The organism is Hominibacterium faecale (genome assembly GCF_020734085.1).
In the GTDB taxonomy this organism is placed as follows: Bacteria; Bacillota; Clostridia; order Peptostreptococcales; family Anaerovoracaceae; genus Hominibacterium; species Hominibacterium faecale.
In genome coordinates this window covers 57672-115342 of the sequence record NZ_JAJAGH010000012.1, presented here as the reverse complement: position 1 = coordinate 115342, position 57671 = coordinate 57672, and the positions used below count along the sequence as shown (strand labels likewise).

The following is a 57671-nucleotide window of genomic DNA, read 5'->3' as shown; positions in this document are numbered from 1 at the left end:
CATCAAAGCTTTGATTGATCCTGTCTATGAGCAGGGGCGGCAGAGCCTGCTCCTGAGCCTCCAAATCGCCAAGCACACTGTAACAATTCTCTCGCTGGGAAAATTCACGACGCACCAAATAGTCCTGGTCAGGAATTCTGGTCAAAACGAAATTGATGTCCAGAACCGTGGTGGAATCCGTATTGAACAGCAAAATTGCCCGGGCATCGCGGCATTTAATTAAAATATGGGTATCGGCATTGAAAAACTGGGGACCTGCCAGCTGGGAAAAGTAGTCGTACACCTGGAAAGCGGGCGTTTTCAGACCGCCTGCTGTAAAGAGGGCGTCCTGATCGCCCATCAGCCGCACACGGGAGTGTCCGGCGCAGAGGATTTGCTCGAAGGCCGAGGCTGTGTTTGATGCGGCGATGAGATCTTCCTCCCGGATGATTTGATCTGCGAAAAGGGGGATATTTAAGGGAGCTAAAAGCTCGCGGAGGCTTTTTTCCAAATCCTTGTTGCGTCTGGTCAGATTTTCATCAAGGATGAAAGCGGCCGGCCGGAGACGCTGGAGGGTTTCCCAATAATAGCCCAGATTGAGGGCAGATTCCAGAGAATCGACCACGATTCGGGGCGCGCAGATTTCCCAGAAATCCACGAATTTACCTTTTTCAAAGTCCGGCTCTACGGTGATCCTGGCGGGAGGTTCATAATTGCGTTTTATGACGTTTAAAAAGGGCGCAACCAGAGAAAGCGCCTCTTCCTGGGTAAAGGGAGCTTTGAAAGAGCGTTCGCAGGGGTGATAGGCTTTCCGGTACTGGGCGGGCGTTTTGCCATGCCAGGCGGAGAAGCATTTGTTAAAATAATTGGGCGATGAGAAACCGCATTCTTCGCTGATCTGCATCAGCGTCATATTGGTGAATACCAAGAGTTTTTCTGCATATTCCAGGCGGATGGCATTGACAAAGTTCTGAAAGTTAAAGCCCAGGGTCTTCTTAATTAAGTGAGAAACGTAATAGGAACTGAGATGCTCCATGTTGGATACATCGTCCAGGGTAATCTTTTCCTTATAATTGAGCATGATATACCGGGTGATGCGGGACAATCGCTGCAGATCGTCGGGACTCATATCTTCCTGACTGGTCTTGTACTGATAATCCTCCATAAAGAATCCCTGGAAATGGTTGACCAAAATTGAAACCAGCTCGCTGATTTCGTCCATCAGCAGGGGCATATCCTTATCCTTTTTTGTATAATCCATAGCCAGTTTGGCAATGTGGCCCTTGAGGCGGGTCAGCTTGCTTTCCAGAAGCTGCCGGTTGCCGGCAGGCCCTTCCATACACTCTTCGCAGACAAAGAACATATAGCGGATATTGGGATAAAGGTGTTCAAACCGTCCGGTATCCACATGAATGGATAACATCAGAATATCGTCGGTGGAACCGTGTATCTGATGCAAGTCCTCCACATCAGCGATGATCAGGTCGCCGGGGCTCAGTTCGTAATCCGTATGATAAATTTGATAATGGGTCATTCCCCGCAGAACCAGCAGAATTTCAATTTCTTTGTGGCAATGCTTGCTTTCCTCTGCCACATTCAAAAACGACAGCTCAAAGGGCAGCTCTCCCATATAAGAAACACTCTCTAACAGCATATGCAACCTCCATAATTCTCTACGATCATTATATCATTAACCGCGGACAAAGGGAAAGTGTATAAATCTTGCTTTTGAATATAGTAAATCTTGCTGTATTTTCTGTATTCACAAAATAATCAGAAAATATAAAAGGTAAAGAAAGCATTTAAAACGGGAAAAGATGGCAATATGTAAATTTCGCGGCAGGCTTCCTTTTCGCTATAATAGAGTCAAGATAAAAAACAGTTATTTGGAAAGGTAAGGTAAAGAAAAATGGCTTTAAAGAAAATTCTCGTATTAGGCGTTGGAGCACAGGGATCCGCAGCAGCAAGAAGACTGGATGAGGATCCGGGCGTAGCGGAAATCGTTTGTGCCGATTATGATAAAAAAGCAGTTGACAATCTGGTAAATGACTTAAAAAAAGCAAAAGGCACTCAGGTTGACGCCCATAGCAAAGACAGCATCGTAGCTGCGGCTCAAGGTGTGGATTTAATTCTCAACGCACTTCCTTTGGAATGTACAAAGAACGTACTCGATGCGGCTTTAGAAGTAAAGGCCAACTATCAGGATTATGCGGCCACCACAGCGCTTCATGAAGATTGGGTAGAAAGTATCCGTATTCAGTATAATGAATATGGCCCTAAATTTGAGGCAATCGGCAGAACTGCCATCGTAGGAACCGGTTCGGCTCCGGGACTGATCTGCGCTGCAACTAGAGATGCGATGCGTTATCTGGATACTTGCGATACCATCTATAACATCGTATGGGAAGGCGTTGAAGCCAAGAGATTCCAGCCTTTCTGGTGGTCTCCGGTAACAGCTCTTCATGATATGAGTGAAGAAGCATACGCCTTTATCGACGGCAAGCTGGTACGCACACCTGCTTTCGATCTGCCGATCAAGAGACAGTACGACTACATGGATGAAGAAATCACTTTTGTAGAACATTGCCATGATGAGCCGATCCATTACAGCTTTAATGCAGAAAAATTCTTCAAGGGTGCTAAGAACGCTTACTTTAAGTATGCCGGCGCAGGCGTAGATTTCTCAAAACCGCTTTACAGAGCAGGACTTCTTTCTCATAACACGGAAACCATCAAGGGCGTTGAAATCGCACCGTTTGATGTAGTGCTGGCTCACGTTCCGCCAGCTCCAAAGTTCAAGGAAGAAATCAAAGAGATCATTGACGAAGGGCTTGTTTCCGATTCCGGCTGCATGGTCATCGAAGCATACGGCAAGAAAGACGGCAAAGACGTTTTGGTTGAAACCCACGTAAATGCTCCGGCATTGGTTGAATCCTACGAAAAATCCGGAATTACTGCAGAAATGTATCTCACCGGACAGGGCGGATATCTCTTCACCAAACTGTTTGTAAACGACAAATTTGATCAGACTGGCCTGATTTCATCCGATATGCTGACCTTCGAACAGGTTGACGCTTACTTCGAATATGCGGCAGAGCTGGATATTACCTTAGATACAAAGGTAAAAGAACTGTAACGATACATCATGTAAAATCGCTTCTTAAAACATAATAGCATAAAACCCAAGCAGAAAGAGTGCGCAGCGATGCGGGCTCTTTTTGCTAATTGATGTGCAGGGAGCAAAAAATTTGTTTTATAAGGTCTTGGGCATGGCATATACTTGATGCAGGATGAAAGAAAGTTTGCTATAATGGACACATTGATCTTATTGACAAAAGAGGGAGGAAGGATGGATGATGGAGCTGCTCAACGGTACAAACTTGTTCCATTTGATTCGAAGGTCGCTCAACTTTGTTGACGAGCGGCTGGTGGGCCACGGTGAACAAGTGGCGTATATAGTCTTAAAGCTTTTAGAAGAAGACGGAGGCTATGACATCAAACAGCGCTGCAGCATTGTATTTACGGCACTGCTTCACGATATCGGCGCTTACAAAACAGAAGAAATCGACAATATGATCCGTTTTGAGACCAAAGATGTATGGGAACACTCCATATACGGATATTTGTTTGTCAAATACCTGTCGCCCTTATCCCAATATGCTCCGGCGATCCTATACCATCATATGGATTTTGTCGATCTTCCCCAATATGCCTGTGATAATGAAAACCGAAAACTGGCCCAGGTAATTAACTTGGCCGACCGAGCGGCTCTCTGCTTGGAGCTGGGAAGCGGCAATCAGATCTTAGAGGTGCTGAATGAGTATCGCGCTGCGAAATTTTCCCCTGAGGTGCTGAACCTGCTGGAAAAGACTTTAAAAAATGGGAAACTATTTGTAGGAACAAATCCCGAAAAACAAACGGAGGCGCTTGAAAATCTTTTTCATCAATGGACGGATGAACGGAAAAACGAACAGTTTTTGCAGATGCTGGTATTTGCCATTGATTTTCGCAGCCGCTTTACGGTTGCCCATACTTTTGCCACGGCAGCCATTAGTATGAAGCTGGCGCGTAATTTTGGAATAAAGGGAACGGTTTTACAGAAAGTCAAATACGGTGCCTTTCTTCATGATCTGGGAAAAGTGGGGATTCCCCTTGATATTTTGGAATCCACCGAAAAGCTAAGTGACAGCGACATGGCCCTGATGCGCAGCCATATCCTCCTGTCCGAAGACATTATCTCCGGACAGATTGATGAGGAAATTGCTTTGATTGCCCTGCGGCACCATGAAAAGATGGATGGATCCGGTTACCCGAAAGGGCTCTGCGGCAAAGATTTGACGATTCCTCAGCGGATTGTAGCCATTGCCGATATCGTCAGCGCCCTCAATGGCGAACGAAGCTATAAAAAACCATTTCCCCCGGAAAAGGTAAAGGCGATTCTGCGGGAACTTTCGGACAGTGGGAAAATATGCCCCAAAGTAACCAGCGCTATGCTGGAGCATTTTGATGAAATCATCGGAGAAGTTAATCGAGGAAGCAAAGAACTCTACGATCTTTATCATAAAATGGAGGATGAATATGAACGGATTTACCTTCAATATTTGGGCAAAGTATAAAAAAATTGTTAAATTCAGGTTAAAAGAGGGTTCGCCCTCTTTTCAATTACCGTAAAACAGGCTATACTAAAGTATTGATATATTTTTCTATTGATGCAGGAGGAAACATTTTAAATGGAGAGTCACATAATTGTGGACATAGCAGTAATCGTAATACTTGTGGTTTTGTCCGCCTATTTTTCCGCAACGGAAACCGCCTTTACTTCGCTCAATCGCATTAAGATGAAAAACCTTGCGGCTGATGGAAATAAACGTGCAGGCCTGGTGCTGAGGCTGGAAGAAAATTACGACAAGCTGCTGACTACGATTTTGATCGGCAACAATATAGTAAACATAACCATGACCGCCATTTCCACATTACTCTTCGTGGAACTGTTCGGCGCTTACGGGCCAACCTTATCCACAGTGGTGATTACCGTGGTGGTTCTGATCTTCGGAGAAATTACGCCCAAAGGAATTGCAAAAGAATCTGCAGAATCCTTTTCCCTGTTTTCGGGGCCGGTGATTCGTGTTCTGATGGTTCTTCTGACCCCTGTCAACTTTCTTTTTACCAAGTGGAAACAGCTAATGGCAAAAATCTTCAAATTCGGTGATGACCGTACGATCACTGAAGATGAGCTGCTCACCATTGTTGAGGAAGCTGAGAATGTAGGCGGTATTGATAACGAACAGAGCGAACTGATTCAGAATGCAATTGAATTCAACGAACTGACGGCCTGGGATGTGCTGACGCCCCGGGTCGATATGGAAGCCATCGATGTGGAAGATTCCAAGGAAGAGGTGGCAAAGCTGTTCAAAAAGACTGGGTTTTCCCGTCTTCCGGTATACGAAGATGACATAGACAAAATTATGGGAGTACTCAATCAAAAGGACTTCCATAACTATATAGTAGGTACCAATAAAAATATTTCGGATTATGTAATGCCGGTGGTTTTCGTGGCCGGCGCAATAAAAGTCTCGGCACTGCTGAAAAAGATGCAGCAGATGAAGACTCATCTGGCCATCGTGATCGACGAATACGGCGGCACGGAAGGTCTGGTGACTATGGAAGATATCATTGAGGAATTGGTAGGAGAGATTTACGATGAGCACGATGCTGTCATGTCGCAGGAGATCATTCCTTTGCAGAACGGCAGTTATCGGGTGAAATGCAATGCAAGTATTGCGAAAGTGTTCGACTTCTTCGATATTGAAGAGGAGATGGACGTACAGACGGTCAACGGCTGGGTCGTGGTGCAGCTGGACAAGCTGCCGGTAAAAAACGATACCTTCCAGCAGCAGATTGACGACAATTTGTTAAAAGTCAGAGTAACGAAAGCAGATGACCGCCGGGCCTTGGAGATCAATCTGGTGGTAGAGGAGCTGGAGCCTGAAGAAGAAAGGAAAGGGGAACAACAAAAATGAGCTTTATGGAAAAAATCTTTGGCGACCTGAATGCGAAGGAAGTAAAAAAGGTCGCTAAAATTGCAGATAAGGTCGAGGTTTATGATGAGCAAATGCAGGGCCTTACCGATGAACAGCTGCGGGACAAGACCGCAGAATTCAAGGAAAGGCTGAAGAACGGAGAAACACTGGATGATATTTTGCCGGAGGCATTTGCGGTCTGCCGTGAAGGATCGGTGAGAAGCCTGGGCATGAAACATTTCCGGGTGCAGATCATTGGAGGTATTGTACTTCATCAAGGACGTATCGCGGAAATGAAGACTGGTGAAGGTAAGACGCTGGTGGCGACTCTGCCAGTATACTTAAATGCTCTGGAAGGAAAGGGTGTTCACGTTGTAACGGTCAATGACTATCTGGCAAAGCGAGATATGGAATGGATGGGAAAGCTGTACAATTTCTTGGGACTGACCGTTGGCTGTGTTATCCACGGAATCAGTGAAGAAGAGCGAAAAGCGGCTTATGAGGCGGATATCACATACGGTACCAACAATGAGTACGGATTTGATTATCTGAGGGATAACATGGTTCTCTACAAAGAGGATATGATGCAGCGGGATCTCAACTTTGCCATCGTCGACGAAGTAGACTCCATTCTCATCGATGAGGCGAGAACACCGCTGATTATCTCCGGCCAGGGCGGAAAATCCACTGATATGTATAAGACTGCCGACCGCTTTGTAAAAGGGTTAACCGTAGAGACGGATTTTACCATTGAAGAAAAAGATAAACAGGTATCCTTGACAGAAGAGGGTGTTGAAAAATGCGAACAATACTTTAATGTGGAAAACTTCTCTGATCCGGAAAATATGGAGATCAACCACCACGTGCTCCAGGCCCTGAAGGCCAGGAACCTGATGAAACGGGATGTGGATTATATCATTAAGGACGGTGAGATCGTCATCGTCGATGAGTTTACCGGCCGTCTGATGTTTGGAAGACGTTACAGCGATGGACTTCATCAGGCCATTGAGGCCAAGGAAGGAGTGCTGGTCCGGTCCGAATCCAAGACTCTGGCGACGATCACGCTGCAAAACTATTTCCGTATGTATCAGAAGCTGGCCGGTATGACCGGTACGGCCAAGACCGAGGAAGATGAGTTCCGGGATATTTACAACATGGACGTAGTTGTGGTTCCCACCAATATGCCCATCATCAGGGAGGACCTTCAGGATGCGGTCTACAGCACAGAAAGAGGAAAATATAAGTCGATTGTCGACAAAGTGGTGGAAGCCCATGAGACCGGGCAGCCAGTGCTGGTGGGAACCATTTCCATCGAAAAGTCGGAAATCATTGCAAACAGCCTGAAAAAACGCGGCATAAAGACCTTCAACGTCCTCAATGCCAAGCACCACGAGCAGGAAGCGGAGATTATCGCTGAGGCGGGCCGCCTGGGCGCGATCACCATCGCCACCAACATGGCCGGACGTGGTACCGATATCATTTTGGGGGGTAATCCGGAGTTTGAGGCCCGCCGTGAAATGCGGAAAATGGGCTACAGTCCAGAAGCCATCGCCTTTGCCACCGGCTTTGTCCAGACTGACGATCCGGAGCTTGTGAAAGCCCGGGAAGAGTTCCACCGGCTCCACGAACAGTTCAAGGAGGAGCGGAAGGAAGAACAGGAAAAAGTCATCCAGCTGGGAGGCCTTTGCATCATCGGTACGGAGCGTCATGAGTCCCGAAGAATCGATAATCAGCTGCGAGGCCGTTCCGGAAGACAGGGCGACCCTGGCCGCACTCAATTCTGCATTTCCCTTGAAGATGAGCTGATGCGCCTCTTTGGCGGCGAAAAGATGCAGAACGTGGTAAAACGCTTGGGCGTGGAAGAGGACGAACCCATCGAAGCCGGTATGATCACCCGCTCCATCGAGGGGGCTCAGAAGAAGGTGGAAGGCCGAAACTTCTCCATCCGTAAATATGTGCTCCAGTACGATAACGTTATGAACAAACAGCGTGAAATCATCTACGGAGAGCGGAAAAAAGTGCTCTTTGGCGAAGACCTGCGGGAAGATATCACCAGCATGACCCATGAGCTGATCGACGAAGTGGTGGAACCGATCACCATCGCCTCCAGATTTGCTGAAGAATGGGATCTGGACACCCTCAATGAAGGCTTGAAAAAGCTATCGCCAAACTTTGAATCGCTTTCTTTTACGGAAGATGAATTCCTGGATTTGAATCCGGACAATCTCAAGGAACTGGTTTATGAGAAGTTCGAGGAGCTGTACCAGGCCAAAGAGGCGGAAATCGGCATAGACAAGATGCGCGAGGTTGAACGGATGATTCTGATTCGTGTCGTCGATAATAAGTGGATGGACCACATCGATGCCATGGACCAGCTCAAGAGCGGTATCGGACTGCGGGCGCTGGGCCAGCAGGATCCGGCTGCCGCCTATGCGCAGGAAGGCTTTGACATGTTCGAGCTGATGATCCAGGGGATCAAGGAAGAAACGGTTAAATTCTGCTACAGCGTAACGGTGCAGACGAGAACAGAGCGTGTGGATGTCATCGGCACCGGCGAAGGCCACAAGGACGAATATGTGGATGAAGGCCCCATGATGGGCGGCGGCGAGCTGCCGGAAGAAGAGCAGATCCCACAGCGAGAGAAGAAGCAGGAACCATATCGGAGAGAGCATCCCAAAATAGGCCGCAACGATCCCTGTCCATGCGGCTCTGGCAAGAAGTACAAGAACTGCTGCGGAAAAAACGCATAACCTGCGGCTTTCATTAATGCGATGCCGATATAGATATGGCTCTGTAAATAGAAAGGCATGCTTAATTATCTCTGATCGGGTCTTTCGGCCCTGATTAGAGATAATTTTTATTGTGGAGGAGTGGTGGATTAAATCGATCCAGCCAAGTTTCAAAGAACGCATCTGGAAAAAAGTTTGTGGCCTGTTTGGAGGTGAACCATGAAAACAGAAATGATAAGCAGTAAAAACGACTACCTGATTCCCTGTTCCCATACGCTGACCGGAAATGAGCAGAAAGCAGTAATCATTGCTCACGGCTTCGGCAGCAGCAAGGAAAGCCCTACGGCCAAGATGCTAGCCGAAGAACTGCCAAGAAAGGGTATTGGGACTCTGGCCTTTGATTTCCCTGCCCATGGAGAAAGCCCAGTGGACGGAATGGAATTAACGCTGACTCACTGTATAGACGATCTGGCTGCGGCAGAACAGCGGGCTTTGGAGCTGACCGGACATGGGGAAATCTGTTACTTCGGATCCAGCTTCGGCGCGTATACTACGCTATTGTATTTGTCCCTTCGGCCTCATCTGGGGAAGAAAGCATTTCTGCGCAGTACCGCAGTGGAGATGCCAAAGCTGATCCGCCCAAGTACAGGAGAAGAGCGGCGCGCTTTAGACAGAGACGGGTTTTTAATGGTAGACCAGGATTACCTGCGCCCGCTCAAGCTGACCAAGACTTTTTTCGATGAGCTGGATGCCCATGACTTGTTCGATCTTTACCAGCCGGAGTCAGCCCGGCTGGGCATGGTCCATGGCAGCAAGGATGAAACTGCTTCGCCGGAAGCAGCCGTAAAATTTGCCCGGACATTCGGCGCAGAACTGACCTTGATACCAGAGGGCGATCATCGTCTTTCGCAGCCGGGAATGGCGGAAAAAGTTTTGAAGCTTGCAGAATCATTTTTTGAATTGTCTAACTTTTAACAATTGCATTGACAAAGGTCGGCAAACACTGCTACAATGCAGTCGGATATTAGGGAAGCGGGGGAAGTTTCAGTTCTGCCGCTTTTATTTTTTTGCGCAAGCGCGAAGGAGGAACCCATGAAGATAATCGATCAATCCGTATACAAGTTTTCTAAAAACAACAACCCTTTTACAGATGCAGATCCGGGAGAACTGCTGCTATTCAAGACCATGGATTGTTTTTCCAACAGGTTGAAAACAGAAGCGGATTTAATCACCGATCTGGCTTACAGCTACGATGTGGCCAACCCGGCCGCAGGTCCTGTTTACATTAACGGCGCTCAGCCGGGAGACGTGCTGGCGGTGGATATTTTAGATGTGCAAGTAGCCGGCCAGGGCGTTATTTCCACCAGCGAGGGCTGCGGGCCGCTCTGCGAAGATATGGAGATCCGTACCCGAGTGGTAAAAATCAAAGATCAAGTAGCTGAATTCAACGGCGTCAGGTTTCCCATCGATCCCATGATCGGTGTAATCGGCACTGCTCCTGACGGAGATGATGTGATTGACGGCTATCCGGGGAATCACGGCGGTAATATGGACAGTAAGATCATCAAAAAAGGCGCGCGAGTTTACTTCCCCGTCAGAGTGGAAGGGGCGCTGCTCCAGCTGGGCGACGTTCATGCGACCATGGGCGATGCCGAGCTGTGCGGAACGGGCATAGAAATTCCGGCAGAGGTGCTGGTCAAGGTTTCTTTGATCAAAGACTTCGAACTTCACTGGCCTGTGACTGAAACCGCCACCCATTGGTATGTCAACGCCTGCGCCCATGAATTCCCGGAGGCACTTAAATACGCCTCTGAGGAACTGCAGAGACTGCTGATGAACGTGACAGGATGGGACAAGACGGATACCTATATGTACATGTCCGTGCAGAGCGATGTGGCCATCAATCAGGCATGCGTCCCCTGTGAAGTCGCGATGATCCTTCGCTTTGGAACACCCAAGCTGCCTCAGTTCAAACCGCTGATCGGCTAAGGCCGGACCGCGTTTTTATAACAATTATTATTATTTTAAGGAGAAAAGAGACATGAGTGACCAACAGCAAAACAAAGGCAATGTTGAGCAGTTCGGCTACAAACAGGAGCTGAAGCGCGCCCTGTCCCTGCGCGACGTTGTTCTTTACGGCGTATTGTTTATGGTAATCATTGCGCCCCAGTCCATTTTCGGAGAAATCCAGGTGGCAAGCGGAGGTATGACGCCGCTTGTTTACATCGTAGGCTTTGTTGCCATCAGCTTTACAGCCCTCAGCTATATGAGGATGAGCAACAAATTCCCCATCGCAGGTTCCGTCTATGCCTATGTGCAAAGAGGGATCAACCCCCATGTGGGCTTTATCGGCGGATGGCTGATTCTGCTGGATTACCTGTTCGTGCCATCCCTGCTTTACACTATGGTTGCCAATTGGGGCGTGGAGCTGATTCCAAACAGTCCGTGGTGGCTATGGATTCTGGTATTCGTTATCTTTAACACCATCGTCAATGTCCGGGGAATGGAAATGACCAAGGGTGTTGATTGGGTAATGTTTGTCATGGAAATTGTAATTTTGATCGTGTTCATCTATCTGGGCTTTAAATATGTCCTGGGCGGAGGCGGCTTCGGCCACATTGCGCCGGATCCCTTCTATCAGCCTGGAAAAGTTGACGCTCACTTTATTGCTTCCGCATGCTCCATCGCATGTTTGTCCTTCTTGGGATTTGATGGTATGAGTACACTGGCGGAAGAAACCATTCATCCGGAAAAAAATATCGGAAAAGGGATTATTATCGCATTATGTACCATTGTCGTGGTTTTCGTACTGCAGACTTATGTTGCGGCACTGATCCTGCCCGATTGGGAAAATACCGATTTGGCTACCGGATTCTTTGATGCAGCAGCCCTGGCAGGCGGCGAAGTGTTCAGAAAAATCCTGCTGGTTGTAAACATCATCGCCATCGGCGTTGCCAACATTATGGCAGCTCAGACGGCAACCGCAAGAATGCTCTATGGTATGGGACGCGACGGCGTTATTCCAAGAATCTTCGCCAAGATCCATCCCAAATACCAGACTCCGTACGTTGGCGCGATTATCGTCGGTGCTGCTTCCTGCGTGATTCCGCTGATCCTGAACATGTCGCAGCTGGTAAGACTGGTAAACTTCGGTGCACTGGCGTCCTTCGTGCTGCTCAACTTCGCCGTATTCCTCTACTTCTTCGTAAAAGAGAAGATGCGCAATTCCTTCGGCGATTTTGTCAAGTATCTGATCTGCCCGTGGCTGGGAATTCTGATCTTGATTTATGTGTTCACAGGCTTTGACAAAATGACTTATATCGTAGGTATTGTTTGGCTGATCGTCGGCCTGGTCATTGGAGCCATCAAGTCCAAGGGATATAAAGAGGTTCCAGAGGCCTTTAAAAATCTGGAAGTTTAAAGGATTGTGCAAGGCGGTCAGGAGCTGGAGCTGTAGGGGTTGCGGCAAACTCTTTGCCGCCGTGCTGGCTTGGAGATCGTCTTGGAGAAAAAAGAGCTTTGTACTGAGTGCTTCCCTGGCCCTCTATACGTCGGATATGGAAAATCTGACGCATGAGGGGCCGGGGCTCTTTTTATTACGGCTATTATCTCAAATCGGGAAAATTTTATTGAAAGGTTTCAGTTTTTACGCAATCCAATGGGTTTGCGGGGCCTGATACTGAGAAGAAGCAGGTTTTGCTGCTTCTGTCTGGTTTTGAGAGGGTGCAATCGTTGAAATTTGCGTAAAACCTGAATTTATTTTAGCTTTTTTCCCAAAAGGCTCTACTGCCTGCAATGAAAAAGTATGCGATGCATGGCATCGATCATAAAAAATCCCCCTTGGAAATTTTTTGCCAGTAGGGTATACTAAACTATCGGGCCAAATCAGGCCCCATTCAAACAGAGAGAGGGATGAACACATGATAGAATTGGAACAGATCAAAGCTGATCTGCCCGGCCTGAAAGGCAGGCTCAAAGAGGCAGGTGAGTCCCTTTGACCTGGCAGGTCTGAGGGATCAATTAAAAGGCCTGGATGAAAAGACACAGGCATCAGGCTTCTGGGACGACCACGAAAAGGCCCAGAAAGTCATGAAAGAAAAGAAATCCATTGAAAACAAAATCGAAGAATATGAAGCGCTGGCCACAGAGATCGAAGACGTGGAAGTGCTGATTTTACTTGCCGAAGAAGCGCAGGACGCTTCCATGACGAAAGAGATTCAGGACGCCTATGATGCGGCGGCCGAAAAGCTGGAAGAACTGCGGCTGGCCACGCTTTTGACCGGAGAATACGATAAAAATAACGCCATCATTTCCTTGCATGGAGGATCGGGCGGCACTGATGCCAAGGACTGGGCGGAAATGCTCTTCCGCATGTATGTAAGGTGGGCGGAGCGAAAAGGATACAAGGTTAAAATTCTCGATTACCAGGAAGAAAAGGAAGGCGGCATCAACAGCGCCACCGCAGTGGTGGAAGGAGACAATGCCTACGGTTATCTGAAAAACGAAAAGGGCGTCCATCGTTTGGTGCGAATTTCACCTTACGATTCATCCGGCAGACGACATACCTCCTTTGCCTCATTGGACGTGATTCCGGAAATCGACGACGACACCACTGTGGAGATCGATCCGGACGATTTGCGGATCGACACCTTCCGCTCCAGCGGCGCCGGCGGGCAGCACGTCAATAAAACCGATTCCGCTATCCGCATCACCCATATTCCGACCAACATCGTGGTATCCTGCCAGAATGAACGGTCCCAGCACCAGAACCGGGAAGTGGCAATGAAACTGCTCCTGTCCAAGCTGGTGGAACTGAAGGAGCAGGAGCATAAAGAAAACCTCAAAGAGCTCCAGGGCGACTACAGTCAGATCACCTGGGGCAGCCAAATCCGTTCGTATGTATTCCACCCGTATACCATGGTCAAAGACCACCGGACAGGGGCGGAAGTTGGAAACGTGGGCGGCGTTATGGATGGTGACATCGACTATTTTATCAATGAAAAGCTCAAACAGAAAGAAAGGTAAAAGCAGGCTCTATGAACATTATCGAACAATTAGCAAAAGAATTTGAACTCAGGCTGCCGCAGGTGGAAAACACAGTAGCGCTCATTGATGAGGGCAACACGATCCCCTTTATCGCAAGGTATCGAAAGGAAGTGACCGGCGGCCTTTCCGACGTGACACTGCGAGATCTGGACGAACGTCTGACCTATCTGCGTAATCTGGAGGAACGTAAAGAAGAAGTCATTCGATTGATCGAAGAACAGGGAAAACTGACCGATGAGCTGAAAGCGAAAATTATAGAAGCCGAGGTTCTGCAGAGAGTTGAGGACCTGTATAAACCGTACAAACAGAAAAAAGCTACCCGGGCGTCCAAAGCCAAAGCCAGGGGACTGGAACCGCTGGCCATGACCTTTTGGGCCCAGGAACTGGAAGAAGGAGCTGTCGAAGATTTGGCCCAGCCCTTTATCAATGAGGAACAGGAAGTTCCCGATGCCGCCGCAGCCATTACCGGGGCCATGGACATTCTGGCCGAAATGATTTCTGACGATCCGGAACTGACGGCAAAAATCCGTGAAAAAACCCAAAACAGCGGCTTAATCGTCACCGAGGCGGCAGACCCGGAAGAAAAGACGGTTTACGAAATGTACTATGAATATCAGGAAGCAATCAAAAAGATTCCCAACCACAGAATTCTGGCTATAAACCGAGGCGAAAAGGAAAAAAAGCTAAAAGTCAAAGTGACGGTTTTAGTAGAGGAGATGGAACAGCTGCTCCAGGAAGCGGTTATCACCAACCAGCGGTCCATTTTTACAGGTCTGCTCCAGGAAACCATCGCCGATGCCTATAAACGTTTGATGGCTCCGTCCATTGAGCGGGAGATGCGAAACATGCTTACCGAGCGGGCAGAACTGGAAGCGGTCAAGGTCTTTGCCAAGAACACGGAAAAGCTGCTGATGGTTCCTCCTGTAAAAGGGGCCAGGATCATCAGCATTGACCCAGGGTATCGTACCGGCTGTAAAGTCGCTGTGCTCAATGAGACCGGCAAACTGCTGGCCTATACAACCGTATATCCAACCCAGCCGAGAAACGATGTGGCCGGTACAGAAGCGACGCTGAAAAAGCTGGTGGATAAATACCGGATCAATGTGATCGTTATCGGCAATGGGACAGGCTCCCGGGAAACGGAAGAAGTAGTGGCCGGTTTTATAAAAAAGAATGGTCTGGACATCAGCTACACCATCGTCAATGAAGCGGGGGCATCGGTTTATTCCGCTTCCAAACTGGCAACTGAAGAATATCCGGATTTGGACGTTACCACCAGAGGCGCCATGTCCCTGGGAAGGCGGCTGCAGGATCCGCTGGCGGAACTGGTGAAGATCCCCACCAAAAGCATCGGCGTGGGGCAGTATCAGCATGACATCAATCAGGGACTGCTGGAGACGGCTCTTGATAATGTGGTAGAAGACTGCGTAAACCGGGTCGGCGTGGACTTGAATACGGCTTCCCCGTCCCTTTTGGCCCATGTGGCCGGCATCAACATGGGGATCGCCAAAAACATCGTTGCTTACCGGGAAGAACAGGGGTCCTTCATGGATCGAAAAGAACTGAAAAAAGTTTCAAAGCTGGGAGAAAAAACCTACAAGCAATGTGCCGGCTTTATGCGCATTTCCGAAGGCAGCAACCCGCTGGACGCCACTTCCGTCCACCCGGAATCCTATAAAGCGGCGGAAGCCATGCTGAAAAAACTCAAGATCGATAAGAAAGAGATCATACGCGGCGGCGTGGCTGATATTGAGCAGAAAATCAGCGACCTGTACGCGGATCAGTTCAAACCCAAGAAGCCGGAAACCAGAGCAAAAGGTCTGGCCGCTCTGGCAGAACTGAGCAAGAAAAAGGATAATCCCAAAAAGAATCTGGGAAAAGCCATCGAAAAGCTGTCCCAGGAGCTGGAAATAGGATCGATGACCCTGAGAGACATCATCGAAGAGATCAAAAAGCCGGCCAGGGATCCCAGGGAGAATGCGCCTGCGGTCGTCTTCCGAAATGACGTTCGCAGTTTTGAAGATTTGGAAGAAGGTATGGAAATGATGGGTACCGTGCGCAATGTTGTTGACTTTGGCGCCTTTGTGGATATCGGCGTAAAAAACGACGGCCTAGTACACATTTCCCAGATGAGCAATAAGTTTATCAAGCATCCGATGGATGCAGTTTCAGTCGGTGATACGGTGAAGGTTAAGATTATCCAAATTGACCATGAAAAGCAGAAAATCGGACTGACCATGAAGCTGTAATGTATCCCGAGTGTATACAGTATTTATCCCGATACAAGGTTGTAATAAACGCTTAGATGTGTTAGTATTTTAACGATTAGTGCAGGTCTGCACTTTTACGTCATTTAGAAAAGGAGACGAGAAAAAATGCTAATTGAGACACTCAGTAACTTCTGGCAGGATACCGGCCTGGCTAACGTGGCATATCAAAATGTCATTATGATCGTGGTATCATTTATCTTCCTTTATTTGGCAATCAGGCATGGGTTTGAACCGCTGCTGCTGATTCCAATCGCTATGGGTATGTTATTATCCAACCTGCCAATAAGTGGTATGTTTATTGAGCATGCGGAGATTACATCATCGAACCAGCTATCCGATATTGGATTGCTGTCCATATTCTACGCGTTGAAACCAATCTTCCCTTCGCTGATCTTCCTGGGAGTAGGGGCGATGACCGACTTCGGGCCGCTGATCGCCAATCCAAAATCGTTGATTATGGGCGCTGCAGCGCAGTTTGGTATCTTCTTCGCGTTCTTTGCCGCTGTTATTCTGGGTTTCGATGCACAGGGTGCTGCATCCATTGGCATTATCGGCGGTGCGGATGGGCCGACTGCGATCTATCTGACCAGCAAGCTGGCTCCAGATCTCTTAGGACCTATCGCTGTAGCTGCCTATTCCTATATGGCTTTGGTACCGATCATACAGCCGCCAATTATGAAGGCGCTGACAACCAAAAGCGAACGGGTGATCAAGATGGATCAGCTGAGAGTCGTGAGCCAGAAAGAAAAGATTTTATTCCCGATTGTTGTTACTGTTCTCGTTGTTCTGCTCCTGCCGGCAGCAGCACCGCTGATCGGTATGCTCATGCTGGGCAACCTCTTTAAAGAATCAGGAAGAGCGGATCGACTTTCTGATACTGCACAGAATGCGATGATGAACATTGTTACCATACTGCTGGGTCTGGCAGTTGGAGCTTCCGCTACAGGAGCAACCTTTATCAAGGCTGAAACCTTGAAGATCGTCGTTTTGGGAATCTGCGCATTCGCAGTAGGAACTGCCGGTGGCGTTTTGATCGCCAAATTGATGAATGTACTTACAGGCGGAAAGATCAATCCTCTGATCGGTTCGGCAGGTGTATCAGCTGTACCGATGGCTGCCCGAGTATCGCAAAAGGTAGGCCAGCAAGAAAATCCTTCAAACTTCCTGCTGATGCACGCCATGGGACCCAACGTAGCCGGCGTAATCGGTTCGGCCGTGGCCGCTTCGGTAATGCTTTCTATGTTCGGTTGATCTCAGCTTACATATCGAAAATCTCTAAAATCATTTTTATACAAGAAAAAGCCTGTTGTCTTATGACAATAGGCTTTTTTCTGTTTGAGAGAGTATCCGGTCGTCTCCTTTTGTCTTGAAGGGGGCTTTCTTTATACGATCTTAATGCCAACGTACCCACCCTTAACCCCATTTTTATACCAAACCTCCTATAATGAAAATGAATTAAGAAATGAAATAAAGGAGGAAGAAACATGTCATTGATCATAAAGATAGTGGGCGTTTTAGGAATTGCCCTGCTCATCTATCTTAGCAAGGTTTTGCTTGGAGGTGACCAAAAATGAGCGGCGAACTGATACAAATGGGAATATACCTGGTTATATTAATCTTACTTGCAATCCCTTTGGGAGCTTACATGAGCAAGGTCATGAACGGAGAACACGTATTCCTTTCCAAGATACTGGTTCCTTGTGAAAATGCGCTCTACAAACTCATGAAAATCGACAAAAACGAAGACATGGGTTGGAAGAAATATGCCAAAGCAGCCGTCTTGTTCAGCGTATTTGGATTTATTATTCTTTTCCTGCTGAATCTTCTTCAGGGAAAACTGCCGCTGAACCCGGAGGGCATTGGAGGAACTTCCTGGCATCTGGGATTTAACACGACGGCCAGTTTTGTAACCAACACCAACTGGCAGGCTTACTCGGGAGAGATGCAGCTCAGCTATCTGACGCAGATGCTGGGATTGACCGTGCAGAACTTCGTTTCTGCGGCCACCGGTATCGCAGTCCTATTTGCACTGGTCCGCGGATTTGTAAGAGTGAAAGAAAAAGGCATCGGGAACTTTTGGGTCGATATGATCAGAAGCGTTTTGTACATATTGCTGCCGCTGTCGATTGTTGTGACCATCGGTATCGCATCCCAGGGCGTTATCCAGAACTTTTCTGCTTATGAAGAAACGCAGCTTTTGGAGCCGGTAACCATGGAAGATGGAACAGTGATCGACAAGCAAGTCATACCAATGGGCCCGGCAGCCAGCCAAATTGCAATTAAACAGCTGGGTACCAACGGCGGCGGATTCTTTGGAGTCAATTCAGCCCATCCCCTCGAAAATGCCACACCGTTTTCTAATTTATTGGAAATGCTGTCGCTGCTTTTGATCCCGGTTGGACTATGTTTTTCTTTCGGACGAAGTGTGAAAGATAAAAGGCAGGGGATCGCTCTGTTTCTGGCCATGGGCATCATGCTAGTGGCGGCTATGAGCGTAACAGGCGTTATGGAATTAAAAGGAACTCCCCAGCTGGAGGCAAACGGTGCGGTCAATATAACGGCCTCTGACGAATTAGTAGGCGGAAATATGGAAGGAAAGGAAGTACGGTTCGGACCGGGAACCTCCGCTACCTGGGCGACGTGGACGACTGCTGCGTCCAACGGTTCGGTCAATTCCATGCATGACAGCTATACGCCGATCGGCGGACTTGTGACGATGCTGCAGATGCAGCTTGGCGAAGTCATCTACGGCGGCGTCGGCTGCGGACTGTACGGTATGCTGGGTTTTGCCATCATTACTGTCTTTATCGCAGGGTTGATGGTCGGTCGAACGCCGGAGTACCTGGGCAAGAAGATTGAGCCATACGAGATGAAGATGGCGATGCTGGTCTGCCTGGCCACCCCGGTAGCTGTACTGGTAGGAACCGGTATTGCCTGCATCGTTCCATCGGTGGCTGACAGTCTAAACAATCCGGGTATGCACGGTTTCTCTGAGGTACTATATGCATACTCGTCGGGAGGCGGCAATAACGGTTCTGCTTTCGCAGGGTTCAATGCCAACACGCCCTTTGTAAACATAACGATCGGCCTGGTAATGCTGTTTGTACGGTTCCTGCCGATGATGGCAACACTGGCAATCGCAGGCTCTCTGGTGCAAAAGAAAAAAGTGGCCGAAAGCGTTGGAACACTACCGACATACAATGGGATGTTCATTGGTTTCCTGATCGTAGTGGTATTGCTGGTAGGAGCCCTCAGCTTCTTCCCCGCATTAGCGCTGGGACCCATCGCAGAGCATTTGCAGATGATTCTGTAATAGAAGGAGTGAGACTATGGATAATAAAAAGAAAGACGCATTTTCAAAGGGGTTGGCCTTACGAGCCATGAAAGATGCTTTTTCAAAATTAAACCCCAAAACACAAATTGAAAATCCGGTCATGTTTATCGTATATATAGCAGCTATTTTGACTTCAGGGCTGTTTATCGCGGCTCTGTGCGGGCTGTCCGACAATGCGCCGGGATTCATTCTGGCCGTGGCCATCATCTTGTGGTTTACGGTTCTCTTCGCCAACTTCGCAGAAGCCATCGCAGAAGGAAGGGGCAAAGCGCAGGCTGATGCGCTCAGAAGCGCGAAAAAAGACATTGCGGCTAAACGGCTCAGTGATATGAATGACAAATATCGATATGAGCAGATACCGTCTGCAAAGCTTCGTAAAGGGGATATTGTTTATGTTGAGGCGGGCGACCAGATTCCTGCGGACGGTGAAGTCATTGAAGGTGCCGCCTCAGTAGATGAGAGCGCGATAACCGGCGAATCGGCGCCGGTTATCCGTGAGAGCGGCGGAGACCGAAGTGCGGTCACCGGAGGAACCACTATAACATCTGACTCGTTGGTCATACGAGTCACAGCGGATCCGGGAGAGAGCTTCCTGGACAAAATGATTGCCATGGTAGAAGGGGCAGCGAGAAAAAAGACGCCCAATGAACTGGCTCTCCAGATCCTGCTGGTGGCACTGACGATTATTTTCCTGCTGGTAACCCTGTCTCTGTATACATTCTCAGATTTTGGTTTTGTCCAGGCGGGACTTGAAAATACAACATCTGTTACTGCCCTGATTGCGCTTTTGGTCTGTCTGGCACCGACAACGATCGGAGCCTTGCTCTCCGCCATCGGCATTGCCGGGATGAGCAGATTGAATCAGGCCAACGTACTGGCCATGAGCGGCCGGGCCATCGAAGCGGCCGGCGATGTGGATATTCTTATGCTTGATAAGACAGGGACCATTACCCTGGGCAACCGCCAGGCTAGCGAATTCATTCCGGTCAGCGGCATAACGATGGAAGAGCTGGCGGATGCGGCACAGCTTTCCTCGCTGGCCGATGAAACGCCGGAAGGCAGGAGCATTGTCGTACTAGCCAAGGAACAGTTCGGTATTCGGGAAAGAAACATGAATGAGCTCAATGCGGATTTTATCCCCTTTACGGCCAAGACAAGAATGAGCGGTGTAAATTACGGGGATAATGAAGTCCGCAAAGGCGCTGCCGACGCAGTAAAAGCTTATATCTTGGAACAGGGCGGAACTTACACGATGGAATGCGACCAAATCGTAACCAGGATCGCCAAAACCGGCGGTACGCCTCTGGTGGTGGCAAAGAACAAAAAAGTTCTGGGCGTTATTCACTTAAAGGATATTATTAAAAAAGGCGTTAAAGAAAAATTTGCTGATTTGAGAAAAATGGGTATCAAAACCATCATGATCACCGGAGACAACCCGGTAACTGCGGCTGCCATAGCCGCAGAGGCAGGAGTGGATGACTTCCTGGCGGAAGCTACTCCGGAAACCAAGCTGGATTTGATTAGAGATTACCAAAAGAAAGGCCATCTGGTGGCCATGACCGGTGACGGAACCAACGATGCGCCGGCTCTGGCTCAGGCGGATGTGGCCGTAGCAATGAACACCGGTACTCAGGCGGCCAAAGAAGCGGGCAACATGGTCGATCTGGATTCTTCACCGACCAAACTGATCGATGTTGTAAGAATCGGCAAACAGCTTTTGATGACCCGCGGTTCTCTGACCACATTCAGTATCGCCAATGATATTGCCAAATATTTTGCCATCATTCCGGTACTGTTTATAGGGCTGTATCCTCAGCTGTCGGCTTTGAACATCATGAATCTGGCAACCCCGGAAAGCGCTATCCTGTCAGCAATCATTTATAATGCGCTGATCATCATCGCCTTAATTCCGCTGGCCTTAAAGGGCGTTAAGTACAGAGAAGTTCCGGCCAGAAAGTTATTGTCGAGAAACCTGCTGATTTATGGCTTGGGCGGAATCGTGGCCCCATTTATTGCGATCAAGGTGATCGATATGATCCTGGCAGCCTTAGGGCTCATGTAAGGGAAGGGAGGAGAAGAAAATGACAAATCATAAATCGGTTGCGCTGCGGGCGCTGATTCTCATCGTGATCTTTACTGTGATCTGCGGGATTCTGTACCCAGTTGCTATGACAGGAATTTCGCAAGTGCTGTTTAAGGATAAAGCCAACGGCAGTATCATTGAAGTGAATGGAGTTAAATACGGGAGCGCACTGCTGGCGCAGCAGTTTACCGGAGATGAATATCTGTGGGGAAGACCAATGATGCTCAATACGGAAACGTTCTACGATAAAGACGGCAAGCCGCTCCTGTATGCTGGAGCCAGCAATAAGACGCCGGCCGGAGAAGAGTTGGAGCAGATGGTAAAAGAAAGAACCAAACAAATGCAGGATGCCCACCCGGATAAAAAAGGCGAGCCTGTCCCTGTGGACTTGGTCACCGTTTCGGGAAGCGGGCTGGACCCCCATATTTCTCTAGCCGCTGCCGAATATCAACTGGAGCGGGTAGCAAAGGCAAGAAATATGAGCATGGCGGACCTGCAGAAAATCATCGACAAATACACGACTGGCAAAACCTTCGGGGTTTTTGGTGAAAAAACAGTAAATGTTCTGCAAGTCAATCTGGCGCTGGAAGGAATTTTGTAAAGGATGTCTGGTTTGACATTTCCCAGAGCGGGGATTAGAATGATGATTAAGCAGTTTACAGCGAATAAGAGTCCGCTCCGGATTGGAGGGAGCGGCATGTATATAGAAACAAATGAGGTGAGGAGAAGGTGACTGGTGAAAACGGGGATAAACGCATCAACCCCGATGCTCTGCTCCATAAGATCAATCAGCAGGAGCGGTCAAAAGGGAAGGGAAAACTGAAAATTTTCTTCGGATACGCGGCAGGTGTGGGCAAAACCTACACCATGCTGGATGATGCTCATACTGCTCAAAAACAGGGGATCGATGTTGTCGTCGGATATATTGAGCCTCATACCAGGCCGGAAACCATGGCTTTGCTTGAAGGGTTGGAAGTGCTTCCAGCCCTTGAGGTGCCTTATAAAGGGATGAGCTTGCGGGATTTTGATTTGGACGGGGCGCTGAAACGAAAGCCGGATTTAATCCTGGTAGATGAGCTGGCCCATACTAATGCGCCGGGGATGCGTCATACCAAACGGTATTCCGATATCGAGGAGCTTTTGGATGCCGGAATCGATGTTTATACTACGGTCAACGTGCAGCATATTGAAAGCCTGAACGATGTGGTAGCTTCCATCACTCAGGTAATCGTGCAGGAGCGGGTTCCGGACTATATCTTTGATGGGGCAGAACAGCTGGAACTGGTAGACATTGAGCCGGAAGAGCTGCTTCAGAGGCTGAGCGACGGAAAAATCTACAAAGAAAAGCAAGCGGAAAAAGCTCTGAATCATTTTTTCACCCAGGATAATCTGGTGGCGCTGAGGGAGATTTCTTTGCGTTATACGGCTGACCAGGTCAATCAGGAGCTGGAAACTATTAAAAATGCCAGAGCAGATGGCAGCCGCTATCAGATTAACGAACATATACTAGTCTGCATCAGCCCGTCTCCAACCAATGAAAATGTTATAAGGACAGCAGCCAGAATGGCCGGAGCTTTTCACGGCAGGTTTACGGCACTGTATGTGGAGACACCCAGGGACGAGAAATTGTCAGAAACAGAGAGAAAGCGGCTTCGGAAAAATCTCAAGCTTGCGGAAACTCTGGGGGCCAAGGTTTCATCCACTTACAGCGATGATATTCCTTATCAGATTGTAGAGTTTGCCAGAGTCAGCGGCATTTCCAAGATCGTCATGGGCAGGGCAAGAAGTAAGCGGTCCTTTGCCGGCATATCCTTCGGAAAGCCTACCTTTACCGATCGGATGATCAGTTTGGCGCCGGACCTGGAGCTCTTTGTAATTCCGGACCGAGAGGCCAAGCGCGCCCCCATAGAGAAAAAACCAGGCAAAAACTTTTCCCTTTCCGTTAAAGATCTGATGAAAATGCTTTTGATTATGGTGCTGTCCACCCTGCTGGGAGGACTGCTGCATACTATAGGCTTGCGGGAAGCGAATGTGATCATTATCTTCATTCTTGGAGTATTGATTACAGCCAACCAGACTACGGGCAAGTTTTATGGGGCTGCAGCTTCGGTAATCGGAGTACTCAGCTTTAATTTCTTTTTTACGGATCCCAAGTTTACCTTATACTCCAGCGCAGAATATCCGGTGACGTTCGTTATTATGTTGATTGCAGCCTTTATTGTCAGCACACTGACCAGCAGGGCCAAGAGTCAGGCGGTGGCATCAGCCCTCAACGTTTACCGGACCGATATTCTGTTGGATGCCAGCAGCCGCCTGCAGCATGCTCAGACCATCGATGATATAGTCATTGAAGCAGAACGGCAAATCTTTAAGATCGTCAGGGCTCCGGTAATCATTTATACGGTGGAAGAGGAACAGATTACGAACGTCTATTCCTATGATTCGGAAAAAGAGCGGCCGGTGGATGAAATCTATATGGACCATGATGAACAAGGTGTGGTAAACTGGGTGCTGAAGAATAAACGGCGGGCAGGAAAAGGCACAGAAACTCTTCCGGGAGCCAAATGCTTTTATATGCCCATCCGGGACAGGAATAACCAGGTACTGGCGATCGTGGGCATTGTGCTGAAAAGTGACAATCCTTTGGAAGACATGGACCGGTCCCTTTTGGCGGCGCTGATTGGAGAAATCGCCTTTGCTCTGGAAATCTACTATACAGCGCTGAAAAAGAACCAGCACGCCATGCAGGCGGAGAAGGAGCGGTTCCGGGCCAATCTGCTGCGGGCCGTTTCCCACGATTTGCGAACGCCTCTCACCAGCATATCAGGCAGCGCCAGTTCCCTGCTCTCCACGGAATTTGATGAAGAGACGAAGAAAGCGCTGACCCAGGGAATCTATGACGATTCCATGTGGCTGATCAACTTGGTGGAAAACCTTCTTTCCATATCCAGGCTGGACGACAGCGGCATCGATGATCTGAAAAAAGAACCTCAGCTGGTGGAAGAGGTGATTACGGAGGCCCTGGCCCATGTAACCAGAAAATCGATAAGTCATCATATCGACGTGAAGGTGGAGGATCCGCTACTGATGGCGGAGGTGGATCTGACGCTCATCGTCCAGGTTCTGATCAACCTTGTCAACAATGCGGTGGAATACACGCCGGAGGGTTCCCATATTCGAATTTCCGCGTTCCAGCACAGCAGCGATGCGGTTGTAAGGGTTTCTGATGATGGGGGCGGAATCAGAGACGAAGATAAAGCCTCTGTCTTCAATATGTTTTTTACTGGCGGAAAGGGTAGCAGTGATTCACGAAGAGGGATGGGCCTTGGTTTGGCTCTGTGCAAATCTATCATCAACGCCCACGGCGGCGAGATTGTGGTCAAGGACAATCAGCCCAGGGGAACGATCTTTGAATTTACAGTACCATTAGCGGAGGTAAAAGCGGATGAAAACTTCAATTCTCATTGTGGAGGACGATAAAGCCATCCAAAATCTATTGGCAGCAACACTGGATGCCAATGCTTATCAATGTTACACAGCCGATGACGGGGAAAAAGCGATTTTTTACGCTACCGTCAAACGACCCGATATCATCATTTTAGATCTGGGCCTTCCCGACGTGGATGGAGTGGAAATTATTAAAAAGGTTCGTTCCTGGTCGGGATGTCCAATCATCGTGGTCAGCGCCAGAAGCGAGGATAAGGATAAGATTACGGCATTGGATGCGGGAGCTGACGATTATCTCACCAAGCCCTTCAGCATGGAAGAACTGCTGGCCCGCCTGCGGGTGGCCCAAAGGAAGATCGCAGCGCTAGGCCGGAACGCGTCCGCCGAGTCGCCTGTTTTTACCAACGGCGGGCTGACCATCGATTATGGAGCCGGCACCGTGTCCGTCGACGGGCAGCAGATCCACCTGACCCCCATGGAGTATAAGCTGATCTGTCTGCTGGCAAAAAATATGGGCAGAGTTTTGACCCACAGTTATATCCTCAAAGAATTATGGGGGCAGGCCTTTGAGAGCGATGTACCTTCCCTGCGGGTATTCATGGCAACCCTGCGCAAAAAGATCGAGAAGAATACGGCGGATCCCAAGTATATTCAGACCCACGTGGGTGTGGGGTATAAGATGCTGCAGGTGGAATAGCCGGTCGCAAATGGGAAAAAGATTGCGGCCATGGTAGCCAACCCCAAATCATTGGTAATCGTCGATTTGGATAACAACGATCAACCAATACGATATAATCATCAGTGGGATAGAGGTGGATGAACCTGGTAAATATATTATTTCCAGAGAACAATTATCACAATGCAAGAAAAATTGCCTTTTGATTGATGCTGCCGCCGATGCGGGAAATGCGATAGAAGGCACAAGATACACGAGCATTGACATCCAATATATAAAGAAGATGATTTGTATTTTTACGAGGTTAACAACGTGCCTGCTATTTTCTACAAAAACGCCAGCGCTGATATCAGTCGTTCTTTTTGCAAGCATGTTTATAGCAGGGATGTGAAATGTTTCTATGAATTGGCAAGGTCGATCGCCGACAGATAAGGTGCCGGGGGTGGCCTGATTGTCTCAACACTGTGATTATTCCCTAATTGCAGTGTTTTTTCTTTGCCTGTATAATAAAATCAGTGAGGTATAAGATGCAAAACATATTAATTGTGGAAGACGATCGAGAACTGAATCAGGGGATCGCTTATGCCCTGGAAAAAGAAGGCTACTCCGTATCGGCGGCCTGTTCCATGAAAGAGGCGGAGCAGCGTTATCAAAGAGAAAGGACGGCGCTGGTCCTGCTGGATGTCAATCTGCCCGACGGAGAAGGCTTTTCCTTCTGCCGGCAGGTAAAGGAAAAAGGCGACACGCCAGTGATTTTTCTGACGGCCCGGGACCTGGAAGAGGACATGCTGCAAGGATATGAACTGGGAGCCGACGATTACATTACAAAGCCTTTTTCCATTCACGTTCTTTTAAAAAAAATCCAGGTGATTTTCAAGCGGACGGCAAAAAACGCCAAACAGCTGTTTGACGATGGATATCTGCGCATCGATTTTGCGCGGGCGCGGGCAGAAGCGGGAGGAGAGGAATGCATCATCACCCCGACGGAGTTTCGCATGTTAAAACTATTCATCGATCACAGCGGCCAGCTGATGACCTATTCACTGATGCTGGACCAGCTCTGGGACAGCGGCGGCCAGTTCGTGGACAAACACGCTTTGGCGGTCAATGTGAACCGGCTGCGGCGCAAAATTGAAAAGGACGGGCATAAATATATTTCAAATGTGTATGGAATGGGGTACCAATGGCTGGACGAATTGGAGCAGTCGTAGGACTGGCGCTGCTTTCCGTATTTTTATGGATGCGGATGAGGCGGCTTAAAAAAGAGATTTACTCCTTTTCCGACCTCCTGGAAGCCTGTCTGGATGAGATGATCCTCGGACAAAAGCTGGAAGAACCGGGTGCGCCCGGCGATTTTTTATGGGACAAAATCTATGGAAAGCTGGAACAGGTTTACCGCATACAACAAAGACAGAATGCTCAAAGCGCAGCGGAAAAAGAGCAGATGAAAGAATTGATCTCCGATATTTCCCACCAGACTAAAACGCCAATTGCCAATATGAAATTATATCTGGATATTATGAAGCAGGAGGCCGGCGGGGAAGAACGCCAAAAAGAATTTCTGCAGAAGATGGAGGGGCAGACGGAAAAACTAGACTTTTTGCTCCAGAGCATGGTGAAGATGTCCCGCCTTGAGACCGGCGTCATCGAGATTCGCCAGCGGCCGGATTATTTAAAGCCCACATTGGGGCGGGCGGTGGCGGCTGTGGTACCCAAAGCGGAAAAGAAGAACATACGCCTTTCCGTGGAATGCGGCGACGCGCTGCAGGTGAGCCACGACAGGAAATGGACGGAAGAAGCTCTCTTTAATATCCTGGACAATGGGGTTAAATACACGCCTGAGGGAGGAACCATTGACGTTTTCGTATCGGCGCAGGAATTCTTTGTCAAAATATCCATCCGGGATTCGGGAAAAGGCATCGCCGCGGGCAGACAGGCAGCAGTTTTTCAGCGGTTTTACCGGGAGCCGGAAGTCCACGACCAGGAAGGCATTGGCGTGGGTCTCTATTTGGCGAGAAAGATCATCACCCTGCAGAGGGGCTATATTCAAGTTCAATCCCAGGAAGGGCAGGGCGCAGACTTTCAGGTTTATCTTCCATATGACAGGGAAAAATCACAGTTCCGTGAAACTTTCCAGCTGTGAACAGTTTGTGATTTTTCGGCGTTATGCTTGTAGTAGGAAAGAAAGGAGAACGCAGCATGAAATCACCCATTGTACAGACACAAGCATTGAAAAAATACTACAAGCTGGGAAGTAATACGGTAAAAGCGCTGGATGGAGTGGACTTTTCCGTGAGAGAAGGAGAATTCGTCGCCATAGTAGGTAAATCAGGAAGCGGAAAGAGCACCCTGCTCCATATGATCGGCGGACTGGATAACCCGACCGAAGGAGAAGTTTACGTGGACGGACGCCGCCTTTCCAAGCTGAGCAAAGAGCAGCTGACCATTTTTCGCAGAAGAAAAGTAGGCTTTGTCTTTCAAAGTTATAACCTGGTGCCCGATTTAAACGTTTATGAAAATGTGGTTCTGCCCATTGAGCTGGACGGAGCCCGCATCGACCGCAGATTCGTCGATGGAATCCTGGAGCTGCTCAAATTGAGCGAAAAAAAGGAAGCCCTGCCGGGCACCCTCTCAGGAGGACAGCAGCAACGGGTTGCCATCGCCAGAGCGCTGGCGTCAAAACCGGCCATTATACTGGCCGATGAGCCGACTGGCAATCTGGATACGGCCACCAGTCACGATGTGCTGGGACTGCTGCAGGCAGCGGCCAAAAAATTTCAGCAGACCCTGATCCTGATCACCCACGATCAGGACATCGCCCAGCTGGCGGACCGGATCGTCCGCATCGAAGACGGAAAGATCGTGAAGGGAAGTGGCGGCTATGCTGGCGAATAATAACCGGGGGATCATTACAAGAATGGCCAAAAGCTCCCTTGCCGGCAATAAGCGTAAAAATGGAATGCTCATCATCGCGATTTCGCTGGCTTCCTTTATGCTCTTCAGCATCCTGACAGTTGGGGGAACATACTTTCGTATGCAGCAGATTCAGGAGATCCGCATGCAAGGGGCTGACTTCGACGCCTACATTTATGGCGGGTTTACGGATGAACAAAAAAGTGTGTGTGAAGCAAATACAGATATTGAAAAAATCGGCGTTGAGGCGATGGCGGCCTGGGCGGAAAAGACTGCCGCCGACGATACGCTTCATACAGCCTTTCTATGGGCCGACGATACCATGTGGAAGGAGATGAAACGGCCTGCCATGGAGTGGGTAAAAGGCCGCTATCCAACCAAAGACAACGAAGTGATGGCTACCAAAGAGGCGCTGAAAGACTGCGGTTTGCAAAACCTTGGAATCGGAGATTCCTTTGAGATTACCTATGGAGACAAGCTGGGTAGCCATACCAAACGATTTACCATAACCGGCATGTGGGGCGGATACGGCGACAAGCGTATCTTCTACGTCTCAAAGTCATTTTTTCAAAAGTCCGGCTTTCAGCTTTCCGACTACGGACGAGGCTTCCTGTATTTAAAATTCCAAAGCTCTTTGGTAAGTCAGAAAACGCAGGATCAGCTTAAATCCAGCCTGGATTTGGGGCAGAAACAGCGGCTGATTTTTACTGCCGAAACCGCCTGGTCGATCCAGCTTCTTCTGGGAATGGCAGGGCTGATTCTCATTACCTGCCTGAGCGCATATCTGCTGGTCTATAACATTTTATCCTTGTCGGTTTCGGGAAATATCCGCTACTATGGACTGCTACGGACCGTGGGCATGACCGGCAGACAAATCAACGGTTTAATCAGAAAACAAATGCTCTTCACAGGGGCCATTGGAATGGCAGGCGGGTTTCTCCTGGGAGCGGCAGCCTCCTTTTTCCTCATACCGGCGGTGGTCAAAACCCTGGGAATCCGCCAGACTGATATTCAGATTGTCTTTCACCCGCTCATATTGCTCGCCGCTGTTCTTTTGGTGGGAGCAACGGTTTTCATCGGCAGCCGGAAGCCTGCCCGGATCGCTGCCGAAATTACACCAATGGAAGCTCTGGGGTACCGGGGCCTGTCCGGAAAAACGAAGGCGCGCAGGACCGGAAAGGGACAGATTGTTTGGCGAATGGCTAAAGACCAGCTGTTTAAAGATAAGAAGAAAACCTTTGTGGTGGTGCTCTCCCTTGCGGCAGCGCTGTCGGTATTCTTATGTCTGGCCACTCTCATCGCGAGCCACGGGCCGAGAACGATTGTATCCAACTACATGGACGCGGATCTTCTGATTAAAAACGATACCATTTGGAAAGAAGATCAAGGCCAATGGAAGCAGCTTATGGACGATGACTTTTTGTCCCAGCTGCCCGCCGGCGAGATCAGCCAGACGCATAAAATGCTTAATGCCGCCATCGCCGTCCCCTGGGAGCCGGACTTTTCCGATGGCTGGATGAAGCAGACCTATGACATGTGGATGGAAGAGTCTTATGAGAATGTGAGAGAGGATTATAAGCTGCATCCAGAAACATATTATTCCTATCTGACTGGGATTGATCAGGTAGAGTTCGAGTATTTAAATAGTACCTTGGATGAGCCGGTGGATGAAAAGGCCTTCCTGGAAGGAAAAACGTGTATCCTGTTCAGAAACGATCTGGACTTTAATCAAAAGGAGCTGCGCGAAAAACAAGTATCCTGCTTTCTGCTCGATCAGCGGGAAAAGTCCTGCTCCTTTGATATTGCGGGCCTGACCGACGACACCTATTATGCCATGCCTGGTCTTGGGCCTACCATCATTATCAGCGATGGATACTTTAAGCGCATTGTTGATAAGCCGCTGATTTCCAAGCTGACCATTCAATATCAGCAAGAATACGATGAAAACACCGAAGAACAGATTAAAAAGGCTATGAATACAAGCCCCAAACGTAAAGATTTTTCCTATGACTCCAAGCTTGAGGAGATGAAACAAGTTGAAAAGGCTCAAAACAATATGATGGGTATTGGTATGGGCATTACTGTGCTTTTGGCTCTAATCGGCATCATGAATTACATCAACACCGTTTGCGGAAGCATTCAAAACCGGCAGGTGGAGCTGGCGGTGATGGAAAGTGTAGGAATGACCGACCGGCAGACCAAGAAGATGCTGGTTCGGGAAGGCGTCCTTTATGCGGTACTTTCTTTGATGCTGACCGGGACTGCAGGGCTGGGGATTACCTATCTCATTTATCAATCTATGAATTATATAGGCATTGCTTTTTCAATTCCTGTTATTCCGGTTCTGATTATGATTGTAGTAATCGGGGCGATTTGTATTGCGGTTCCGCTGATCGCCTATCGGCATCTTTCGGGCAACCACTCCGTTGTCGAACGGATCCGGGGAAACGAGTAAGTATTAAACCTTGATCACAGGACAGAGTGTTAGTCGAGAGAGGCAAGCGTCTCTTCAAAAGCTTTTAAAAATACTTCTGCTGCCCGGGAAAAAATTTGATATTTTTTCCATACCAGATTGATGCCGATCTCCAGCTTTGGCTTCAAAGGGCGAAAACACAAATTGCTGCAGCCGGTGGTATTGATGATTTTATCCAGACACAGGGCATATCCCAGGCCTTCATCCACCATGAGAGAGGCATTGTATACCAGATTATAGGTCGCCGCAGCGTTCAGTGCTGAAGGCGGCCTTTTAAGCCATGCGGTCAGTTCATTTTGGCGGGAAAAAATCAGCGGCTTGTCCCATAAATCCTGGGGATGGATCGAATCCTTGACTGCCAGAGGGCTGTCTTTGCGCATCAAAACACCCCAAACATCTTTAACAGGAAACCGCAAATAATTATATTTTGCAATATCCACCGGATCCAGCAGAACCCCGAAATCAAGAAGGCCTTTATCCAGGCGTTCCACCACATCGGCTGCATCGCCGCTGGAAATTCGAAAACGGATACCGGGATAATCTGTTTGCAGATCCCGGGCTGTTCTGGCAATCAGCCGTACCGCATCTGTTTCCCCGGTACCGATGTATACATCTCCGGAAATCGTTTCTTGGGAACAATTGATTTCATTTTCCGTTTTCTTGACCAGATCAACGATTTCTTGCGCGCGCTTACGCAGCAGCATTCCTTCTTCCGTTAACGTAATGCGGCGGCTTCCGCGGGTAAAGAGCTGTTTGCCCAGGCTATCCTCCAAGTCTTTCAGCTGCCTGGAGAGGGTAGGCTGAGAAAGATGCAGGGACTCAGCCGCGCCGGAAATACTCTGTTCTCTCGCAACCGCAAGAAAATATTCAAGAACTCTGATTTCCATATTTGAAACCTCCATGTTTTGCTATTCTTACAAATTTATAGAACAGGATCGGAGAAAATATTTCCCCGATTTAAAAGCCAATCCGGGTCAAAAAGGCTTTTGATTTTTGCCATTTCAGCAAGCTTCTCCTTTGAATATAGCTGTTTTAAAAGGGATGTTTTTAGTTTGCCGATTCCATGTTCGGCAGATACGGTGCCGTCCATGGCAACAACCACTTCGGCCCAGCGGCTGAATAATTTTTTTGTGCGATTAAATTCATCCATATTTTTGGGGATGACGTTGACGTGGAAATGATTATTTCCGATATGGCCAAATATGGCCGAAGTGAGGCCTTCTTCCGCCAGGCCGCTGCGATAGAGGCTGAAAACCTCCTCCAATCGACTGTCAGGGACGGACATATCGGTACCCAGCTTTGTGATCGCCGGGCAAGTCCTTTTGATCTCGCTGATTTTCCGGTTTATACATTCTGGGGCAGCATGGCGAAATAAATGAAGCTTTTCCATATGATAAGCGTTAATGGCAGCCCAGGTTTGTTCAGGATTGCCGCCCACGGATTCAATACAATGACAGGTATCCTCGAAAGCCTGAATCAGCGAAGCACGCTGATCGCAGGCATATTCCACATAGACGGCGCAGCACGCATCCTGCCGGATTAGTTCCATTTCAGTAAGGGCTGTTTTTGTCAATTGAGCCTGCCGAAGTAAATGCAGGGTATCACTCCCAAAGAACTCCAAGGCTTCCGGGGAAAGACTGTCGGGCGTTTCTTGGCGAACAAGTTTGACAAGGGCAAGAGCACTGGCCTCATCAGGGAGAAATATGACACTGCCCCAGGTTTCCTTTTTAGCGGATACCAGCTTGAGCTTTATGGAAGTAATAATACCCAGAGTACCTTCAGCACCAATAAAAAGGTCGATCAAATCCATGTCCGGTCGAATATAGTATCCTGCGGTGTGCTTTTTTACCCGAGGCATCTGCAGATCAGTCAATTTGCCGCTGATCCGGCGGCCGCTGCAGGTACTTAGCGTAAACCGGTTTTCTTTTGCCGTGATACTGCCCCGTTCCAGATGCAGCTTGTCGCCGCCGGGCAGGATCAGATCCAGGGCCAGAACATAATCGCGGATCGAACCGTAGCGAAAGCTGCGGGCACCGGAAGAATTACAGGAGACCATGCCGCCCAGGGAAGCAGTCGTTTCTGTTGGATCAGGAGGAAAGAAAAGCTTGTGGGGAAGGATGAAACTCCGCAGTGTCTGCAAAAGCACACCGGGCTGGACGGTGATCGCAGCCGCTTTCTCATCGCGGCGGAAATCGAGGACCTGATTCATCTGTTCCATATTGACCGTCAAACCGCCATCCGGAACGCAGCCGCCGGTCACACCGGTCCTGGATCCTTGGACCGTCACCGGCATTCCCGGATGATCCCGTAATATGGAAATTACATCCGCCTCATTTTTGGGGAAGAAGATTCGCTCTGATGAACCGGTTCTTTTGGATTCATCCCGCAGATATTCATCCATGATTTCTTTTGAACTGGTTGATTTTAACACTTGGTACCTCCATGATCCCTTCTTTCCTAAAATGATATAGTATTTTCGGGTATGGGGCAATTCATTTTTTTGTATATTGGTTATCGTTTTCCTGATTTCCTCTGATTTGAAAAGTGAAACAGACAGATGACGGCGCGATCGATACGCGGGTATTACCCAAATGGGCGGAATCTAATACTTTACTTTCCCGGTCCGTCAGTGTAGAATATCCAAAGATCATTTTACAAAGACGGAGGTAAACGGTGAAAAAAGAGCGAATTCATGATATGACAACGGGTGATCCCAAGAAGCTCATTTTCAAATTTATGCTGCCTTTGATGGGCGGTAATTTTCTGCAGCAGTTATATACAGTGGCAGATGCCATGATTGTTGGAAAAGGGGTCGGCGTCACCGCCCTGGCCGCGATCGGCGCGACAGACTGGATTTACTGGTTCATGATGTGGGCGGCCTTTGGATTCGGACAGGGATTTTCCGTTTTAATCACCTTTTATTTCGGTGCTAAGGAGTATGATCAGCTGAAAAAAAGCGTCAATATGTCGATTATCCTGAGCATCGCCACAGGTGCGGTTCTTGCTTTGATCGGTATATGCGCAGCGGGACCGATTTTGTCCCTGCTCAATACGCCCGACAACATTTTCGGGTATGCGAAAACCTATGTTACTATCATGTATGCAGGTATATTTGTGGTGATGATGTACAACATAGCCGCTTGCATTCTGCGCGCGCTGGGCGACAGCAGCACGCCCTTTATTGCCCTGCTCATTTCATCTCTTTCCAACATTGGGCTGGATCTGCTCTTTATCTTAGCGTTCAAGTGGGGGATCGGAGGAGCTGCTGTGGCTACCATTGTCGCCCAGACCGTCTCCTGCATTTATTGTTTCAACAAAATCCGAAAAATCTCTATCCTCAAGTCAGAAAAGGAAGACTGGAAACTGGATAAACCTATTCTGAGACAGCTTTGGCGTAAGGGACTGCCATCTGCTTTCCAGTATGCGATCATAGCCATCGGCGGCATCGTGGTCCAGTACGCCCTCAACACACTGGGCTTTATCTACGTGGCAGGGTTTACGGCTACCAACAAGCTGTACGGAGTACTGGAAGCCATCTCGCTGGCCGTGGGAAATGCCATGATGGTGTATACCGGTCAAAATTATGGCGCCGGCAGCAAAGAACGTATAAAAAAGGGAACAAGAGTGGCACTGATCCTTGGTGCCGTCGCTTCTGTGTCCATCGGTGTCATAATGATTCTCTTCGGGAAAAATATTTTACTGCTGTTCATTTCCGCGGAAGCTGAAGTGGCGGGACAGGTCTTGGATATCGCATATAAATACTTGTTTATCATGAGCATCATGCTGTTCGCCTTATATGCGCTCAATACCTACCGCAATATTCTAATGGGTTTGGGAAAGGTTTGGATTGCTGTGACTGCGGGAGTGGTTGAGCTGATTTTAAGGGCTGTGATGGCCGTGTTAGTGGTGACCATCATCGGTGCGGCCGGAATCTATTTTGTGGAAATCGCAGCCTGGCTGGGAGCAGCGGTTCTGCTCTTTGCGGCCTACTGCGTGGTTATGAGAAAACTTGAAATTTAAATCCATCCGCATGGGATAAATTTGAAAATCAAAAGAAAGGAAGGAGACTGCTGCGCGGGCAGATTTGGGCAGCTTACGGCAGCCCAGCGTATGACACATTTAAAAAAGGCATTCTTCTCAAACTGCGGCAGCTTCATAGAAAGAATCGATGAACACTTCACCCGTACAAAGTATTACCAAAATTGAAAATACTCCCCTCAGCATCAGCGTTTATTCCGTTAAAGACAAGCCGCTGTGTATGCACGATGCGGGCACGCTGGAAATTATCTTCTGTCTGACTGGAACCATTAAATTCGCCTATGCCTACGAAGAGTTCATACTCAATACAGGCGAATATGTTTCGGTTGACCGGGACGCATATTATCTTCACAGCGACGGCTATAATATGTGCGTGTCCTTCTATGTTGATTTAATGTGGTTTGAGAAAAAATACCCCAATATTAAGCATATGCTCTTTGTCTGCGAGGGCTGCAAAGAGACAACTATGCCCTATCCCACCGTCTATCACGATCGTCTGCGGGGAATCCTGATTGCCTTATTAAAGTTTATACTTGACGGCAGCCTGGAACAGGACGCGGCGAAAATCACCCAAATCACCGAATCCATCACCGATCTATTTGTTCACCATTTTGATATCATCTTTTTCCATTCCGGTAAAACAGAATTTCATGAAGAAATTCTCAAAAGAAATCAGGAGATCTATGCGTATATTGATAAACATTTGGTTGAAACAATAACGTTGAAGGATCTTTCCTCCCATCTTGGACTGAGCAGCAGCTATGTCTCCGAATTCATGCGCAAGGTGTCCATCGGCTTTCGGCAAATGCTGGCGTATATCAGGGCCAACAAGTCGGAATGGTATCTGATCAACACCAATTATACAATCGTTGAAATTTCAGAAGCATGCGGGTTTTCTGATCCCCAGTATTACTACAAAGCTTTTAAAGAGTGGTACAAATGCACCCCTAAACAATTTCGTGAAAAATACATTAATCAATCCCAGGATAATATGGTCTATTACGAACCCTATGTGATCCGAACGATCGTGGACAATCTGCTGATCGAACACTATATGAACCTGTTTTTAGAATGATTCTATTGTTGAAATCATGATAAACCTATTAAAAACAACAATAAAAAGACATTGCCTTTAATTAATTTTCTGAATATTATAACAATAGGAAATATTATTAGAGGGAGGTTTATTATGAGTGAACAAAAGCAAGCGGGAGAAGTTACATTAAAGCGAACGTTAACGCTGCCGCTGATCATTATGTTTGGGCTGGCATATCTGGCCCCAACCGTGGTATTCAACTACTACGGACTGTTTACGCCCAGCACCCACGGCATGTATACGCTGGCATTATGTGTTACTGCTGTCGTGATGGCGCTTACGGCCTACAGCTATACCCAGATGGTAAAAGCGTATCCTTCGGCCGGCTCTGCATACACCTATGTAAACAAGTCGGTGCAGCCCCACTTAGGCTTCTTATCAGGATGGGTGATGCTGGTGGATTATCTGCTGCTGCCGATGATCTGCTACCTGCTCTTGGGCGTTTACATCAATGAGTATTTTCCAGTGCTTCCGGTGTGGGCCATCGTTGTCTTTGTGGCTGCCATCGGCATGATCGTCAATATTGTGGGCATAAAAACGGCTAGCATCATCGATACCATCGTCACTTGCGCCGCAATCGCTTTCACCATTCTCTTTGTGGCCTGCATTGTGAGATATGTGACAAACGGCGGCGGTTCGGGGACTTTATTCGATCCGTCGGCTTTTTACAATCCTGACAATTTTGAGCTAAAGGGCACCCTTGCGGCGTCGGCCGTCCTCTGCGCATCCTTTGTGGGATTTGACGCGGTAACGACTCTGGCAGAAGAAGCAAAGGAACCGCAAAAAGTGATGGGGAAAGCCATCATGGGCGTTGTCATCGGAGCGGGCGTTATCTTCGCCATTGTCGCCTATTTCTCCCAAATCGCGTGGCCCCAGGCCCATACAGGGATTGAAGATCCGGACACGGGTATCTTCGAGCTTTTCCCCCATCTCGGCATGAACTGGCTGGGAACCATGTTTTTTGTAATCGATAACTGCGGCAGCTTTGTATGCGCCATGGCGGGCATGGGCGCTGTTTCCCGAATTCTGTACGGCATGGGCCGCGACAACATCCTGCCAAAGAAATTCTTCGGCAAATTATCGCCAAAATTCCAGACCCCGGTAAACAATATTGTACTGACGACCCTCATCGCACTGACCGCAATTTTTTATCAGGACAATGTAATGGGCGCTGCATCGCTGGTGTCCTTCGGCGCTGTCTGCGGATTCTTTATGGTCAATTTATCGGTCATCAGCCATTATATCATCCGGGGCAAAGAAAGAGGCGGGGCAGCGATGTTTCGGCATCTTGTCATTCCTGCTCTGGGAATGGTAAGTCTCGTCGTCGTGTTCTACTTTATCGAGACGCCGGCTAAGATTCTGGGAGGCGCATGGCTTCTGGTGGGCATCCTTTATCTGGCGATCAAAACCAGGGGATTTAAAGAGCTGCCGCCGGAAATGAAGCTTGATGAATAAGGAGGAAAGGCAGATGACAACGATTTTTAAAAACGCGGATATTTATACATCCAATGAAGCATGTCCAAAAGCAAACTGCATTATTTTTGATGAAACAGGGATCCAATTTGTGGGCGATCAATCAGATGCCAAATTGGAAGCGTATCCGGATGCAGATGTCCATGATCTCGGCGGAAAATGCCTACTTCCTGGCATGATCGACAGTCACATTCATCCGGGATGGGTGACTAAGAGCTTGTGGCATGTCCGCCTGCCCTGGACCGAGGATGTGGATGAGCTGCTGCGCTTTGTGAAAGAATACGGCGAGAAGCATCCCAAGTCGGAATGTCCCTTTCTGTATTTTGAATATTACCCCACTTCCATGTTCGATGAACACGGGCCGACTAAGGAACTGCTGGATACGGCGGTCAGTGACAGGCCGGTGCTCTGCCAGGATTTTGGCGAGCATCTATGCTGGGTCAACAGCAAAATGCTGGAGCTGCTAAAGGTGGATAAAAATACGCCGGACCCAGGACCGTTAGAGACCTTTGTGCGAGACGAAGAGGGGAATCCCACCGGCTGGATCCGGGAAATGGCCTGGTATAAGTTTGCTGACAATATGTTCCGCACTCTCGGTTGGTATCCGCCGGAAGAGCTGACCGGGGAAACGATGAAAGGGTTCTTCGATTTCCTGGAGGAAAGCGGCATCACGGCCATGGCCGACGGGTTTATTGAAAACGACGACCAGATCGAAGGCATTTACCAGTTGGACCAAGCGGGCGAGCTTCGAGTGTATTATGATGGCATGGTCCGATTCTGGAATTATGCGGATCTCCCGGAAAAGATCGAAAAGCTGAAGGAATACCAAAAAAAATACACGACAAAGCATATTAAAATAAATACCATGAAACTCTTTTTAGACGGTACCAATGAGAGCGGCAATTCGGCTTCCCTCCATGAACATATCCATGACCCGGGAAATTACGGCGAAATTATGATGGAGACCGATGAGCTCACCAAATGTTTCCTGCTGTGCAACGAGGAGGGATTGGATCTGCATATCCATGTGGTCGGCGACCGGGGCTTCCGGGTTGCCTGCGACGCAGTGGAAGCTGCCAAGGCGCAGGCTGCCGCCGCGGGCGTTCCCTGGGTATGTATGCCGGTGCTGGCCCACTGCGAAGTTGTGGATCCGGCGGACATGAAACGGCCGGCGGAGCTGGGCATTACCATCAACTGGTCCTGCCACTGGTCGGGCGGATATTTCGGCGAAGAAGCCATGAACTATTATTCGGAAGAAAAGTGGAGAAGGATGTACCAGTTCAACCCGATGATCGAAAGCGGCGCTCTTGTTACCTTCTCCAGCGATGTGGTGACCGGATACGAACTTCACAGGGCCTATCCCTTCTTTGGCATGCAGGTGGCGGCCACAAAAGTGGATCCGGAGTTCCCTCTGAATCCACAAAAATATCCGGGGTCCATGAGGCCGCCGGCCTCAGCGAAACTGAGCCTTCCTGTTCTACTGAAGGGCTATACCATTGGCGGTGCAATACAGCTTCGCTGGCAGGACAAAATGGGCTCCCTCGAAGCGGGCAAGCTGGCAAATATGATTCTGGTAGACAGAAACATTTTCGATATGCCCCTGGAGCAGCTGAGAGATGCTGCGATCGATGCGGTTATTTTTGAAGGAACGGTCATCAGAGGCAGCTTATGAGGAAGTTGTTTGATATGGAGCTGGAGCAGACCTCCGATCTTTTAATCGAGAACACCTGCAGGGGGGACCTGCTGATCTCCCCTGCAGGCGAAGGCTCTTTCTCCGGCGATAGGATGAAGGGCAGAATTTTGCCTGTGGGAGCGTCTACGACCTATACGCCATCAGAGGGGGTGAATATCATCTATGCTCCGGTGCTTCTCAAAACCGATGACGGCGCAGAGCTGTTCATGCAGATCGACGCCTATCTCCATCTGGCGCAGGAGCTGGAGGAAAAGCTTTTGGCCGGGGAAGCCGTTTCTTCGGAGGAATATTATTATAAAGGAACTGCCAGATTCGATGTCGGCAGTTCCGAGTATAAATGGCTGGAAAACAGGCTTTTCGTCTGTGAAGGCGCGATTGACAGCTGGCAGGCTTTGCGGTTTTCCGTGTATGAGGTTTGAATTCAGGGTCAGAAGAATAAAGCCGGACTGAGTAAGTGCAAAATTTTTCCATTATAATGCAAAAGCATTGAAATCTACAGTTTTCTCAAAAGAGGCAAAAAAATTTTCGGAAAAATTAGCACTCACCTCTTTACAGTGCTAACAAAAAGTGTTATTATAAAATTGTTCCAAAAGGGGGAACATAAAATCATTATATTTTATCTAACCTGCGTTTTGCCACTGGTTAGAAATTAAGGAGGGATGACATATGATGATGGTGCCTAGAAGAAGTAGTTTCGGTTTGGATTTGTTTGACGAGATGTTCAAAGACCCATTTTTCAGCAGAATGGATAGCAACAAGAACGTCATGAAGACCGATATTAAGGAACAGGATGGAGATTATCTGATGGACATTGACCTGCCGGGTTATGCGAAGGAAGACATTAGCGCAGAGCTGAAGGACGGTTACATGACCATCACTGCCACGAAAAATGAGTCCAACGACACAAAAGACGAGAACGGCAACTATATTCACAGAGAGCGTTACACCGGCAGTTGCTCCAGGACCTTCTATGTAGGGAACGGAGTAACAGAGGAAGACATCAAAGCTTCCTTTAAAGACGGCACGCTGCACCTGTCAATACCAAAAGAAGAACCGAAAAAACTGGAAGAGCAGAAAAAGCTGATTTCCATTGAATAAAGCACATCACAAACGAGAGAAGAGGCTGCCTCAGAATGGCAGAGGAACATATAGAAGTATTGCGAAAATACTAACCTATGCCAAGTGAACGGGAAATAAGAAAACTCTATGTGAATGGACGAACCATTTGCATAGAGTTTTTCTTTTGCTTATTAAAAATTTTTCAGCGTCCGCAGGACGCGCAGCCGCTACCGAAGGTAGCGATCTTGGGGGCTTGGGGGTTATCCCTCAACAAGCATTTTGGCGGGTAGAAAACCCGCCAAAATCGCAAACATGTACATGTTTGCATTGCTTGCCAATCTGTGAAAACAGCTTATGAATATGTTTCTCCAAATCTCTGCTGAAAGACATGGTAGAAATTTGATACTCCATGATAGCCAACTGCTTTTGCGATGTTGCCAGTGGACATATCGCTTTTTTCAAAAGGTTCCAGAGCAAGTTCCATCCGCAATGCCCGAATGTATTCCCTAATGCTTATGCCTTCTGTAAGCTGAAATGCTTTTTGGAACTTGTTTTTGTTAAGCGCAACCATAATATAAAATGCCACAGGATCAACGTGAACTTCTTGCGGCATTTATTTTCGTCAAATCCTCTATATTTAAGGCGCTAATTTCAAAGTTGTTTTCGATCCAGCGCTATACGCTCGCTCAAAACTTGTTGACAAATTACACTGCTTATGTTAATATACCAATGGTATATGAAGGGAGAACAAAACGTGAAGCTGACTGATACGCAAAAGCGCATTCTTGAGGTTGGAAAGCGGGAGTTTTTGGAGAAGGGCTTTAAAGATGCTTCCCTGCGGGCCATTGTCAAAGAAGCCGGTTTTACCAAAGGGGCCTTTTATGGCTATTACAACAGTAAGGAAGCGTTGTTTGACGCTTTGGTAGCTCCGGAGGCCGATGAACTGATCGCTCAGTTTAAACAGGCGCAGCAAGCACATTATGAATTGGTTACAGAGGATAAAACGGGACAGAGCCAAGATTTATCTACCAGCTACCTGAATTACTTTATCAATTACATCTATGATCATTTCGATGCGTTCAAACTGGTGATTTGCTGCTCCGAGGGAACCCGGTATGCCAACTATATTCATGAGCTTGTGGAGCTTGAAGTCGATCAGACGGAGGATTACTATCAGCAGCTCCGGCAGCTCGGGAAATTGGAGGGGACGGTCAACCGTGACCTTCACCATATGATCACAAGCGCCTATTTTACCGCCGTTTTTGAAACAGTCGCCCATGATATGAGCCGGGAACAGGCGATTGGCTATGTCAATGAACTGGCAGTCTTTTTCAACTGTGGCTGGAGCGGCCTTTTAAGGTTCATTTGAACCGTAAATTTTTTGCACAACGGTTAGCTAAAACTAACTTTAAGAAAGGAGGAGCATCGTATAGATGAGGCAATCGCCTTGCCAATGTTCGGAATGCCGACCAGACCCTTGTGCTGAAATGGGGCGGACCGTACAGCGGGGAACGCATCAGAGACTTATGAAACAGAAAGGCCCGTACCGGCGGTTTATAGGGCTGCGCGAATGGGCATTAAGCCGGAAGCTGCAAGAATCATAAAAGAAAACAAAGGAGAATCAAAATGGAAAACGCAAAGAAATGGTCTGTAAAAGACGTTATTACACTGGTACTGATGACCGTGCTGCTCATTGTCATTCAGCTGGGGATCAACATGGTCTGCATGGTGAATGATTTTGTCAGCATGGTGCTGTCCGTAGGCATTACCATGCTTGTTTGCGGGCCCATCTATTTTTTGATGGTAAACCGCATCCGCAAACGGTTTGTTTCACTGGTATACATGACGCTGCTGGGCCTTGTCTTTCTGATGATGGGCAACTGGTTTTTGCTCCCGTGGTTTATCGTGGTGGGAGTCCTCGCGGAAATCATCCTGTGGAAAGGGATTACGCCAAACCGCCTGACCGCCGCATGGATAGTTTCCAGCCTGTTATACAACGGGGTAAACCTGCTTCCCGTCTGGTTTTTCTGGGGTACCTATTACAGTTTTGCGATTGCCAGCGGTATGGAGCAGAGTTATATCGACGCTTACGTTCAGTATTATACAGCGCCGGGCTGGGTGGCTTTTATCCTGATTTTTACCATGTTCTGCGGATTCCTGGGCAGCCTTGTCGGCCGGAAGCTGATTCAAAAGCATTTCAAAAAAGCGGGTGTTCTGTAAATGCGGGAAAAAGCCTTATCCGTTCCGGTAAAAGCGTGGGCGGCGGCCTGCGCCATCCTTGGAGTGTCGCTTACCGCAAACACCCTGCTCACCTGTCTTCTTGCACTGCTTGCTTTCTACCAGTTGGTTTTTGAAAAGCGGTGGCGGCTCTGCCTGACCTTCGGCATTTTTTATCTGGCGCTGGTGCTGCTGCTGTATCTCATTCGCTTTCACGGCCTGCGTATGGTGTTTTTTTCGGAGTTCTATGTGCTGATGTTTTACAACCTTATGCCGGTATTCCTGGCGGCGTGGGATCTCATTACCACGCCTCCGGGACAGCTCTCGGCCTCCCTGTCGAAAATCCATACCCCCACTCCGGTTATCTTAGGGCTGCTGGTGGTATTTCGGTTTTTCCCAACCATGAAGGCGGAACTGAATGGGATTCGGCAGTCCATGAAGAATCGAAGGCTGACCGGATCAGTGCAGGTGCTCCGCCACCCTGCCGTTACCTGCGAATATGTGTTGGTGCCCATGCTGCTGCGCTGCTTGCAGATTGCGGATCAGCTTTCCGTATCGGCGATAGCGCGTGGCGCCCAGGCACCGGGGGTGCGGGGAAGCTACTATGCCAGAAAGCTTCAGCTGGCTGATTTCCTCTGGATGGGAATATGGGCGATTGGAACCATCCTGTTTTTCATAATAGGAGGGATAAAGTGATCCGGTTTGAACATGTGAATTTTCAATATGCCGACTCCGAGGCAGGCGTGACCGATATTTGTCTGCATGTCCGGAAAGGCGAATGCGTGGTATTGACCGGCCCTTCAGGAAATGGGAAAACCACCTTGATCCATATAGTGAACGGCATTGCGCCTGCCTTTCATATGGGCCGGTTTTCCGGCCGCCTTCAGATTAATGGGAAAGACAGAAGCGATGAGCCATTGTGGAAACGGGGAAAAACGGTGGGCAGTGTGTTCCAGGATCCGGGAAGTCAGTTTTTCTCCTCTGAAATGCCGGGAGAAGTTGCTTTCAGCTGTGAAAATTACGGCTTCCCGCATGAAAAAATTGTTCTGCGAACAGACGTGGCTATCCGGCGGTTTCGTTTGGAACAATTGCGTGACCGCTCCCTTGATGTGCTTTCCAGCGGAGAAAAGCAGCGTACAGCCGTGGCCTCTGTCTACGCCATGAACCCTCCCGTTTATGTTTGTGACGAGCCTACCGCCAATCTGGACGGCCAAGGTGTTAAAGAACTGCGGGAAGTTCTCCAAGGGCTAAAGCGGGAAGGCTGCACGCTTCTGATTGCGGAACATCGGATTTCCTGGCTGATGGATGTAGCGGATCGCTTTGTGTATATCCGGGATGGAGCCATCCAGTGGGAGCGCACGCCTGAACAAATGCGACTGCTGACTTCTGAAGTCATGAAACAGTTGGAACTACGCGCTGTACAGCATTGTATGCCTTCAAGGCTCTCCATACCTGCCGTCACAGGCTCGCCTCTTCTTTCCCTGAAAAGCCTTTCCTGTAAGCGAGGGAAGCATACAATTTGGGAGAATTTAAACCTTGCAGCCTGGGCGGGGCAGATCATTGCCATCACCGGACACAACGGGGCGGGAAAAACAACACTGGCAAAAATCGTTGCCGGCTTGGAACGTCCGTCCAAGGGCAGTATTTCCCTTCACGGTCGGAAAGCCGGTTCGTCACGGCGGCGGAAAAGCTGCTGGTACAGTTCCAACGACACTGGCACACAATTCTTTACAAACAGCGTAACAGAAGAACTGTTCTTAGGGATTTCCAGGACAGAGGAACAATTGGAAAGGGCCAGAAATTTGCTGAAGAAATTAGATCTTTACGCTTACAAAGACGCGCATCCGGCTATTCTGTCCGGCGGACAGAAGCAGCGCCTTTCCATTGCCTGCGGCCTTTTATCCGACAGAGAAATTTTATTGTTGGATGAACCTACGTCGGGGCTGGACGGCGGGAACATGCGGAAAATTGCCTCTGCATTGGAAGATACTGCGGCCGAGGGAAAAACCGTATTAGTGATCACCCATGATGAGGAACTGATTCAAGCCTGCTGTAGTTTTCAGTGGGATTTGAGTAAATAAGAACTAAAAGAGAGGAGCCTTTATGTCTTTAACTTCTTCGATGGAAGATTATCTGGAGGCCGTTTTAATAATGCAGCAGCGTCATGGCTATGTCCGCTGCGTGGATGTTGCAAAGCAGTTGGGGGTAAAAAAGCCTTCCGTAAGCCGGGCAGTCAAGGAACTATCCAAATCCGGCCATCTTGTTAAAAATGCTGACGGCACACTCTCCCTCACAGAAACAGGATTGCAGCTTGCCGAACAGATTTTTGAAAAGCATCGTTTTTTTACAGAACGGCTCATAGCGGCAGGCGTAGCCCCCAAAATAGCAGAACAAGACGCTTGCAACATTGAACATGCGATCAGCGCGGAGTCTTTTCAAAAGTTAAAGAAAGCATTGGATGATGGTTAGGTGGTGGTGATATGGGAAATTAGCCGTACTTGATTTAGCTGAAACCGGCTGGCAGATTGGAGCAGTCGATAGAATTGACCGTCAAGGAATTTGAAATCTTCTCCTTGCTTATCTTAAATCCGAAGCGGGTATTCACCTATGAAATGCTTATGGATCTGGTGTGGGAAGAAGATTATACCTACTATTCCCGCAAAGCAGTCAACAACCATGTGAGTAATTTACGGAGGAAGCTAAAGATCGCTCCCGACCTGCCGGACTATGTGAAAAGCGTCTACGGCATCGGCTATAAGTTTGAAGAAAAATAGAAAGGTGAGGCAGTGTATAAACGCTGCCTCACCTTGTTTTATCTTCAATGTCTCTGAAATGATTCTATGGGTAATTTCCCTCTTGACAAGACCCGCCTCTTGGAATAAAATATAACAGTGATATATAACAGTGTTATGGAGGTGAGAAGGATAGAAGGAAATCTGACAACCTTAGAACGCATCCACCGGGCCGCAAAAGCGGAGTTTTTGCAAAAAGGCTACAAAGACGCTTCCCTGCGGAATATCGTAAAATCCGTAGGTATGACAACTGGAGCCTTTTACGGATATTATAAAAGTAAAGAAGAACTGTTCGAGGCTTTGGTAGGCGAGCATTATGCGTATCTGCTCGGCTGTTTTCAAAAAGCGCAGAAAGAATTTGCTAATCTCCCCCACGAGCAGCAGCCGGAGGTTATGGGAGATTTTTCCGGCGCTTGCATGTTTGATATGCTCCACTACGCCTACGAACATCTGGAAGAATGTAAACTGATTCTCTGCTGTTCGGAGGGGACGAAGTTTTTCGGTTTCATCGATGAAATGGTGGAGATTGAAGTGGCGGCAACCCACGCCTATCAGAAAGTTTTGCAGGAGCTTGGTCGTCCTTCCCCGCAGATCGACCCTGCGCTGGAGCATATTCTGATTACCGGCATGTTTCATACTTTCTTTGAACTGGTGATTCACGAAATGCCGCTTCATAACGCAGAAAACTATGTGAAGGAAATGCGGGCTTTCTATACAGCCGGATGGATGAAAATTATGGGGCAGTAACGCCCTGTAATTTTTGCCCATAGGTTAGCAATAACTAACTTATACGGATATAAGAAGAACGCGCTTGTGTTCTCTTTATCATAAATAAACGAAAAGGAGGAATTTTCTTTGAAAAAACGATCCAATCTATCACGGTTGCTTGCAGTTGCAGGCGGCCACAAATACCTGACTTACGCTTCCTGGGTGCTTTCGGCCATCAGCGCCCTCATAGCGTTAGTGCCTTTCTACTATATCTGGAAGGTCATGCAGGAAGTGTTGGCATTTGCGCCGGATTTCAGCCATGCGCAAAACCTGACCCGTAACGGCTGGATGGCGGTGCTGTTCGCAGTGATCGCGGTGTTGGTCTACATAGGCGCTCTGATGTGTTCCCACAAAGGGGCGTTCCGCATTGCCACCAACCTGCGCCTGCAAACGATGGAGCGTATTGTAAAGCTGCCGCTGGGGTTTGCAGAGCAATTCGGCAGCGGCAGGCTGCGCAAAATCGTCAATGAATCCAGCGCCGCCACCGAAACCTATCTGGCGCATCAGCTTCCCGACCGTGCCAATGCCATTGCGACACCATGCGGCCTTTTGGTTCTGCTGCTGGTGTTCGACTGGCGGCTGGGACTTTTGAGCCTTGTGCCAGTTTTGTTGGGCTTTCTGATTATGATGACGATGACCGGAAAGAAAATGCAGGAAAAAATGAAAGAATACCAAAACGCTCTCGATGATATGTCCAATGAAGCGGTGGAGTATGTACGGGGGATTCCCGTTGTGAAAACCTTCGGGCAGACCATATTCTCCTTCAAAAAATTCAAGGATTCCATTGATAGGTATAAGGTGTGGGTGATTGCCTATACCAAGCAGCTTCGAGCACCCATGATGTTTTATACGGCAGCCATCAACGGCGTCTTTGCCGCGCTGATTGCCGGTGCGTTGATTTTTACAGGGGGCGGCGTTACGAAGGATTTCCTGCTGGATTTGATGTTCTACATCATCATCACGCCCATCATCTCCGTCACCCTTACCCGTATCATGTTTCAGAGCGAAAATGCCATGATCGTGGACGATGCCCTGCATAGAATCGACAGCGTATTGAATTTGAACCCTCTTGCAGAAGTAGCACAGCCGGAACACCCAAACGGCGCTTCGGTACAGCTTAACCATGTTCATTTCAGTTATGATGGAAAAAACGAGGTCATCAAGGATATTTCCCTTTCAATTCCCGCAGGGCAGACGGTGGCCTTTGTGGGACCTTCCGGCGGTGGCAAGACCACGCTTGCCAATCTGATCTGCCGGTTCTTTGACCCGCAAGGCGGACAGGTGAAGATTGGCGGCGTGAATGTGAAGAACATCGCCAAAGAGGAACTTATGAATACCGTTTCTTTTGTATTCCAGAACAGCCGCCTAATCAAAGCCTCGATTTTGGAAAATGTGCGCATGGGAAAACCGGATGCTACCCGGGAAGAAATCATGGCTGCCCTCCACAACGCCCAGTGCGATGATATTCTGGAAAAGCTGCCGAGGGGCGCAGACACCGTGATAGGGACAAAAGGTGTGTACCTTTCCGGCGGCGAACAGCAGCGGATCGCCATTGCCCGCGTGATGCTGAAAAATGCGCCTATCGTAATCTTAGACGAGGCCACCGCCTTTGCCGACCCGGATAATGAATCCCGCGTACAGGCAGCCTTTTCCAAGCTGTCACAGGGGAAAACGGTGATTATGATCGCCCATCGGCTCTCTACCGTGGCTGGCGTAGACCAAATCTATGTCATTGAGGACGGGCAGATCACAGAGAGCGGCAAAAGCCGTGAGCTGTTGGAAAAAGGCGGCGTATTCAGCCGCATGTGGCAGGACTATCAAACTTCTGTTCAATGGAAGGTTGCAAAGGAGGTACAATAACATGATAAAACGGCTGCAAAAACGGTATGCCCTTTCCGAGCAGGGGGCGAAGGATCTGGTAAAAGGCTGCCTTGCCTGCGTTCTTCAAAATCTTTCCTTTATGTTCCCAGTGGGCCTCTTGTATTTTTTGGTAGGCGATTTGATGGCTGGCGGCGTACCCGGCGAAAAAATTGCTTTTTACATCGTGGGCTGCGTGGTGTGTATCGGCCTGATCCTGCTTACCACATACTTTCAGTACAACGCCACCTACTTTGCCACTTATACAGAAAGCGGTGTGCGGCGGATTACGCTGGCCGAACGACTTCGGAGGATTCCGCTGTCCTTCTTTGGAAAAAAGGATTTGGCGGATCTCACCAGCACCATCATGGCCGACTGCACCTTTTTGGAGCAGAGCTTTTCCCATTTTATTCCCGAACTGGCAGGCTCCATCATCTCCACTGTCTTAATTTCCATTAGCCTTTTGGTGTTCGACTGGCGCATGGCATTAGCGGCGCTGTGGGTACTGCCGGTGGCCTTTGCCATTGTGGGGTTCTCCTCCAAGGTGCAGGAACGGCTCAATCAGAAAGCGATGGATGTAAAGATGGCCTGCGCCGACGGGATTCAGGAGTGCATTGAGACGGTGCGCGACTTAAAAGCCAACAATGCCGAAGCAGAATACCTGAAAGGCTTAGAAAAGAAAATCCGTGCCGTGGAATATCGTTCCATTCTCAATGAGTTTGGGTTGGCTGCCTTTGTGGTGTCCGCGTCACTCATATTAAAGCTGGGAATTGCCACCGTTGCGCTGGTAGGCTCTATTCTGTTGATAGGCGGCAACCTCGATGTCCTGACTTTCTTCATGTTCCTGCTGGTTGTTTCACGGCTCTATGACCCGCTGCAAGGGGCGTTGCAAAATCTGGCGGCGGTTATCAGCACCCGCACTAATATCGCCCGCATGAATGAAATTCTCGATCACCCGATTCAGCAGGGAGAAAACAGACTTTCCAACAAAGGCTATGATATTACCTTCGACCATGTAGGCTTTGCTTACAACACAGGAAAAACCGTATTGAAGGATGTTTCCTTTACCGCAAAACAGGGCGAAGTCACAGCTTTAGTAGGGCCCTCTGGCGGCGGCAAAACCACGGTATCGCGGCTTGCAGCAAGGTTTTGGGATGCGAGCCGGGGAAAAATCACTGTGGGAGGTATGGATATTTCCAAAATGGACCCGGAGGCTCTGCTTTCCTTGTTCTCCATTGTGTTTCAGGATGTTACGCTGTTTGACAATACCATTTTGGAGAATATACGAATTGGGAATAAGGATGCAACCGACGAACAGGTATTAGCAGCGGCAAAACTTGCCAATGTGGATGAATTTGCCGAAAAGCTGCCGGATGGCTGGCATACCAACATCGGGGAAAACGGCTGCGAGCTTTCCGGCGGTGAACGGCAGCGTATTTCCATTGCCCGCGCTTTCCTGAAAAACGCGCCGATTATTCTCTTGGATGAAGCAACCGCTTCCCTCGATGTGGAGAACGAGACCCTGATTCAAACTGCCCTCTCCCGTCTGATTGCGGATAAGACGGTGCTGGTGATCGCCCACCGGATGCGCACCGTAGCCGGGGCAGATAAGATCGTGGTGCTTTCTGAAGGAACCGTGGCCGAAGAAGGCGCACCGGAAAAATTGTTAAAGCAAAACGGCTTGTATGCCCGAATGGTGAAGTTACAAACGGAGAGCCAAAGCTGGAAACTGGCGTAAAATTTTTGTTTCCTCCGGTTTTATTATCCGTCGCATCGGCTATAAGTTTGAAATTTGAGAAATACCATCATGGCTTGAAATAGTCGTGGTGGTATTTTTTTAATTTTTACCCCCCACTGTAAAAATCTCTGAGAAATGAAGTGACTATTAGAAGCATATTTTTGTGTTTACCCATGCAACAATCCCCCGAAAAATGTACGGATATATGAAAGATATTTTGAGCCATCTCAAATTTATTTTCAAAAGGGGGTGTCATTTTGCTTTCAAAATGTACAGATAGATAGGGAGAGTTTTTTAACAGCCTGAAAGGAGGCGATGGAAATCAAAGAAAAAATCCCCATCATGACCTATTCCCATTACCGCAGAGCCAGAAAGCTGGTTCATCAGTGCTGCAACTATGAGAGCGGGAACTGCCTTGCCCTTGACGATGGAGAAGAATGCGTGTGCGTGCAGAGCATTTCCTACTCCCTGCTGTGCAGGTGGTTCCGTGCCGCTGTCCTGCCCTTGGATGAACCTCTGGCGGCTGCTTTGCTTTACCGGAAGGAACATAAACGGTGTACTGTCTGTGGCCAATCCTTTCTCCCCGGTTCCAACCGGGCAAAATACTGTAAGGCCTGCGCCGCCATTATTCACCGCAGGCAGAAAACAGCCAGCGACCGGAAAAGGCGGGTTGCCTGTGGACAATTAGGGGAGAAAAACCATTGATTCTGTAGGCTTTATAAGCGCCGGTCAATGGGATAGAGGGATAAATCCCTTATACCTATCCCAAACGGACTTCTAATTGTCCGAACAGGCTCTTGACCTAAACGGGATTTTCCCGAACAGGCAGCAAGCTGCGTACATATAGGCTGCCGCCTCATTTTACCTCCTAAACGGGAATATCCAGGATTGGTTTTTCAGAACATGGCAAAGCTGACGCTCTGAAACGTCCATATCCTGTTTTTCAGTCCGCAGCTTTCCCGCCTCTCTGACAGCCCGGATTTAGACGGTAGTTAATAAGAAAAAGTTAAATACAAAACAGTCAATATCAATCTATCTATCGTGTCGATGGATAGGAAGGTGAATTTATGATTCCATTCAAAACAGATACGGAGATTTCGTCTTACATCATTTTCCCACGTTCCCTTATCCCCCTGGACTTATCCAATGACGCCAAGGTGCTGTACGCCCTGCTTTTGGACCGGGCAGGGATTTCCAGAAAGAAAGGCTATATCGAAGCGGATGGGACCATCCGCTTGTACTTCACTGTGGAGGACGCCAAAGCGAAACTCCGCCGGAGCAGGCAGGTAGCAACACGGGCGTTTCACGAACTAGAATCCTGCGGCCTGATCGTCCGCCGGAAACAGGGCTTCGGCAGGCCAGCTATTATCACATTGAATTTGCCTGTTGACAAAAGGAGGGACGCCAATGACCGATGAACAAAAGCTGTATGAACTGCTGAAAGACTTTGACCCCGCTGTGGGGGAACGGATGGAAAAGTATTTCAAAGACGGTGCGTATCACTTTGATTTGGGAAACAGCAAATATACATACTTTGAAGGTGCCTCCGTCTACAGGGTCATTCCCCACTTTGCGGAAAAAGGCTCGGAAGGGATCGTAAAGAAATTAAAGCGGCTGATGGAGAAAGATTTACAGGAAAAAGAGTCAGAGACATAGCTGAAAAATCTAAACCGGAGCGTTATAATAAGGGCAACCGTTTACTTGGCTGCCTGAACAGAAAGGAGAAGCAAATGAACCAGCAGCCAGACAAGATCACCGCATTATACTGCCGCTTGAGCCAGGACGACGCCCTGGACGGGGAAAGCAATTCTATTACCAACCAGAAAGCCCTTCTAAGCAAATACGCCGACGAACACGGGTTTCGGAATATCCAATTCTTTGTAGACGACGGATATTCTGGAACCAGCTTTCAAAGGCCGGGCTTTCAGGAAATGATGAAATATGTGGAGGATTACAGCGTATCCGCTGTGATTGTCAAAGACCTGTCCCGGTTGGGCAGGGAGTATTCCTACATGGGGCGGCTTCAGGATTTCATCTTCCCCGCTTATGACGTCCGCTTTATCGCTATCAACGACGATGTGGACAGCGCCAAGGGGGAAAATGATTTTGCGGTGTTCAAAAATGTATTCAACGACTACTACGCCAAGGATACCAGCAAGAAAATCCGGGCGGTGGTAAAAATCCGGGGCGAAGCCGGGGAGCATATTGCCAGCAACCCGCCTTATGGGTACATAAAAGACCCGCAGGACAAAAAGAAATGGATTGTGGATGAAGAAGCGGCAAAGGTGGTGCGACGTATCTTTAACCTCTGTATTGCGGGGAAAGGCCCCATGCAGATTGCCAAAATCCTCACAGCCGACAAGGTGCCGACCGTTACCGCCTATCACGCCAGGCAGAAAGGCTGGGCCATGCCGGAAAATCTTTATCAGTGGTGCGCTAAATCTGTCGCCAGGATATTGGAGCGGCGGGAGTACACAGGCTGTACCGTGAACTTCAAGACCTATACCAAGTCCCTGAAATTCAAAAAGCAGATGGAAAACCCGATTGAGAATCAGAAAATATTTGAGGATACCCAGCCCGCCATCATCGAGAGAGGACAATGGGAACGGGTACAGGAGTTGCGGAAGAACAAACGCAGGCCGACAAAAACAGGAAGGACCAGCATGTTCACCGGCCTGCTCTACTGCGCCGACTGCAGGGCCAAGCTGTATTTCTGCACCTGCAACACTTACAAGGACGGCAGCCAGAACCATTTCGTCTGCTCCAATTACAAGAGCAACACCGGCTCCTGTAAAATCCATTATATCCGGGAACAGGTGCTTTACCGAATTGTGCTGGAAACCATACGGCAGACATTGAGTTATGTCCGTATGTTCCAGAAGGATTTCAAACTGGAAATGCTGGCGCAGGACGAGGAAAGCCGCAAGGCAGAACTGGCGGAAAAGCAGAAAACCCTCTCCGGGGCGAAAAAACGGATGGAGGATTTGGACCGGATTATCCAACACATCTATGAGGACAATGTGCTGGGCAAGCTGTCTGACAGCCGGTACTTAAAATTATCCCGCCAATATGAGAAGGAGCAGGCGGAGATTGAGCAGCTTACCGCCGTATTGGAACGGGAAATCGAGGCACAGGCCGGGCAGGTTTCCGATGTGAACGAGTTTCTGAAGCTGGTGGACAAGTACCTGGATATACCGGAACTCGACGCCGCCATCCTCAATGCACTTGTGAGCAAGATCGTGGTACACAGCCCGGTAAGGGAGAATGGAAGAAAGCATGTGCAGATAGATTTATACTTTACCTATGTGGGGCAAATCCGCATCCCTTTGAAGATTGGAAGGGAGTCTCTAAACGAATCAGAACCGGCATGACTTAACACGCCGGTTCCGACCAAAACACTTTTTACTTCCTTATGGGTCTCCGCCTATAGAGGCGGCCTTTTTTCGTAGAAGAAACGTCTTACTTCATGCACCTGGCCCAAACCTGCCAGACATCTGCCTTTACACTAACTTCATTCAAAATTCCTTGTTTTCGTTAGGCCACCGCCTCCAAAAACCAAACCTTTCCCAATTCTGTCTGCCGCCCATTGCAAAACTTTCGGTTCCGTCCTATAATAATAGGCAGCATGTAAAAGGAGAATCATTATGAGTAAAATAGATACTGTACTATTTGATTTTGACGGAACGGTGATGAATACCAACGATGTAATCATCAATTCCTGGCAGCATACTTTCAGAACCCTGGAAAACCGGGAAGAGGACGAGGCGAAAATTATCGCCACCTTTGGGGAACCGCTGCAAGTGACCATGGAAAAGCTCTTTCCCAATGTACCGGTGGAAGAGTCGATTCAGGTTTATCGGAGTTACCATTATGACAATTTTGGCGAGCTGATTTCCCTGTTCCCCGGGATGAAGGAACTGATCGCAGAGCTGAAAAAGCGGGGATATAAGCTGGGCATGGTTACTTCCAGACTAAGAAGGACCACAGAGCAGGGAATGGAAAAGTACGGAATCATGGAATACTTTGATACCGTCGTGACTGCCGATGATACGGATAAACATAAACCGGATCCGGAGCCTATTAATATTGCCCTGGAAAAGCTGGGCTCTGTACCGGAAAAGAGTATTATGCTGGGGGATACCATGTTCGATATCCTCTGCGCGAAAAATGCCGGCGTCAAGTCGGTGCTGGTGAGCTGGGCCATGGCGGTGAGCGAAGAAGAAAAGACCGGCCCCAACAGGCCGGATTATATCATCGATCAAGCGGACGATCTGCTGAAGCTGCTGATTTAAATTCGACAATTTCGACACTATTCTGCAGGCGGCCTTCTTGCTTTGCGCGGCACCAAATTTCAACAAAGGTAAAAATCCGGTAAATTTTCAATAAAATTCTCGCTTTTTTCCTGCGGCAACTCGGGGCACCCTCAAAGTACCCCGAGACCCGCCCCCTAAACTCAAAAAAACCCAAAAAGGTAATCTGAAGCGCCCAAGGCATCCCAGACACCACTGCTCCATGATGCGCCAGCCCCGAGGCACCCCATATTCCCCAAAACTCCACCTTGCAAAGCGTAGCCGTCACCCGGCGGCCTTAAACCAGCTTGGTCGTCCATTTGCTGCAATCCCAGACATCCGTCACCACATCCTGATAGAATTCCGGCTCGTGACAGATCAGAAGCAAGCTTCCTTTATAATCCACCAAAGCCCGCTTTAGCTCCGCCTTGGCATCCACATCCAGATGATTGGTCGGTTCGTCCAGCAGCAAAAGATTGCTGTCCCGGTTGATCAGCTTGCAGAGCCGCACTTTCGCCTGCTCGCCCCCGGAGAGAACCCGCACCTGGCTTTCAATATGTTTGGTGGTCAGCCCGCACTTTGCCAGCGCCGCCCGCACCTCGAACTGATTCATGCCCGGAAACTCATTCCACATTTCCTGAATGCAGGTATTGGTGTTTCCCGGCGCCATCTCCTGTTCAAAATAACCGATCTGCAGATAATCACCCAGCTCGCATTTCCCGGAAAGGGGCGGGATGAGACCCAGGATACTTTTCAGCAGCGTGGTCTTGCCGATGCCGTTGGCGCCGATCAAGGCAATTTTCTGTCCCCGCTCCATGGAAAGATTCAGCGGTTTGGACAAAGGCTCATCATAGCCGATCACCAGCTCCCGAGTCTCAAACAACACCTTCCCCGAAGTGCGCCCTTTCTGGAAGTTAAATTCCGGCTTGGGTTTTTCAGACGCCAGCTCGATCCGTTCCATGTTATCCAGCTTTTTCTGCCGGGACATGGCCATATTGCGGGTCGCCACCCGGGCCTTGTTTCTGGCCACGAAATCCTTCAGCTCACTGATTTCCTGCTGCTGACGCTTGTACGCAGCCTCCAGCTGGGCCTTTTTCACCGCATAGACCTCCTGGAATTTGTCGTAATCGCCCACATAACGGTCCAGCCGCTGATTTTCCATATGATAGACCAGATTGATGACACTGTTTAAAAAAGGAATATCGTGGGAGATGAGAATAAAGGCATTTTCGTAATCAAGCAAATACCGCTTCAGCCACTCAATATGCTCTTCATCTAGATAATTGGTCGGCTCGTCCAGCAGGAGGATATCCGGCTTTTCCAAAAGCAGCTTTGCCAGCAGGGCCTTTGTCCTCTGGCCGCCGGACAGATCAGACACATCCTTGTCCAGACCGATGTCCGTAAGGCCCAGGGCTCTTCCCACCTCTTCCACCTTGGCATCGATGATATAAAAATCGTGCATGGTCAGCATATCCTGAATTTCTCCCAGCTCTTCCATGAGCATGTCCATCTCCGACTCATCGGCCGATCCCAGCTGGTCGCAGATCTGGTTCATGCGCGCCTCCATCTCAAAGAGCCAGGAAAAGGCCGACTTGAGCACATCCCGCATGGTCATGCCTTTTTGCAGAACCGTGTGCTGATCCAAGTAACCGATGCGGCAGTTCTTGGCCCACTCCACCTTTCCTTCATCCGGCGCCAGCTTGCCGGTGACAATATTCATAAACGTAGACTTTCCTTCTCCGTTGGCGCCCACAAGTCCGATGTGCTCACCGGCCAGCAGACGGAAGGATACGTCGTTAAAAATGGCCCTGTCGCCAAAGCCATGGGATAAATGTTCAACTGTTAAAATACTCATACCTGCTCCTTTGCTCAAACGGCATCCAAATATAGCCGCAAAGCAGATTATACCCAAAAGGCGGACAACTTGCAAGGAAGGTTTTTACAACGGTCAAAGACTCAACAAAAACATTGACTTTTTTTGAAAATAAACTATAATTAAATAAATAGTTTGATTATCAAAGTATTTTGTTTTAGAAGTAAATTAATTTCAAAAGGAGGACGATTTGGGCGTAGAAATTGTAGGATTAGGGAAATGTCTGCCGGAAAAAGTCGTGACAAATGACGACATTTCCGACCTGGTAGATACCGATCACACCTGGATCATCGAACGGACCGGCATCGAGCAGAGGCACATCGCAGCCGGTGAGTCAGGAACTGACCTGGCGTGCAAAGCAGCAGAAGAAGCTCTGGGCAACATCGACCGTGACTCCATCGGTCTGGTGCTGGTGGCTACCGTCACGCCGGATGCCATGGTGCCGGTAACTAGCGCACAGGTAAAAATGCGATTAGGGCTTGATCATGCCGTCGCTTTTGACATAAATGCGGCGTGCAGCGGGTTTATGTACGGGATTTGGTGTGCGGAGGCGCTGATGAAAAACGGCGCCGCGCCCGGTGCGGGCACCATGAATATTCAGAGGGCGCTGGTGATCGGGGCCGAGCGGCTTTCAAGGATTACCAACTGGAAAGAACGTTCCAGCTGCATATTGTTTGGAGATGGAGCCGGGGCGGCGGTACTGGAGAACAATCCAAAACGGCCGGGTATTCTGGCTACATACTTAAAAAATTACGATGACCAAAAGGGCGTGCTGACCTGCGGCAAAGAATATCATCAGACGCCGTTCTATAAGGATGAGAATCAACCCCAGCACCTGGCGCTGCGAGGCAAAGCAGTGTTCAAATTCGCGGTCAACTCCATTGAAGAGGTGACCATGGAAGCGCTAAAGCAGGCGGGATTGGAGCTGGACGATATCGACTGGTTCGTTCCCCATCAGGCCAACGGCCGTATCATGGAAGCAGCGGCCAAAAGGCTCAATCAACCCATCGAAAAATTTCAGATCAGCATCAACAAGAGCGCCAATGTTTCTTCAGCAAGTATTCCAATGGCATTGTATGACCTTTCAAAAACTGGTAAAATGGAGAAAGGCGATAAAATTGCAGTCATGGGATTTGGCGGCGGGCTCTGTGCCGCTGCGGCCATTATAGAATGGTAAGCTCGTCCCATATCCGATAAGAAGCAGGAGGAAAATAAAATGGTAAACGTATGCGAAGTGTTGGGAACAGAATATCCAATTATCCAGGGGGCGATGGCCAGAATCGCAGAATGCAATCTGGCGGCAGCTGTGAGTAACGGCGGCGGTCTGGGAATCATCGCCGCAGGCGGAGAATCGGCAGACTGGCTGAGAGACCAGATCGCGAAAACACGCCAAATGACAGACAAGCCGTTCGGTGTTAACATCATGCTGCTGGCCCCCAACGTAGATGAATTGATCGATGTAGTATGCGAAGAAAAGGTGGCGGTGGTCACAACAGGAGCCGGAAATCCGGGAAAATACATTAAACGAATGAAAGAATGCGGCATTAAAGTAGTGCCGGTGGTCGCCAACGTGGCGCTGGCCATTCGTGTTGAGCGGGCCGGAGCAGACGCAGTGGTGGCAGAAGGAACGGAAGCCGGAGGCCATATCGGGGAAACTACGACCATGGCCCTCGTTCCCCAGATTGCGGATGCGGTAAAGATTCCGGTTCTGGCAGCAGGGGGAATCGCAGACGGAAGAGGCGTGGCAGCCGCATATATGCTGGGAGCCAAGGGCGTGCAGATCGGAACTCGATTTCTGGTAGCCGACG

Annotated in this window: 47 protein-coding genes (2 of these 47 cut by a window edge); 42 read left to right on the top strand and 5 right to left on the bottom strand. The window is 48.8% G+C overall.

Going from position 1 to position 57671, the window contains the following annotated elements; genetic code table 11:
- Positions 1–1633 carry the 5' portion of a helix-turn-helix domain-containing protein gene (locus LG211_RS16195; RefSeq protein WP_269477998.1) on the bottom strand. It extends 116 nt beyond the left edge of the window, so the window shows 1633 of its 1749 coding nt (coding positions 1–1633); the start codon lies at positions 1631–1633; its stop codon lies off the left edge, out of view.
- Positions 1634–1888: 255 nt separating this feature from the next.
- On the opposite strand from LG211_RS16195, the gene LG211_RS16190 reads away from it, so the two are divergent.
- From LG211_RS16190 to LG211_RS16100, 20 genes are all read left to right on the top strand, one after another.
- Positions 1889–3115, top strand: coding sequence for a saccharopine dehydrogenase family protein (locus LG211_RS16190; protein WP_269477997.1), 1227 nt, complete (start codon positions 1889–1891; stop codon positions 3113–3115).
- A 217-nt stretch (positions 3116–3332) separates the two neighbouring features.
- Positions 3333–4595, top strand: a complete 1263-nt coding sequence (locus tag LG211_RS16185; RefSeq protein ID WP_269477996.1) for an HD-GYP domain-containing protein — start codon at positions 3333–3335, stop codon at positions 4593–4595.
- 114 nt (positions 4596–4709) lie between these two features.
- A complete protein-coding gene (locus tag LG211_RS16180) occupies positions 4710–5999 on the top strand; it encodes an HlyC/CorC family transporter (RefSeq protein ID WP_148396846.1) in 1290 nt (429 codons plus the stop codon).
- Positions 5996–8749: a preprotein translocase subunit SecA gene (gene secA / locus LG211_RS16175; protein ID WP_148396845.1), complete on the top strand. Its 2754-nt coding sequence runs from the start codon at positions 5996–5998 to the stop codon at positions 8747–8749. The genes LG211_RS16180 and secA overlap by 4 nt, the downstream gene beginning before the upstream one ends.
- A gap of 198 nt (positions 8750–8947) precedes the next feature.
- A complete protein-coding gene (locus LG211_RS16170) occupies positions 8948–9703 on the top strand; it encodes an alpha/beta hydrolase (protein ID WP_148396844.1) in 756 nt (251 codons plus the stop codon).
- A gap of 117 nt (positions 9704–9820) precedes the next feature.
- Positions 9821–10717 carry an acetamidase/formamidase family protein gene (locus LG211_RS16165; RefSeq protein WP_253020287.1) on the top strand — a complete coding sequence of 299 codons (897 nt, stop codon included), beginning with the start codon at positions 9821–9823 and terminating at the stop codon, positions 10715–10717.
- Between the two features lie 52 nt (positions 10718–10769).
- Positions 10770–12149: an APC family permease gene (locus LG211_RS16160; RefSeq protein WP_148396842.1), complete on the top strand. Its 1380-nt coding sequence runs from the start codon at positions 10770–10772 to the stop codon at positions 12147–12149.
- Between the two features lie 499 nt (positions 12150–12648).
- A protein-coding gene (gene prfB, locus LG211_RS16155) for a peptide chain release factor 2 (RefSeq protein WP_148396841.1) occupies positions 12649–13753 on the top strand; the annotation gives its coding sequence in 2 pieces (ribosomal slippage) (positions 12649–12723 and positions 12725–13753; 1104 coding nt in all).
- 11 nt (positions 13754–13764) lie between these two features.
- The gene (locus tag LG211_RS16150) at positions 13765–16023 is read left to right on the top strand and encodes a Tex family protein (RefSeq protein WP_148396840.1); all 2259 of its coding nucleotides are present in this window, start codon (positions 13765–13767) and stop codon (positions 16021–16023) included.
- A gap of 126 nt (positions 16024–16149) precedes the next feature.
- Complete coding sequence (locus LG211_RS16145) at positions 16150–17295, top strand: sodium ion-translocating decarboxylase subunit beta (protein WP_148396839.1); 1146 nt, start codon at positions 16150–16152, stop codon at positions 17293–17295.
- Between the two features lie 319 nt (positions 17296–17614).
- Positions 17615–19357: a potassium-transporting ATPase subunit KdpA gene (gene kdpA, locus LG211_RS16140; protein WP_148396838.1), complete on the top strand. Its 1743-nt coding sequence runs from the start codon at positions 17615–17617 to the stop codon at positions 19355–19357.
- Positions 19358–19373: 16 nt separating this feature from the next.
- Positions 19374–21440, top strand: a complete 2067-nt coding sequence (kdpB, locus tag LG211_RS16135; RefSeq protein WP_269477995.1) for a potassium-transporting ATPase subunit KdpB — start codon at positions 19374–19376, stop codon at positions 21438–21440.
- Between the two features lie 19 nt (positions 21441–21459).
- The gene (kdpC, locus tag LG211_RS16130; RefSeq protein ID WP_148396836.1) at positions 21460–22062 is read left to right on the top strand and encodes a potassium-transporting ATPase subunit KdpC; all 603 of its coding nucleotides are present in this window, start codon (positions 21460–21462) and stop codon (positions 22060–22062) included.
- Positions 22063–22190: 128 nt separating this feature from the next.
- Complete coding sequence (locus LG211_RS16125; RefSeq protein ID WP_148396835.1) at positions 22191–24941, top strand: sensor histidine kinase; 2751 nt, start codon at positions 22191–22193, stop codon at positions 24939–24941.
- Entirely contained in the window at positions 24907–25605 is a 699-nt protein-coding gene (locus tag LG211_RS16120; RefSeq protein WP_148396834.1) for a response regulator, read from the top strand. The genes LG211_RS16125 and LG211_RS16120 overlap by 35 nt, the downstream gene beginning before the upstream one ends.
- A gap of 64 nt (positions 25606–25669) precedes the next feature.
- Entirely contained in the window at positions 25670–25975 is a 306-nt protein-coding gene (locus tag LG211_RS20170; RefSeq protein ID WP_417448610.1) for a hypothetical protein, read from the top strand.
- A gap of 136 nt (positions 25976–26111) precedes the next feature.
- Positions 26112–26795: a response regulator transcription factor gene (locus LG211_RS16115; protein ID WP_269477994.1), complete on the top strand. Its 684-nt coding sequence runs from the start codon at positions 26112–26114 to the stop codon at positions 26793–26795.
- On the top strand, positions 26768–27727 hold the full coding sequence (locus LG211_RS16110) for a sensor histidine kinase (RefSeq protein WP_148396831.1): 960 nt from the start codon (positions 26768–26770) through the stop codon (positions 27725–27727). The genes LG211_RS16115 and LG211_RS16110 overlap by 28 nt, the downstream gene beginning before the upstream one ends.
- 56 nt (positions 27728–27783) lie before the next feature.
- A complete protein-coding gene (locus LG211_RS16105; protein WP_148396830.1) occupies positions 27784–28479 on the top strand; it encodes an ABC transporter ATP-binding protein in 696 nt (231 codons plus the stop codon).
- Positions 28466–30952: an ABC transporter permease gene (locus tag LG211_RS16100; protein WP_269477993.1), complete on the top strand. Its 2487-nt coding sequence runs from the start codon at positions 28466–28468 to the stop codon at positions 30950–30952. The genes LG211_RS16105 and LG211_RS16100 overlap by 14 nt, the downstream gene beginning before the upstream one ends.
- A gap of 29 nt (positions 30953–30981) precedes the next feature.
- On the opposite strand, the gene LG211_RS16095 is transcribed toward LG211_RS16100, so the two are convergent.
- A complete protein-coding gene (locus LG211_RS16095; protein ID WP_148396828.1) occupies positions 30982–31857 on the bottom strand; it encodes a LysR family transcriptional regulator in 876 nt (291 codons plus the stop codon).
- Between the two features lie 35 nt (positions 31858–31892).
- A complete protein-coding gene (locus LG211_RS16090) occupies positions 31893–33401 on the bottom strand; it encodes an FAD-binding oxidoreductase (protein WP_253020280.1) in 1509 nt (502 codons plus the stop codon).
- Between the two features lie 242 nt (positions 33402–33643).
- Here LG211_RS16090 and LG211_RS16085 point away from each other — a divergent pair, with 242 nt between their 5' ends.
- The 6 genes from LG211_RS16085 (at position 33644) to LG211_RS16060 (ending at position 40368) form a co-directional block, all read left to right on the top strand.
- Positions 33644–34990: an MATE family efflux transporter gene (locus tag LG211_RS16085; protein WP_148396826.1), complete on the top strand. Its 1347-nt coding sequence runs from the start codon at positions 33644–33646 to the stop codon at positions 34988–34990.
- Positions 34991–35138: 148 nt separating this feature from the next.
- Complete coding sequence (locus LG211_RS16080; RefSeq protein WP_148396825.1) at positions 35139–36083, top strand: helix-turn-helix transcriptional regulator; 945 nt, start codon at positions 35139–35141, stop codon at positions 36081–36083.
- A gap of 114 nt (positions 36084–36197) precedes the next feature.
- A complete protein-coding gene (locus tag LG211_RS16075; RefSeq protein WP_269477992.1) occupies positions 36198–37559 on the top strand; it encodes an APC family permease in 1362 nt (453 codons plus the stop codon).
- Between the two features lie 13 nt (positions 37560–37572).
- Positions 37573–39249 (top strand): amidohydrolase, encoded by a 1677-nt coding sequence (locus tag LG211_RS16070; protein WP_269477991.1) that lies wholly within the window; start codon positions 37573–37575, stop codon positions 39247–39249.
- On the top strand, positions 39246–39689 hold the full coding sequence (locus LG211_RS16065) for a DUF3237 domain-containing protein (protein WP_148396822.1): 444 nt from the start codon (positions 39246–39248) through the stop codon (positions 39687–39689). Before LG211_RS16070 ends, LG211_RS16065 begins: the two co-directional genes overlap by 4 nt.
- A 247-nt stretch (positions 39690–39936) precedes the next feature.
- The gene (locus LG211_RS16060; RefSeq protein WP_148396821.1) at positions 39937–40368 is read left to right on the top strand and encodes an Hsp20/alpha crystallin family protein; all 432 of its coding nucleotides are present in this window, start codon (positions 39937–39939) and stop codon (positions 40366–40368) included.
- 313 nt (positions 40369–40681) lie between these two features.
- On the opposite strand, the gene LG211_RS16055 is transcribed toward LG211_RS16060, so the two are convergent.
- On the bottom strand, positions 40682–40942 hold the full coding sequence (locus LG211_RS16055; RefSeq protein WP_148396820.1) for a helix-turn-helix domain-containing protein: 261 nt from the start codon (positions 40940–40942) through the stop codon (positions 40682–40684).
- 141 nt (positions 40943–41083) lie between these two features.
- On the opposite strand from LG211_RS16055, the gene LG211_RS16050 reads away from it, so the two are divergent.
- From LG211_RS16050 to ppaX, 14 genes are all read left to right on the top strand, one after another.
- Positions 41084–41698 (top strand): TetR/AcrR family transcriptional regulator, encoded by a 615-nt coding sequence (locus tag LG211_RS16050; RefSeq protein WP_269477990.1) that lies wholly within the window; start codon positions 41084–41086, stop codon positions 41696–41698.
- 257 nt (positions 41699–41955) lie between these two features.
- The gene (locus tag LG211_RS16045; protein WP_253020277.1) at positions 41956–42549 is read left to right on the top strand and encodes an MptD family putative ECF transporter S component; all 594 of its coding nucleotides are present in this window, start codon (positions 41956–41958) and stop codon (positions 42547–42549) included.
- Positions 42550–43242 (top strand): energy-coupling factor transporter transmembrane component T family protein, encoded by a 693-nt coding sequence (locus LG211_RS16040; RefSeq protein WP_269477989.1) that lies wholly within the window; start codon positions 42550–42552, stop codon positions 43240–43242.
- Entirely contained in the window at positions 43239–44627 is a 1389-nt protein-coding gene (locus LG211_RS16035) for an ABC transporter ATP-binding protein (RefSeq protein ID WP_269477988.1), read from the top strand. The genes LG211_RS16040 and LG211_RS16035 overlap by 4 nt, the downstream gene beginning before the upstream one ends.
- A gap of 22 nt (positions 44628–44649) precedes the next feature.
- A complete protein-coding gene (locus tag LG211_RS16030; RefSeq protein WP_022155856.1) occupies positions 44650–45015 on the top strand; it encodes a metal-dependent transcriptional regulator in 366 nt (121 codons plus the stop codon).
- A gap of 56 nt (positions 45016–45071) precedes the next feature.
- Positions 45072–45320, top strand: coding sequence for a winged helix-turn-helix domain-containing protein (locus tag LG211_RS16025; RefSeq protein WP_465250807.1), 249 nt, complete (start codon positions 45072–45074; stop codon positions 45318–45320).
- A 117-nt stretch (positions 45321–45437) separates the two neighbouring features.
- Positions 45438–46085, top strand: a complete 648-nt coding sequence (locus LG211_RS16020) for a TetR/AcrR family transcriptional regulator (protein ID WP_465250806.1) — start codon at positions 45438–45440, stop codon at positions 46083–46085.
- A gap of 108 nt (positions 46086–46193) precedes the next feature.
- Positions 46194–47966: an ABC transporter ATP-binding protein gene (locus LG211_RS16015; RefSeq protein ID WP_148396814.1), complete on the top strand. Its 1773-nt coding sequence runs from the start codon at positions 46194–46196 to the stop codon at positions 47964–47966.
- A gap of 1 nt (position 47967) precedes the next feature.
- A complete protein-coding gene (locus LG211_RS16010; protein ID WP_148396813.1) occupies positions 47968–49701 on the top strand; it encodes an ABC transporter ATP-binding protein in 1734 nt (577 codons plus the stop codon).
- A 315-nt stretch (positions 49702–50016) separates the two neighbouring features.
- Entirely contained in the window at positions 50017–50406 is a 390-nt protein-coding gene (locus LG211_RS16005; protein ID WP_253020274.1) for a cysteine-rich VLP domain-containing protein, read from the top strand.
- A gap of 362 nt (positions 50407–50768) precedes the next feature.
- Positions 50769–51119: a replication initiator protein A gene (locus tag LG211_RS16000; protein ID WP_148396812.1), complete on the top strand. Its 351-nt coding sequence runs from the start codon at positions 50769–50771 to the stop codon at positions 51117–51119.
- Positions 51109–51357: a hypothetical protein gene (locus tag LG211_RS15995; RefSeq protein ID WP_253020273.1), complete on the top strand. Its 249-nt coding sequence runs from the start codon at positions 51109–51111 to the stop codon at positions 51355–51357. The genes LG211_RS16000 and LG211_RS15995 overlap by 11 nt, the downstream gene beginning before the upstream one ends.
- A gap of 74 nt (positions 51358–51431) precedes the next feature.
- Positions 51432–53072 carry a recombinase family protein gene (locus LG211_RS15990; protein WP_253020272.1) on the top strand — a complete coding sequence of 547 codons (1641 nt, stop codon included), beginning with the start codon at positions 51432–51434 and terminating at the stop codon, positions 53070–53072.
- Between the two features lie 273 nt (positions 53073–53345).
- Positions 53346–53993: a pyrophosphatase PpaX gene (gene ppaX / locus LG211_RS15985; RefSeq protein ID WP_148396810.1), complete on the top strand. Its 648-nt coding sequence runs from the start codon at positions 53346–53348 to the stop codon at positions 53991–53993.
- Between the two features lie 295 nt (positions 53994–54288).
- On the opposite strand, the gene LG211_RS15980 is transcribed toward ppaX, so the two are convergent.
- On the bottom strand, positions 54289–55845 hold the full coding sequence (locus LG211_RS15980; RefSeq protein WP_148396809.1) for an ABC-F family ATP-binding cassette domain-containing protein: 1557 nt from the start codon (positions 55843–55845) through the stop codon (positions 54289–54291).
- 208 nt (positions 55846–56053) lie between these two features.
- Here LG211_RS15980 and LG211_RS15975 point away from each other — a divergent pair, with 208 nt between their 5' ends.
- On the top strand, positions 56054–57040 hold the full coding sequence (locus LG211_RS15975) for a 3-oxoacyl-ACP synthase III family protein (protein ID WP_148396808.1): 987 nt from the start codon (positions 56054–56056) through the stop codon (positions 57038–57040).
- Between the two features lie 39 nt (positions 57041–57079).
- Positions 57080–57671 carry the 5' portion of an enoyl-[acyl-carrier-protein] reductase FabK gene (gene fabK, locus LG211_RS15970; protein WP_148396807.1) on the top strand. It continues 362 nt past the right edge of the window, so the window shows 592 of its 954 coding nt (coding positions 1–592); its start codon is at positions 57080–57082; the stop codon falls past the right edge of the window.

Bases quoted from the DNA above. Each gene is read 5' to 3' on its own strand.
- LG211_RS16190 (WP_269477997.1), top strand. From the start codon at position 1,889: ATGGCTTTAAAGAAAATTCTCGTATTAGGCGTTGGAGCACAGGGATCC.
- LG211_RS16185 (WP_269477996.1), top strand. From the start codon at position 3,333: ATGATGGAGCTGCTCAACGGTACAAACTTGTTCCATTTGATTCGAAGG.
- LG211_RS16180 (WP_148396846.1), top strand. From the start codon at position 4,710: ATGGAGAGTCACATAATTGTGGACATAGCAGTAATCGTAATACTTGTG.
- secA (WP_148396845.1), top strand. From the start codon at position 5,996: ATGAGCTTTATGGAAAAAATCTTTGGCGACCTGAATGCGAAGGAAGTA.
- LG211_RS16170 (WP_148396844.1), top strand. From the start codon at position 8,948: ATGAAAACAGAAATGATAAGCAGTAAAAACGACTACCTGATTCCCTGT.
- LG211_RS16165 (WP_253020287.1), top strand. From the start codon at position 9,821: ATGAAGATAATCGATCAATCCGTATACAAGTTTTCTAAAAACAACAAC.
- LG211_RS16160 (WP_148396842.1), top strand. From the start codon at position 10,770: ATGAGTGACCAACAGCAAAACAAAGGCAATGTTGAGCAGTTCGGCTAC.
- LG211_RS16150 (WP_148396840.1), top strand. From the start codon at position 13,765: ATGAACATTATCGAACAATTAGCAAAAGAATTTGAACTCAGGCTGCCG.
- LG211_RS16145 (WP_148396839.1), top strand. From the start codon at position 16,150: ATGCTAATTGAGACACTCAGTAACTTCTGGCAGGATACCGGCCTGGCT.
- kdpA (WP_148396838.1), top strand. From the start codon at position 17,615: ATGAGCGGCGAACTGATACAAATGGGAATATACCTGGTTATATTAATC.
- kdpB (WP_269477995.1), top strand. From the start codon at position 19,374: ATGGATAATAAAAAGAAAGACGCATTTTCAAAGGGGTTGGCCTTACGA.
- kdpC (WP_148396836.1), top strand. From the start codon at position 21,460: ATGACAAATCATAAATCGGTTGCGCTGCGGGCGCTGATTCTCATCGTG.
- LG211_RS16120 (WP_148396834.1), top strand. From the start codon at position 24,907: ATGAAAACTTCAATTCTCATTGTGGAGGACGATAAAGCCATCCAAAAT.
- LG211_RS16115 (WP_269477994.1), top strand. From the start codon at position 26,112: ATGCAAAACATATTAATTGTGGAAGACGATCGAGAACTGAATCAGGGG.
- LG211_RS16110 (WP_148396831.1), top strand. From the start codon at position 26,768: ATGGCTGGACGAATTGGAGCAGTCGTAGGACTGGCGCTGCTTTCCGTA.
- LG211_RS16105 (WP_148396830.1), top strand. From the start codon at position 27,784: ATGAAATCACCCATTGTACAGACACAAGCATTGAAAAAATACTACAAG.
- LG211_RS16100 (WP_269477993.1), top strand. From the start codon at position 28,466: ATGCTGGCGAATAATAACCGGGGGATCATTACAAGAATGGCCAAAAGC.
- LG211_RS16095 (WP_148396828.1), bottom strand. From the start codon at position 31,857: ATGGAAATCAGAGTTCTTGAATATTTTCTTGCGGTTGCGAGAGAACAG.
- LG211_RS16080 (WP_148396825.1), top strand. From the start codon at position 35,139: ATGAACACTTCACCCGTACAAAGTATTACCAAAATTGAAAATACTCCC.
- LG211_RS16075 (WP_269477992.1), top strand. From the start codon at position 36,198: ATGAGTGAACAAAAGCAAGCGGGAGAAGTTACATTAAAGCGAACGTTA.
- LG211_RS16070 (WP_269477991.1), top strand. From the start codon at position 37,573: ATGACAACGATTTTTAAAAACGCGGATATTTATACATCCAATGAAGCA.
- LG211_RS16065 (WP_148396822.1), top strand. From the start codon at position 39,246: ATGAGGAAGTTGTTTGATATGGAGCTGGAGCAGACCTCCGATCTTTTA.
- LG211_RS16060 (WP_148396821.1), top strand. From the start codon at position 39,937: ATGATGATGGTGCCTAGAAGAAGTAGTTTCGGTTTGGATTTGTTTGAC.
- LG211_RS16055 (WP_148396820.1), bottom strand. From the start codon at position 40,942: ATGCCGCAAGAAGTTCACGTTGATCCTGTGGCATTTTATATTATGGTT.
- LG211_RS16045 (WP_253020277.1), top strand. From the start codon at position 41,956: ATGGAAAACGCAAAGAAATGGTCTGTAAAAGACGTTATTACACTGGTA.
- LG211_RS16040 (WP_269477989.1), top strand. From the start codon at position 42,550: ATGCGGGAAAAAGCCTTATCCGTTCCGGTAAAAGCGTGGGCGGCGGCC.
- LG211_RS16030 (WP_022155856.1), top strand. From the start codon at position 44,650: ATGTCTTTAACTTCTTCGATGGAAGATTATCTGGAGGCCGTTTTAATA.
- LG211_RS16010 (WP_148396813.1), top strand. From the start codon at position 47,968: ATGATAAAACGGCTGCAAAAACGGTATGCCCTTTCCGAGCAGGGGGCG.
- LG211_RS16005 (WP_253020274.1), top strand. From the start codon at position 50,017: ATGGAAATCAAAGAAAAAATCCCCATCATGACCTATTCCCATTACCGC.
- LG211_RS16000 (WP_148396812.1), top strand. From the start codon at position 50,769: ATGATTCCATTCAAAACAGATACGGAGATTTCGTCTTACATCATTTTC.
- LG211_RS15995 (WP_253020273.1), top strand. From the start codon at position 51,109: ATGACCGATGAACAAAAGCTGTATGAACTGCTGAAAGACTTTGACCCC.
- LG211_RS15990 (WP_253020272.1), top strand. From the start codon at position 51,432: ATGAACCAGCAGCCAGACAAGATCACCGCATTATACTGCCGCTTGAGC.
- ppaX (WP_148396810.1), top strand. From the start codon at position 53,346: ATGAGTAAAATAGATACTGTACTATTTGATTTTGACGGAACGGTGATG.
- LG211_RS15980 (WP_148396809.1), bottom strand. From the start codon at position 55,845: ATGAGTATTTTAACAGTTGAACATTTATCCCATGGCTTTGGCGACAGG.